Annotated in this window: 54 protein-coding genes, 1 tRNA gene and 2 other annotated features (1 of these 57 only partly in view); of the genes, 48 read left to right on the top strand and 7 right to left on the bottom strand. The window is 43.0% G+C overall.

What is annotated here, in order from left to right:
- The coding region (locus LPKJCM_RS08295) for an IS3 family transposase (protein ID WP_165758585.1) at nt 1-152 on the top strand (152 nt) is incomplete at its 5' end.
- A gap of 142 nt (nt 153-294) precedes the next feature.
- Here LPKJCM_RS08295 and LPKJCM_RS08290 read toward each other — a convergent pair.
- The 3 genes from LPKJCM_RS08290 to LPKJCM_RS08280 form a co-directional block, all read right to left on the bottom strand.
- Nucleotides 295-2,151, bottom strand: coding sequence for a cation:proton antiporter family protein (locus tag LPKJCM_RS08290; RefSeq protein ID WP_057963069.1), 1,857 nt, complete (start codon nt 2,149-2,151; stop codon nt 295-297).
- Between the two features lie 131 nt (nt 2,152-2,282).
- Nucleotides 2,283-3,314 (bottom strand): membrane protein insertase YidC, encoded by a 1,032-nt coding sequence (gene yidC / locus LPKJCM_RS08285; protein ID WP_057963070.1) that lies wholly within the window; start codon nt 3,312-3,314, stop codon nt 2,283-2,285.
- 68 nt (nt 3,315-3,382) lie between these two features.
- Entirely contained in the window at nt 3,383-3,667 is a 285-nt protein-coding gene (locus tag LPKJCM_RS08280) for an acylphosphatase (RefSeq protein ID WP_057963071.1), read from the bottom strand.
- A 42-nt stretch (nt 3,668-3,709) separates the two neighbouring features.
- Here LPKJCM_RS08280 and LPKJCM_RS08275 point away from each other — a divergent pair, with 42 nt between their 5' ends.
- The 9 genes from LPKJCM_RS08275 (at nt 3,710) to LPKJCM_RS08235 (ending at nt 12,129) form a co-directional block, all read left to right on the top strand.
- Entirely contained in the window at nt 3,710-4,480 is a 771-nt protein-coding gene (locus tag LPKJCM_RS08275) for a TrmH family RNA methyltransferase (protein WP_087069599.1), read from the top strand.
- A gap of 70 nt (nt 4,481-4,550) precedes the next feature.
- Entirely contained in the window at nt 4,551-5,057 is a 507-nt protein-coding gene (locus tag LPKJCM_RS08270; RefSeq protein WP_057963072.1) for an HD domain-containing protein, read from the top strand.
- A gap of 29 nt (nt 5,058-5,086) precedes the next feature.
- Nucleotides 5,087-5,437 carry a winged helix-turn-helix transcriptional regulator gene (locus LPKJCM_RS08265; RefSeq protein WP_057963073.1) on the top strand — a complete coding sequence of 117 codons (351 nt, stop codon included), beginning with the start codon at nt 5,087-5,089 and terminating at the stop codon, nt 5,435-5,437.
- A gap of 37 nt (nt 5,438-5,474) precedes the next feature.
- Nucleotides 5,475-5,691 (top strand) — a binding site (T-box leader).
- Between the two features lie 45 nt (nt 5,692-5,736).
- Nucleotides 5,737-6,786, top strand: coding sequence for a phenylalanine--tRNA ligase subunit alpha (gene pheS, locus LPKJCM_RS08260; RefSeq protein ID WP_057963074.1), 1,050 nt, complete (start codon nt 5,737-5,739; stop codon nt 6,784-6,786).
- Nucleotides 6,787-6,789: 3 nt separating this feature from the next.
- Nucleotides 6,790-9,201, top strand: a complete 2,412-nt coding sequence (gene pheT, locus LPKJCM_RS08255; RefSeq protein ID WP_057963075.1) for a phenylalanine--tRNA ligase subunit beta — start codon at nt 6,790-6,792, stop codon at nt 9,199-9,201.
- Between the two features lie 43 nt (nt 9,202-9,244).
- Entirely contained in the window at nt 9,245-10,366 is a 1,122-nt protein-coding gene (mltG, locus tag LPKJCM_RS08250; RefSeq protein ID WP_057963076.1) for an endolytic transglycosylase MltG, read from the top strand.
- Between the two features lie 20 nt (nt 10,367-10,386).
- Nucleotides 10,387-11,061: a uridine kinase gene (udk, locus tag LPKJCM_RS08245; protein WP_057963077.1), complete on the top strand. Its 675-nt coding sequence runs from the start codon at nt 10,387-10,389 to the stop codon at nt 11,059-11,061.
- A gap of 23 nt (nt 11,062-11,084) precedes the next feature.
- Nucleotides 11,085-11,558: a transcription elongation factor GreA gene (greA, locus tag LPKJCM_RS08240; protein ID WP_057963078.1), complete on the top strand. Its 474-nt coding sequence runs from the start codon at nt 11,085-11,087 to the stop codon at nt 11,556-11,558.
- Nucleotides 11,559-11,811: 253 nt separating this feature from the next.
- Nucleotides 11,812-12,129 (top strand): HesB/YadR/YfhF family protein, encoded by a 318-nt coding sequence (locus LPKJCM_RS08235; protein ID WP_057963079.1) that lies wholly within the window; start codon nt 11,812-11,814, stop codon nt 12,127-12,129.
- Between the two features lie 64 nt (nt 12,130-12,193).
- Here the strand turns inward: LPKJCM_RS08235 and LPKJCM_RS08230 are convergent, their stop codons facing one another.
- Nucleotides 12,194-14,872 carry a YfhO family protein gene (locus LPKJCM_RS08230; protein ID WP_057963080.1) on the bottom strand — a complete coding sequence of 893 codons (2,679 nt, stop codon included), beginning with the start codon at nt 14,870-14,872 and terminating at the stop codon, nt 12,194-12,196.
- Nucleotides 14,873-15,000: 128 nt separating this feature from the next.
- Between LPKJCM_RS08230 and LPKJCM_RS08225 the strand changes: the two genes are divergently transcribed.
- The 7 genes from LPKJCM_RS08225 to LPKJCM_RS08195 all read left to right on the top strand — a co-directional run bounded on the left by LPKJCM_RS08225 (nt 15,001) and on the right by LPKJCM_RS08195 (nt 20,324).
- On the top strand, nt 15,001-17,052 hold the full coding sequence (locus tag LPKJCM_RS08225; RefSeq protein ID WP_057963081.1) for a peptidoglycan D,D-transpeptidase FtsI family protein: 2,052 nt from the start codon (nt 15,001-15,003) through the stop codon (nt 17,050-17,052).
- Between the two features lie 115 nt (nt 17,053-17,167).
- Entirely contained in the window at nt 17,168-17,317 is a 150-nt protein-coding gene (rpmG, locus tag LPKJCM_RS08220) for a 50S ribosomal protein L33 (protein WP_013727979.1), read from the top strand.
- An 80-nt stretch (nt 17,318-17,397) separates the two neighbouring features.
- A complete protein-coding gene (locus LPKJCM_RS08215) occupies nt 17,398-17,952 on the top strand; it encodes a 5-formyltetrahydrofolate cyclo-ligase (protein ID WP_057963082.1) in 555 nt (184 codons plus the stop codon).
- 19 nt (nt 17,953-17,971) lie between these two features.
- Nucleotides 17,972-18,634, top strand: coding sequence for a rhomboid family intramembrane serine protease (locus LPKJCM_RS08210; RefSeq protein WP_057963083.1), 663 nt, complete (start codon nt 17,972-17,974; stop codon nt 18,632-18,634).
- A 42-nt stretch (nt 18,635-18,676) separates the two neighbouring features.
- A complete protein-coding gene (locus LPKJCM_RS08205) occupies nt 18,677-18,898 on the top strand; it encodes a YqgQ family protein (protein ID WP_057963084.1) in 222 nt (73 codons plus the stop codon).
- Nucleotides 18,891-19,877 (top strand): ROK family glucokinase, encoded by a 987-nt coding sequence (locus LPKJCM_RS08200; RefSeq protein ID WP_057963085.1) that lies wholly within the window; start codon nt 18,891-18,893, stop codon nt 19,875-19,877. The genes LPKJCM_RS08205 and LPKJCM_RS08200 overlap by 8 nt, the downstream gene beginning before the upstream one ends.
- A 24-nt stretch (nt 19,878-19,901) precedes the next feature.
- The gene (locus tag LPKJCM_RS08195; protein ID WP_057963086.1) at nt 19,902-20,324 is read left to right on the top strand and encodes a rhodanese-like domain-containing protein; all 423 of its coding nucleotides are present in this window, start codon (nt 19,902-19,904) and stop codon (nt 20,322-20,324) included.
- Between the two features lie 86 nt (nt 20,325-20,410).
- Here the strand turns inward: LPKJCM_RS08195 and LPKJCM_RS08190 are convergent, their stop codons facing one another.
- Nucleotides 20,411-20,587, bottom strand: coding sequence for a DUF3042 family protein (locus LPKJCM_RS08190; protein ID WP_013727973.1), 177 nt, complete (start codon nt 20,585-20,587; stop codon nt 20,411-20,413).
- A gap of 98 nt (nt 20,588-20,685) precedes the next feature.
- Between LPKJCM_RS08190 and LPKJCM_RS08185 the strand changes: the two genes are divergently transcribed.
- The 8 genes from LPKJCM_RS08185 (at nt 20,686) to LPKJCM_RS08150 (ending at nt 28,688) form a co-directional block, all read left to right on the top strand.
- Nucleotides 20,686-21,432: a glycerophosphodiester phosphodiesterase family protein gene (locus LPKJCM_RS08185; RefSeq protein ID WP_057963087.1), complete on the top strand. Its 747-nt coding sequence runs from the start codon at nt 20,686-20,688 to the stop codon at nt 21,430-21,432.
- A complete protein-coding gene (miaA, locus tag LPKJCM_RS08180) occupies nt 21,429-22,358 on the top strand; it encodes a tRNA (adenosine(37)-N6)-dimethylallyltransferase MiaA (protein WP_057963088.1) in 930 nt (309 codons plus the stop codon). The genes LPKJCM_RS08185 and miaA overlap by 4 nt, the downstream gene beginning before the upstream one ends.
- Before the next feature lie 85 nt (nt 22,359-22,443).
- On the top strand, nt 22,444-22,854 hold the full coding sequence (locus LPKJCM_RS08175) for a MerR family transcriptional regulator (RefSeq protein WP_057963089.1): 411 nt from the start codon (nt 22,444-22,446) through the stop codon (nt 22,852-22,854).
- 16 nt (nt 22,855-22,870) lie between these two features.
- Nucleotides 22,871-24,214, top strand: coding sequence for a type I glutamate--ammonia ligase (gene glnA / locus LPKJCM_RS08170; protein ID WP_057963090.1), 1,344 nt, complete (start codon nt 22,871-22,873; stop codon nt 24,212-24,214).
- 180 nt (nt 24,215-24,394) lie between these two features.
- The gene (locus LPKJCM_RS08165) at nt 24,395-26,035 is read left to right on the top strand and encodes a peptide ABC transporter substrate-binding protein (protein ID WP_057963091.1); all 1,641 of its coding nucleotides are present in this window, start codon (nt 24,395-24,397) and stop codon (nt 26,033-26,035) included.
- A 288-nt stretch (nt 26,036-26,323) separates the two neighbouring features.
- Nucleotides 26,324-27,205, top strand: coding sequence for a hypothetical protein (locus LPKJCM_RS08160; protein WP_057963092.1), 882 nt, complete (start codon nt 26,324-26,326; stop codon nt 27,203-27,205).
- Nucleotides 27,198-28,139: a hypothetical protein gene (locus tag LPKJCM_RS08155; protein WP_057963093.1), complete on the top strand. Its 942-nt coding sequence runs from the start codon at nt 27,198-27,200 to the stop codon at nt 28,137-28,139. The genes LPKJCM_RS08160 and LPKJCM_RS08155 overlap by 8 nt, the downstream gene beginning before the upstream one ends.
- 9 nt (nt 28,140-28,148) lie before the next feature.
- Entirely contained in the window at nt 28,149-28,688 is a 540-nt protein-coding gene (locus LPKJCM_RS08150; protein ID WP_057963094.1) for a dUTPase, read from the top strand.
- A gap of 368 nt (nt 28,689-29,056) precedes the next feature.
- On the opposite strand, the gene LPKJCM_RS08145 is transcribed toward LPKJCM_RS08150, so the two are convergent.
- Nucleotides 29,057-29,130, bottom strand: a tRNA-Arg gene (locus LPKJCM_RS08145).
- Nucleotides 29,131-29,590: 460 nt separating this feature from the next.
- Nucleotides 29,591-29,673 (top strand) — a sequence feature (ribosomal protein L21 leader region).
- 19 nt (nt 29,674-29,692) lie between these two features.
- On the opposite strand from LPKJCM_RS08145, the gene rplU reads away from it, so the two are divergent.
- The 13 genes from rplU to recN all read left to right on the top strand — a co-directional run bounded on the left by rplU (nt 29,693) and on the right by recN (nt 38,745).
- Entirely contained in the window at nt 29,693-30,001 is a 309-nt protein-coding gene (gene rplU / locus LPKJCM_RS08140) for a 50S ribosomal protein L21 (RefSeq protein WP_057963095.1), read from the top strand.
- A 20-nt stretch (nt 30,002-30,021) separates the two neighbouring features.
- On the top strand, nt 30,022-30,366 hold the full coding sequence (locus tag LPKJCM_RS08135; RefSeq protein WP_057963096.1) for a ribosomal-processing cysteine protease Prp: 345 nt from the start codon (nt 30,022-30,024) through the stop codon (nt 30,364-30,366).
- Nucleotides 30,367-30,383: 17 nt separating this feature from the next.
- Nucleotides 30,384-30,677 carry a 50S ribosomal protein L27 gene (rpmA, locus tag LPKJCM_RS08130; RefSeq protein ID WP_014940013.1) on the top strand — a complete coding sequence of 98 codons (294 nt, stop codon included), beginning with the start codon at nt 30,384-30,386 and terminating at the stop codon, nt 30,675-30,677.
- Nucleotides 30,678-30,831: 154 nt separating this feature from the next.
- Entirely contained in the window at nt 30,832-31,392 is a 561-nt protein-coding gene (gene efp, locus LPKJCM_RS08125; RefSeq protein WP_057963097.1) for an elongation factor P, read from the top strand.
- Nucleotides 31,393-31,423: 31 nt separating this feature from the next.
- Entirely contained in the window at nt 31,424-31,861 is a 438-nt protein-coding gene (locus tag LPKJCM_RS08120; RefSeq protein WP_057963098.1) for an Asp23/Gls24 family envelope stress response protein, read from the top strand.
- Nucleotides 31,861-32,274 carry a transcription antitermination factor NusB gene (nusB, locus tag LPKJCM_RS08115; protein ID WP_057963099.1) on the top strand — a complete coding sequence of 138 codons (414 nt, stop codon included), beginning with the start codon at nt 31,861-31,863 and terminating at the stop codon, nt 32,272-32,274. Before LPKJCM_RS08120 ends, nusB begins: the two co-directional genes overlap by 1 nt.
- A 75-nt stretch (nt 32,275-32,349) precedes the next feature.
- The gene (locus LPKJCM_RS08110) at nt 32,350-33,216 is read left to right on the top strand and encodes a bifunctional 5,10-methylenetetrahydrofolate dehydrogenase/5,10-methenyltetrahydrofolate cyclohydrolase (RefSeq protein ID WP_057963100.1); all 867 of its coding nucleotides are present in this window, start codon (nt 32,350-32,352) and stop codon (nt 33,214-33,216) included.
- Nucleotides 33,206-34,561, top strand: coding sequence for an exodeoxyribonuclease VII large subunit (gene xseA, locus LPKJCM_RS08105; RefSeq protein WP_057963101.1), 1,356 nt, complete (start codon nt 33,206-33,208; stop codon nt 34,559-34,561). The genes LPKJCM_RS08110 and xseA overlap by 11 nt, the downstream gene beginning before the upstream one ends.
- Nucleotide 34,562: 1 nt before the next feature.
- Nucleotides 34,563-34,829 carry an exodeoxyribonuclease VII small subunit gene (locus tag LPKJCM_RS08100; protein WP_057963102.1) on the top strand — a complete coding sequence of 89 codons (267 nt, stop codon included), beginning with the start codon at nt 34,563-34,565 and terminating at the stop codon, nt 34,827-34,829.
- Entirely contained in the window at nt 34,810-35,703 is an 894-nt protein-coding gene (locus LPKJCM_RS08095; protein ID WP_087069598.1) for a polyprenyl synthetase family protein, read from the top strand. The genes LPKJCM_RS08100 and LPKJCM_RS08095 overlap by 20 nt, the downstream gene beginning before the upstream one ends.
- A 1-nt stretch (nt 35,704) precedes the next feature.
- Nucleotides 35,705-36,520 carry a TlyA family RNA methyltransferase gene (locus tag LPKJCM_RS08090; protein ID WP_057963104.1) on the top strand — a complete coding sequence of 272 codons (816 nt, stop codon included), beginning with the start codon at nt 35,705-35,707 and terminating at the stop codon, nt 36,518-36,520.
- A gap of 40 nt (nt 36,521-36,560) precedes the next feature.
- Entirely contained in the window at nt 36,561-37,019 is a 459-nt protein-coding gene (locus tag LPKJCM_RS08085; protein ID WP_057963105.1) for an arginine repressor, read from the top strand.
- 22 nt (nt 37,020-37,041) lie between these two features.
- Nucleotides 37,042-38,745, top strand: a complete 1,704-nt coding sequence (recN, locus tag LPKJCM_RS08080; RefSeq protein WP_057963106.1) for a DNA repair protein RecN — start codon at nt 37,042-37,044, stop codon at nt 38,743-38,745.
- Between the two features lie 158 nt (nt 38,746-38,903).
- Here the strand turns inward: recN and LPKJCM_RS08075 are convergent, their stop codons facing one another.
- A complete protein-coding gene (locus LPKJCM_RS08075) occupies nt 38,904-39,209 on the bottom strand; it encodes a hypothetical protein (RefSeq protein WP_225364161.1) in 306 nt (101 codons plus the stop codon).
- Between the two features lie 162 nt (nt 39,210-39,371).
- Here LPKJCM_RS08075 and gmk point away from each other — a divergent pair, with 162 nt between their 5' ends.
- From gmk to rpe, 10 genes are all read left to right on the top strand, one after another.
- Entirely contained in the window at nt 39,372-39,986 is a 615-nt protein-coding gene (gmk, locus tag LPKJCM_RS08070; protein WP_057963108.1) for a guanylate kinase, read from the top strand.
- Between the two features lies 1 nt (nt 39,987).
- Nucleotides 39,988-40,200 (top strand): DNA-directed RNA polymerase subunit omega, encoded by a 213-nt coding sequence (rpoZ, locus tag LPKJCM_RS08065; protein WP_057963109.1) that lies wholly within the window; start codon nt 39,988-39,990, stop codon nt 40,198-40,200.
- A 252-nt stretch (nt 40,201-40,452) separates the two neighbouring features.
- Nucleotides 40,453-41,661 (top strand): bifunctional phosphopantothenoylcysteine decarboxylase/phosphopantothenate--cysteine ligase CoaBC, encoded by a 1,209-nt coding sequence (gene coaBC, locus LPKJCM_RS08060; protein WP_057963110.1) that lies wholly within the window; start codon nt 40,453-40,455, stop codon nt 41,659-41,661.
- Nucleotides 41,662-41,679: 18 nt separating this feature from the next.
- A complete protein-coding gene (gene priA, locus LPKJCM_RS08055) occupies nt 41,680-44,079 on the top strand; it encodes a primosomal protein N' (RefSeq protein ID WP_057963111.1) in 2,400 nt (799 codons plus the stop codon).
- Nucleotides 44,080-44,106: 27 nt separating this feature from the next.
- Entirely contained in the window at nt 44,107-45,051 is a 945-nt protein-coding gene (gene fmt, locus LPKJCM_RS08050; RefSeq protein WP_057963112.1) for a methionyl-tRNA formyltransferase, read from the top strand.
- A complete protein-coding gene (gene rsmB, locus LPKJCM_RS08045; RefSeq protein WP_057963113.1) occupies nt 45,052-46,383 on the top strand; it encodes a 16S rRNA (cytosine(967)-C(5))-methyltransferase RsmB in 1,332 nt (443 codons plus the stop codon).
- 14 nt (nt 46,384-46,397) lie between these two features.
- Nucleotides 46,398-47,147: a Stp1/IreP family PP2C-type Ser/Thr phosphatase gene (locus LPKJCM_RS08040; RefSeq protein ID WP_057963114.1), complete on the top strand. Its 750-nt coding sequence runs from the start codon at nt 46,398-46,400 to the stop codon at nt 47,145-47,147.
- A complete protein-coding gene (gene pknB / locus LPKJCM_RS08035) occupies nt 47,140-49,179 on the top strand; it encodes a Stk1 family PASTA domain-containing Ser/Thr kinase (RefSeq protein ID WP_057963115.1) in 2,040 nt (679 codons plus the stop codon). Before LPKJCM_RS08040 ends, pknB begins: the two co-directional genes overlap by 8 nt.
- Nucleotides 49,180-49,247: 68 nt before the next feature.
- The gene (gene rsgA / locus LPKJCM_RS08030; protein ID WP_057963116.1) at nt 49,248-50,138 is read left to right on the top strand and encodes a ribosome small subunit-dependent GTPase A; all 891 of its coding nucleotides are present in this window, start codon (nt 49,248-49,250) and stop codon (nt 50,136-50,138) included.
- 11 nt (nt 50,139-50,149) lie between these two features.
- Nucleotides 50,150-50,204: the 5' portion of a ribulose-phosphate 3-epimerase gene (gene rpe / locus LPKJCM_RS08025; protein ID WP_057963117.1), read on the top strand. 599 nt of this gene lie beyond the right edge of the window; the window shows 55 of its 654 coding nt (coding positions 1-55); its start codon is at nt 50,150-50,152; the stop codon falls past the right edge of the window.

Below are 50,204 nucleotides of genomic sequence, written 5' to 3'. Positions count from 1 at the left end.
TAAAAGTTGAGTTAGGCGACTTATCCAATTACAATTCCGCTGAGGAATTGATAACGGCTGTCAAAGAGTGGATAATCTACTACAATACTGAACGAATTCAAATGAAACTAGGCGGCACATCGCCGATAAAATATCGACTCCGGGCCGCCTAGGAAAGACAAGCAAATATTTACTTTAACTTTGGGGGTACACCTCAAAATGTCCGCTTTTTTATTCTAATGATAAATAAAAAAACTGTCATCAGTAATAGATAAAAATCTATTACCAACAACATATATTGTAGAACCTCTTTTATTAGTTAAGCTTACCAAGTTCTTTGCGAACTTCTGGTGCTTCAGCTTTGCTGCTGGTAAAAATAATGTGGTCATTTAATTTTAACGATGTCCCACCTGATGGCCGGATAAACCGTTTGTCACGGTATATCTGAGTGATGGTGACCTTGTCGATGAAGGGAATGTTTCGAACCTGAATATCAGCATAACGGCGGTTTCTCAGGGCAACTTCATAAACGCTGGAATCCATCGATGTCATGAGCCGCATTGTCGATGGCGCCTCAATTAACGCCCTCAGCATACTGATATTGACGTCTGGTGTGTTATAAAGTTCAACTCCTAAGCGGTTCAACTCGTCTCTGCGGTCGTCTAAAATATTGCGGTCTTCGAATCTGACGATCACGCGGTGAACCCCATATTTTTTAGCAATTTTAGCCAACTCGTAATTCTTTTCGGAATTAATTTGACCCAAAACAACGACGTCTGCATCAAACACCCCGTTATGAATCATGGCTTGTGGTGCTAAACTGTCCAGCAAATGGATCGTTGTTTCACTGTTGAAGGCCCGATAATTGTGTTGATTATTGGTGTACATGGTGACGTCATACCATCCCTTTGCCAATTGTTGGGCGACAGGAACGGTCGTCAGATTGGTACCAATAAAGTGAACAGTCGTTTTTTTGAGATCTTCTGCTTCAGCCGAATACAGCTTATTAAAAATCAACGGCCCCACGACACAGGTGATGACAGCTGCCAGCAAAAAGGCGCCTGACTGTTGAGAGGTGATCCTGTGTAAGTGACTGGCTACCTGCAGCACTGCCAGGACAACGGTGATGGTGGTTGCACTCATGGCAGTTCCCGCAATGGCGTTTAAACTTTTGAAGCGCAACTTCAAGGCACTGAACACCAACCCCTTTGCCAACACATAACCAACAAAGATCACTGGGATTAAGATCAGTGTTTGGGGATTAGTAATTAATTCCCTGAGATTTAAATTGACCCCGCTCATCATGAAGAAGATGGGGATGAAGAAGCCATAGCCAATTGAATCCAGGCGAACTTTAGTTTCTTCGTGGGGTTCAAGCAATTTGATGACAATACCAGCTAGAAAGGCCCCCAAGATTCCCTCGGCCCCAACTGATTCTGCCACGGTTACCAGCGCCACGATGATAAAAAACGAGAGCCGAATATCCAGCTGAGTGGTTGATTTGTTAATCCGATCAAAGAACCGGAAGAAGGCTTTAAACCGCCAGAATAATAAGGCAGCGGCGACTAAAATTAGTAAAATCAGCCACAATGATTTTGAATGGGGACTGTAGGCGGAAGCGTAAAACGTCAACCCAACCATTGGAACCACTTCGCCGAGGGCCGCGATTAAAAGGATTGCCTGACCAAATGGCTTGCTGAGCAGTTCCTTTTCCTTTAGCCCAGCAATGACAATGCCCAGTGAAATCGTCATAAACAGAATCGAAGCCAGCCAAATATCGGAGAACAAGCCGCTTAACTTAAGCAGATAAGCAACGATCAACGACATAACGAGTATTGATGCGTAGGCGATTGTGGCCACCTGCAATACAGAGTACTTTGGTTGATGATGTTTTCCTTTCTCCTCGAGCGGCGAAAGGTTAGTAGGCTTTCGTTTGAATAGACTGAAATCAATTTCCATGCCACTTAAAAACAGCAGGAAGATAACCCCAACATTTTGCAGAATCTCCAGGGTTTCTGAATTGGTGATCCAGTTGAACAACGACGGACCAAGTAAGACACCAACAATAATTTCAACAACCGCTGTTGGTAGAAAGGTGATTTTAAAACGGGCCATTGCCAATGGAATGACAAGGGCCGCCAGGAGAATGATCAATAGCGAAATTTGATTCATAAATGAAAACAACTCTTTTCCTGAAAAATATACATGAATATCCTACCATTCCTGCTCAAAGATGGGGTGTGATAAAACTCAAAATATTGAAGAAATAAAAAAATCACACCAAATGATGTGATTAATTGTCATTATTTATGATGTCTTTGCTGCTTACCAACATTTCGAGGACGCTTGGCTGCTGGCTTCTTAACTTGACTATCTTCAGGCTTTTTCGTCGGTTGCACAGTTGGTCGAGATTGAGGTTGACGAACGGCTTGCTGCTTGCCGGTGTTTCGCTGACGGTTTCGTTGATGAACGTCGGGACCAGCCTGGCTCGTGGCACTGGCAGTCGGGGTTGGATCAGGCATTAGATCTTCAACGGTAACAGCTTTTTTGCCTTCATTTTCCTTCGCAATCCGTTTGCGAATTCTTGGCCGATACATGTTGATGATCAATGTCTGCAAACATGCGAACAGGCCGCCAATGAAGAAGTAAATTCCCAAACCTGCAGGGGCCGTTAGGGTGAACACTAAGATCATGATGGGACTTAGCAACATCATCGCGCCCATTTGTTTCTTCTGAGCTGCTGGCGTTCCCAGCATGGCGATGTAGCCTTGTAATAAATAAGAAGCAAATGACAGGACTGCTAATACCCAACTTGATTGGCCTAGTCGAATACCCATGAACACGGTGTGAGACAATTCTGGTGAGTAGCGGATCGCTGCATATAATGCCGTAAAAATCGGCATCTGAATCAATAATGGTAGACAACCAATTCCGCCGGTCATTGAAATGCCGTTTTGCTTGTATAGGGCCATCATGGCTTGGCTGGCGGCCGTCTGTTCTTCAGGGGTGCCGGCAGCCTTTTGCCGTTTCTGTAATTCAGCCATCTGTGGTCTAATTAACTGCATTTTTTCCTGTTGAATCGTTGAGGCTTTCATCTGGCGAACCATGATTGGTAACAGGAACAATCTAACGACTACGGTCAACACGATGATGGCCCAGCCATAACTGCCGACAAATTGGGCGATCCATTCCATAATTGCTTGGGCAGGGCGTGCCAAATAATCATAGACTGCCCCGTAAGGCTTGCCGGACTTGGTTGTTCGGACACAGCCACTCAAAAGAATTGCCATGCTGGAAAGTAATCCCAGTGTGGTGAGATGTTTAATTTTTTTCATGAGTAAGACCTTTCTTAATTAAGTACGTAAACAAAACAATCTTACTAGATTATTGACCGCTTTTCAATTTAATATTTGACATTAAAGCCTTTATTTACCCTTTTCGCGATATAATTGATTTGGAGACTTTTGACTTTAGCAAATGGTGTTGGTGAATTTCTGATCTTTTGAATAAATTGCGTCAAGTTTTCACTTTCGCCACTTGCAAGAATTGAAACGCTGCCGTCTGCTTCGTTTTTGACCCAGCCGGAAATATTGAGGCTTTGGGCCAGCTGGATAGTTGACCAGCGAAAGCCAACCCCTTGAACCCGTCCGGAAGCGTTCATTTCGACTGTTCGAATTTGGTTGTTCAAGTGATCACCACCTATTTATTAATTATGAAAGAGAGATATTGTATGAATATTGAAAGAATTACATCAAATCAAAATAACCGAGTAAAAGAATGGACCAAGATGCAGTCTAAAAAGGGCCGTGTTAAATCAGGCCAATATGTGATTGAAGGCTGGCATATTGTTGATGAAGCGATTCGCCATCGTCAAGCCATCAAACAACTCATGGTCGAAGACGAGAGTTATCTGGGCGATTTGCCAGTGGACGATGCTACCGAGGTCTTTTTAATCACCCCAGAAATTGCCAAACATATTTCATCAACCGAAACTCCCCAGGGCGTGTTTGCTGTCCTCAATACGGCAGATTATCATGAGCAGATTCCAAACGACTTAAGGGGTGCCTGGCTCTTATTGGATAATATTCAAGATCCCGGCAATATTGGCACGATGGTTCGAACGGCGGACGCGGCCGGGCTCAACGGCATTGTCTTTGGCAAGGGGTCGGCAGATCTTTATAACCCAAAAGTTGTCCGATCGATGCAGGGCAGTCAATTTCATATGCAACTCTTTACCGGAGATATTTTGGAATGGATGGCAGCCTTCAAAGCAGCTGGTGTTAAAACTTATGGCACTGAATTAAACGATCAAGCCATTTCTTACTATGATATAACACCTACAAAGCAATTTGCACTGATTATGGGAAATGAGGGTAATGGGGTCGATCCGAGAATTTTGGAAAAAACCGACCAAAACCTCTATATTCCAATGAACGGTGAAGCAGAATCCTTGAATGTCGCCGTAGCAACCGGAGTATTACTTTTCAAGTTTGTTAAATAACAGTCATTTTCGTTGATATTTAGGGAGATACCATGTATCATGTTTGTAAATACAGACAAAGGGGTATTACATGCAAAAGGATGAATGGAAAAATGATTCCGAGTATCGTGAAATAGTTTCTGACCTGATGGCGACCGACATGGTTAAGAAATTGGCGAACTATACTCAGCACCATCACTCAACTCGACTTGAACATTCAATTGCTGTTTCTTTTGACAGTTACAAGATTGCCAAAAGAAGGGGCTTAGATTATCGTGCCGTTGCGCGTGCTGGATTGTTACATGATCTGTTTTTCTATGACTGGAGAACCACCAAGTTTGATTTGGGTTCCCATGCATTTATTCACCCACGAGTTGCCTTGCGGAATGCTGAGCGGATTACGCAATTATCACCCATGGAAAAAGACATTATTTTGAAGCACATGTGGGGATTAACCCTTGCACGGCCCAAGTATGAGGAAAGTGTCATCGTCTCATTGGTTGACGACTATGAAGCTGTTCACGAATTTGTGAGTCCACTTAAATCAAAATTTGAAGCATTAAAGAAACAGGTTAAGCGAACAACTGCTGTTAAATAGGCGTTGTCCGATGAGAGGGGGGAATTTATATGCGACAAGCAGTTGGTTTGCAAGATGCCATTAATTATTATTTGTGTCCAAAGTTCGAGAAGACATTTTCATTCCTTGGTAAAAAATGGAATGGCTTAATCATTGACGTCCTCCTTCAGGAAGGTGTTCTGAGATTTAGAGAGATTGCCAGACAAATTCCAAAGTGCAGCGATCGGGTCTTAGTAGAACGTTTGCGAGAGCTGGAAGAAGATGGCGTGGTTATCCGCACCGAACATGATGATTCATCTTTAATTGAGTATTCATTGACCAAACAGGGCAAGGAATTAGCACCAATTATGCATGAAATTCATACATGGTCAGAAAAATGGTATCCAAGCGTCGAAAAGTAGCTTGACCATTTTTTTGTTTTAGCTTATTATTCACTAATGTAAAGCGTTTGAGAAAAAAGTAGTAGGTTGCTGTCCTATAGAAGAGACTTCGTGGTTGGTGAGAACGAAGCAGGATAGCTTCACGAATTCATTTTTCGAGCTGAAATTGGGCGTTATCTAACAAAAAATTTCCGGTTAATCACCGTTAGCGATGTCTTAAGTGTGTTGTCTTGTGACAGCAAATTAGGGTGGTACCGCGTTGCTTCGTCCCTTATCGGGCGGAGTTTTTTTGTGTTTAAAATTTGAACTGGAGGGATACTATGTCACTGCGAGATCAATTAACAGAGATCAAAGAAAAGGGGCTTGCTGATATTCAGCAGACCAGCGACTTAAAGGCATTAAATGAAATTCGATTCCATTTGCTCGGGAAAAAAGGACCAATTACCGCTGCCTTGCGGGGAATCAAGGAATTAAACCCAGAAGAACGACCAGAAGTCGGCAGCTATGCCAATAAGATTCGAGATGCGATTAGCGAAGCCGTTTCGAATCATCGAGAAACGTTGGAAAATGCTGCACTCAATGCGCAGCTTTCGGCCGAAAAGATTGATGTTACGATGCCCGGAAAGCCGGTTGTCCAGGGTCAACCCCACGTGATTCAACAGATTATCGACCAAATTGTCGATCTGTTTTTGGGGATGGGTTATGAAGTTCTTTCCGGCCCAGAAGTTGAGGAAGATAAGTATAATTTTGAGATGATGAACTTGCCCAAGAATCATCCAGCAAGGGATATGCAGGATACATTTTACATAAGTAAGGAAATCCTGATGAGAACCCAAACTTCACCAATGCAGGCACGGGCGCTGGAGAAACATGATTTTTCAAAGGGTCCGCTGAAGATGATTTCACCCGGAATCGTTTACCGTCGGGATACTGACGATCCCACTCATTCTCATCAATTCCATCAAGTTGAAGGACTGTTCATTGATGAACACGTGACAATGGCTGATCTGAAGGGCACCTTGATCACCATGGCTCAAAATATTTTTGGTGACAAATTTGATATTCGACTTCGTCCAAGTTATTTCCCATTTACGGAACCGTCTGTTGAAGTTGACGTTACTTGCTTTAACTGTATGGGTAAGGGATGTGATGTCTGCAAGCACACCGGTTGGATCGAGGTTCTGGGTGCTGGCATGGTGCATCCAAACGTTTTGGAAATGGCCGGTGTTGACGCCAATAAATACGGTGGCTTTGCCTTTGGAGTTGGCCCCGATCGTTTTGCGATGCTTAAGTATGGTGTCGACGATATCCGCGATTTCTATTTGGATGACGTTCGCTTCTTAAATCAATTCAGTAAGAGGGGTAATTAGATAATGAAAGTTTCATATAAATGGCTCAAACAATACTTAGATCTGAATATGCCCGCAAAAGACTTGGCTGAAAAGATCGAACGGACAGCGGTTGAAGTGGATTCAGTCGCCGTTGCCCAAGACGGATTAAAGAAGCTGGTTGTCGGCCACATCTTGTCAATGACTAAGCATCCAGAATCAGATCATCTGCACGTCTGTCAGGTGGATGTCGGCGAAGATGAACCCTTACAAATCGTTTGTGGGGCGCCCAACGTTGATGTGGACCAGAAAGTCATTGTTGCCCTCCCTAATTCACGAATCGGTGGCAACGTCAAAATTAAGCGGTCAAAGATGCGCGGAATCGAATCGTCGGGGATGATTTGTGCCCTTGATGAGATTGGCTTCAGCAAGGACGTTATCCCAAAGGAATGGGCTGATGGCATTTATGTCTTTGATGACGACGTGCCGGTTGGTGAGCCAATTTACAAATACCTGGGAATGGATGATCCGATTATTGATCTGGATGTCACGCCCAACCGTGGTGATATGCTCAGTATTTTGGGAACTGTCCATGACTTGGCTGCAATTTACGACCAACAACCAGAAATTAAAAAACCGGTGGTTGATGAAGACAGTTCATTAAACATTGACCAGGAAATCCAAGCAACGGCAGACGATCAGCTTGCCAAGACTTACAAACTGCGGGTGGTTGAAGGTGTCAAAATTTCCCCTAGTCCGGCCTGGCTGCAAATTGTTCTCTGGAATGCCGGCATTCGTCCCATTAATAACGTTGTCGATGTTACCAACTATATTTTATTGAAGTATGGTCAGCCCCTGCATTCATTTGACAAGGATAAAATTAACGGCACCGTTCACGTTCGACTCGCACAAAAAGGTGAGCAATTAACCACACTTGATGAAGATGAACACGCACTTTCTGCCGATGATATTGTCATTGCCGATGACGACAAACCAATTGCGCTTGCTGGTGTGATGGGTGGCTTCAATACCCAAATTGATGACAATACCGAAAACGTTGTGATTGAATCTGCTATTTTTGATTGCTTCAAGATCAGAAAGACCGCTCAGCGGCATAACTTGCACTCTGAGGCCTCACAACGCTTTGAACGGGGGATTAATCCAGATGGGGTTCAGGACGCCGTTGACGAAGCAGTCAGCATGATTAAGCAACTGGCTGGCGGCAAGATCGCTCGTGGTACTGTTAACGCCAGTGAGTACCACCCACAGCTGCCAACAATCTACATTACTGCCGAACGAACCAACCACGTACTTGGAACAGCTTTAACAACCGCAGACATTAAAAGTATTTTCGATCGGCTTGGCTTTTCAAGTGAAACTCATCAAGACGGTTTAAATGTCACCATTCCTGCTCGACGTTGGGATATTTTTCGGGACGCCGACCTTTATGAAGAAGTCGCCAGAATTTACGGATATGATAATCTGCCGGCAACCTTGCCAACTGGTCGTCAAAGTGTTGGAATCTTGACCCCAACCCAGAAATTACAGCGCGCATCCCGCACTGCTCTGGAAGGGTTGGGATTCACTCAAGCAATTTCTTACTCACTGACAACGACAGCCAAGGCTAAGATGTTTTTGATGCGTCAGAGTGAAGAGACCAAATTACTTTGGCCAATGACCCAGGATCACGCAGTATTAAGAATGAACATGCTATCCGGACTGCTCGATGATGTTGCCTATAACCATGCTCATAAGGTTGATGACGTTGCACTCTACGAAGCCGGTCGGGTCTTTTACAAAGATACTGCCGACCAAATACGCCCCGAAGAAGTTGAACATATTGCCGGCGTCGTGACCGGTAACTTGACGAACCCGCTCTGGAATAATCACGTTTCGCCCGTTGATTTCTTCCAGTTGAAAGGAATGGTTAATCAATTTTTGGTTAACCTGGGTGTTAAAGGTGACATTGAGTATACAGCGACTGATCAGTACCCCGAAATGCATCCTGGAAGAACGGCTAACATCTCGATTCACGGCCACTACGTTGGCTTTTTGGGCCAAATTCATCCTCGAATTGCCAAGCAGTTCAAGATCAAGGAAACTTACGGATTTGAACTCAATATGCAGGAATTAATCGATTTGCCAAAGGATGACAATCAGTATCAAACGATTTCCAAGTATCCTTCAATCAAACGGGACATTTCGCTTGTGGTTGATGATGACGTGACGAACAGTCAGATCCTGGCAGTCATGAATAAACGTGGTGGGGCGTACTTGAGCGATGTCCGCTTGTTCGATGTTTATGAAGGTGATAACGTTCCTGATGGTAAGAAATCAATGGCTTATTCATTAACTTATGTAGATCCACGTGAAACTTTGAAGGATGATGTGGTCAACACAGCCTTTGAAAAGATTAAAAAACGATTAACAGCTGATTTAAATGCAGAAATTAGATAATTCGGAAACTATAATTAAATTGAATAGATAGGAGGAGCTTCTCATGAGCGATGACTCAAGGCGACAAAACCCCAAACTTAACAAAAGCCTCGGGCGAAAAATTATTATTTCTGTCATTACCTTACTGATTATTTTAGCTGCAACGATTGGTTTCATGGGCTATCGATATTTTCAAGATGCCTTAAAACCAATGAACCCACAAAATTCCAACGTGACTCAGGTCCACATTCCACTTGGCGCCTCAAATAAACAAATTGGTTCGATTCTTCAAAACAAAAAGATTGTTAAGAGCGGCATGGTCTTTGATTACTATGTCAAATCAAATAATATGGCTAACTTTAGAGCTGGTTATTATCAATTAAAGCCTTCAATGAGTCTCAAAACAATTGCCAACCGACTCCAACGCGGCGGAAGTGACCAACCAATTCAAAGTACCAAGGGCAAGGTATTAATTCGAGAAGGAGCCAACGTTGATCAAATTGCCACCCAGATTTCACTGACAACTGACTTCTCCCGCGGCGACTTCTTGAAGTTAATGAAGAACCAAACGTACCTTGAACGATTGGCAGGTCGTTACCCGAAGCTACTTAACCAAGCGATGAAAGCTAAAAACGTTCGTTACCGTCTCGAAGGTTATTTGTATCCGGCAACATATGAAGTGGAGAAGAATACATCGTTAAAATCTCTGGTTACCCAGATGGTTACCAAGACCAATCAGATGGTTTCACCACACTTTGCGGCCATTAAAAAGTCGGGGATGAACATGCAGCAGTTCATGACTCTTTCGTCATTAATTGAACGTGAAGGTGTTAACCAAACTGACCGGAGGAAGATGGCGGGCGTGCTGTTAAATCGAATTGACATTAATATGCCACTACAATCAGACGTGGCTGTTTTGTATGCCATTCATCGAAATAACAAAGCACTGACCAACAAAGACCTGCAGAGTGATTCACCGTACAATCTGTACAAGTACACCGGCTTTGGCCCGGGACCATTTGACAGTCCAAGCATTAGTTCGATGAGTGCCGTTTTGCACCCACTAGATCGTTCAAAGAACTACCTGTACTTTGTTGCGAACACAAAGACGAAAAAAGTTTATTACTCAAAGACGTACGCTGAACATCAGCAGCAAATTGCTCAGCATACTGCCGACAACAACTAATCGAGAGGGCTCCTGTTCACATGGTAAATCACAAAACACGGCCAGTCGTCATTGGCATTACCGGAGGCTCAGGTAGTGGCAAGACCACCGTTGCTCGAAAGATCTTTGATCAGTTATCCAACTATTCGATCACAATTATTCAACAAGATTCATATTATAACGACCAAGCTGAAATGAAGATGGCAGATCGGAAAAAGGTTAATTACGATCACCCAATGGCGTTTGATTTTGATCTGTTGATCGAACAGCTCAAGCAACTGCTGAAATATGAACCAATTGAAAAACCAGTCTATGACTACGGTCAATTTACACGAAGTCAACAGACAATTCGACAAGAACCGCGTGAGGTGATCATTCTGGAAGGCATTTTAATCCTTGACGATCAGCGATTACGTGATTTAATGGATATTAAAGTATTTGTTGACACCGATGATGATATTCGTTTAATTCGACGAATCGAGCGGGACACAAAAGAACGTGGCCGTTCATTGGATAACATTATTCACCAGTATTTGATGACCGTTAAACCAATGTATCATCAGTTTGTCGAGCCAACCAAGCGTTATGCTGATCTGATTGTTCCTGAAGGTGGGGAAAATCAAGTTGCTATCGATTTACTGACCACTAAGATGCGTTCCATCTTGATGCATCGTGGCAACAAAGAAATTAAGAATAATCTTGATTCAACAATTTAAAAATAAAAAGGGGAAATTACCAAATGGCTGAAGACACATATCCAATGACTGCCGATGGTCGCGATAAATTACAGGCAGAATTAGAAGACCTTAAAGTAAACCAACGACCAAAAGTGGTGGAACGAATTAAAATTGCAAGAAGTTATGGGGACTTATCTGAGAACTCTGAGTATGAGTCTGCTAAAGACGAGCAAAGTATGCTTGAAAGTCGCATCACAACGATTGAGCACATGCTGCAGTATGCTCAAATTATCGATTCAAATGATAGCGATAAGGATGAGGTGACTGTTGGCAAGAAAGTGACCTTCCAAGAATTACCTGATGAAGATCCCGAAACGTATCAAATTGTTGGGGCTGCTGAAGCCGATCCAATGTCAGGGAAGATTTCGAATGATTCACCAATTGCCAAGGGACTCATTGGTCACCGGTTAAATGAAGAGGTCAATATTCCAATTCCAGCCGGAACTATGAAAGTCAAAATTACTAAAGTTGAATAGCTTCCATTGTATCGTCAAATAATTTCAATGTGAAAAGAGCTAACCGTGGGCATGCTTTGCCTAACGATTAGCTCTTTTTTGATCGCTTGAGTTTATTAGTTACTGACAGTCCCAACTTAACTGTTCAAGCGGAATTTCCATAGATGCTGCGAGTGTGTCCTGTGGGCCGACATATCGTTTGTGAAATACCTTAATGATGTTATAATTGATTGTAAGCGAATACAAACACAGATTTTAGGAGTGTGGCATAATAATGAAAATTGATGTAACTGATTCCGCAAGCAAATGGTTCCAATCTGAAATGGGTTTAAGTCAAGGTAACGGTGTGCGCTTCTATGGCAAGGTTTATGGGAAGACGCCGGTTCACGAAGGCTTCTCATTAGCCTTGACCCGTGACGATCAGCCGGGTGAGACTTATACCAAAACCGAAAAGGATGGGATTACCTACTTTGTCGACGAAGATGATCGCTGGTTCTTTGTCGGTTTTGATTTGAAAGTCGATTTCAATCCAGAAAAAGATCCTGAAAACGTTGTGTATACGTACACACCTAATGGTGATCTTGATAAGTAAATGTGACAATCTAAAAAGGGATGGAAGCCAAAAAAAATGGTTTTCATCCCTTTAATCATGCCATTTACTTGGTGTTCGTCGGACCTTCAGGGTTCTCATTCTTTTGCTTTTTGCGGCGTTTCAAGATTGCTTCGGTACCAATAAATGCTAAACCAAAAGCAGTAATCAGCAAGCCGACTTTAAGACCCTCAGGCCAATAGGTAAAGACAACCTTGTGGTGACCTTTGTTGATTGGAATATATAGGAACATCTTTGCCCAGCGTTCTGGCTGAACCGATTTGCCATCAACCTTGGCTGTCCAGCCATTTTCAAATGGGATGGTGGTCGTCAATGCTTGATTGTTAGATGTTGCATCGACTGTCCCGGTTAATTGGTGATGGTTCCACTTTGTAACCTTGTAGGGTTTTGAATTCAAGTCTTTAGAGAATTTGGCAATCTTTGAATTATGAACTTTATACAATTTCACATCCTGTAAGAGGGCGTTATTCTTGTTAACAAAGATCTGAACATTAGCCGTGGTATTAATGCTGGTACCAGTTGCAATATTAGCAATGATGGTCTTTTCAGACGGCGTAAATTGAGTCTGTGCTTGGCCATCGACGGAAATTGAAATGTTGCCCTTATTGATTTCGGTGCCCAATGTCATGTAGTAAGACGTATTCTTCTCAATCGGTACTGAGAAAATAATGTAGGACATTTCCAAGAGGTTCTTTTTCTTCAGGACAGCATTGTTTAATTTAGAAATTGGCTGAATGTTGTTACACCGCATGTCAGTATAAGCAGCCGGTTCAAACAAATTCTTGATATTTGGATCGAGTCGGTGTGCAATTTGGTTTTGATAAGTGATTGGACTCTTGGCAATGGAATTGTGTTCCATTCCTGATTTGGGAGCCAGAAAACCAATCGGAACCGCATACGGATTACGGTAGGTACCAATCAGTGCATCCTGTGACAGTAAATTATAGTTGTTGTAATCAGGCTTTCTCGTCAAAGTAGTCAATAACTGCTTCTTTGGTTTTTTATTCGGATTGGCTTCAGTAATCTGGTGACTCATGTAATACTTCATGTTCAGCAATGAGTCAGTAAACATGGTTCCGTTAGAGTAAAGAACAAACGAATCTCCGTTTGGCTGGCCGATATTTTTGAAGAATTGAGACGTATCGGATTCAAGGGTCGATGAGAAGATTGAGCCACCGTTGTAATTGCCAGTGAAGGCATCGTTTTTGGTTCGCGAGAAGGTTGTTCCTAAACGGTAGAATCCTTTATCTTTTTGTTTAATCTCGTTGACGTGTTTTCTCATGATCCGTTCAAACGCTGTGTAGTTGTTGGCTTTCAAATAATCCAGGTGATTCAGCGAAGTGACCATGTTCAGCGCCATTTCACCACTCATCAGAACAGCCAGTGTCATTGCCAAGACGATGTTTTTACGATAGATTCCTAGGAAAACAACGATTCCAAGAGAAACGACTAAATACACACAGCCCCAGAGAAAATCAAAGTGACGCATATATTCGAGATGCTTCCAGCGGAGTTCAACGTAGAGCACCCCTAACGCCATGATGCCGGCGGTGACCAGATAGCCTTTCCAGTTAATGCCTTCGTCCAAGATGTGCAGAAACGCTTGAAAGGCGGTTAGAATCATCCAAAATGAGAAGAGATAGGAGAATCGGAAGGTGTACCAAACCGGCAGCTGCATTCCGTGCCAGAATAGATCCAACGGCTGAAAACACATTGACAGAATCATAAAGGCCGTTAATGAAAGATTGGCGATTTTGACGTTTCGCTTGATGGTTGGAATAAAGAAGTAATAAACAAATAAAATCAGGACGACACTAGCCACGAACACGTTAGCTGTCCCAGCTGGCAGTTCGTTAAAGTTAACCGAGCCGTTAAAGAACTTGCCCAACATATCCAGTGGGTTATATTCGAACTTGATTTTGTACTGACCCTTTGAATACTGGGTTTTGCTTCCCAGCAGCGAGAAAAATGTCGGCAGCAGCAGCCAAGCGGCCAGGATCCCACTTAGAATGGATGCTTTCAGCCATTTGAAAACAGCTTTGGCAGATGTTTGATTCTCGACTGGGAGCGCTTTGGCGGCCCAGTAAATAAACATAAAGAGGGTCAAGAAGATGGCGATCATGTAGCTCATGTAGTAATTCATGATTAACATCGCCGTTAAGCTGATGATGTAAATGGCACTCGACTGATTCTTCAAGATCTTAAAGAGTCCGTAAAAAATCATCGGCAGTACAAACAAGACATCAGTCCAAAGCATATTGAACTGATTGGCGACCATCCAGCCCATCATGGCGTAAGAAACGGAAAAGCCAATGATTGACCAGCCAACGTGTTTCGTGACCTTCATTAGAAAGTAGCCAAAACTTAAGCCGGCCAAACCGTACTTGATGATCGTAATAACACCCAAGACACTGGGGAGTTTAGAAAGCGGGAACAGTAACATGATTAAGTTCAATGGACTCATTAGGTAGTAAGCCCAGGTGCCCATCATGTCGCCGCCAAGCGCTTTGGAAAATGAAAAGAAAAAGCCGCTTGGACTATGTAATAGGGTATCATGGAAATTGGTGTAAAAATCGATGTACTGTTGACCCAAGTCAACGGTCATCACTGACGAACCGCCAAACGGTGCAAAGTGGCGAAAAATGAAGTAACTGGTAGAGATAAGTACCGGTACCAAAAAGCACAGGACTAATATGGAAATTTTCGTTGTTTTCTTTGAATTCATAATCTACATCCTTTTTAAAAGTGATTAACAACATATAGAATATCATAATAAGTTAAAGATTGACTACCGGTTGTAGTTTTTAGTTGGAAAATTTGATAAAATAAGTTTCATGGCAAGGAGTTAATATTGTGAAAATTTTTAAAAGACGCACCAAGAAAACGAACAAAGCAAAAGGTGTTTCACTGCCTTTTCGAATCAATATTATTTTTATTATCGTCGGAATCTTATTTGTTGCGCTACTTACCCAGTTGGCATACCTGCAGGTGATGTACGGTTCTAAATTTAAAGCCGAAGTTAACCGATCAGACACCTCAGTTGTCAACGGGAATGTTCAGCGGGGAATGATTTTTGATTCCACCGGGCACGTTTTAGTTGGGAATTCTGCTCACCAGGCAATTATTTATACAAAAGGCGTTAACGTGTTATCTGCCGATATGTATAAGACAGCTAACCGACTAGCACAGTATGTCACCGTTTCAACGGGGAGTTTGACGCAACGTCAACTGGCTGATTATTATTTGTCAAATACCAACAATTTGGCCAAAGTTGAAAAATCAATCCCAGGGATTTCCGGTTATTCTGTCGACGCGAAGTATAATAAAGCGGTTGCCAAAGTGGAAAGTTATCCAAAGTCGACTTTCTCTTCTGCGACCAAAAACGCGGCCACCATCTTTGCTAAGATGAGTGGGGCCTACCAACTATCAACCGTCAACATTAAGGATGCCAAAGTCTCAACCAGAGAAGTTGCGATGGTCGGGGAACACTTGGCGGATATGCCGGGAGTCAACGTTGGAACCAGCTGGAGCCGTAATTATCCGAATGGCCGTTCCATCCAAGGGATTACGGGAACGGTTTCTAATGAAAAGACGGGCCTGCCGAGTGATCGAGTCAATGAGCTGTTGGCACAGGGATACTCGCGAAATGACAGTGTTGGTCAAAGTTATTTGGAGCGCCAATACGAACCAGTGCTTCGAGGGACCAAGTCTCAAACTCAGATCATTTTGAATAGTGATAATCAGATCAAAAAAGAAATTAAAAAATATGGCGGTCAAAAAGGTGACAATCTTCAATTGACGATCAACGCCAGGTTCCAAAAGCAGCTGCAATCCTTAGTTCACTCTGCTGAATCCGGTGCTGGCGGGAATTCGACCGGGACCTATGCTGTGGTCATGAACCCTAACAATGGGGCAATCATTGGGATGGCCGGGGTTGATCGCAATCCAAAGACGTCAAAGATCACTGATAATATATTAGGAACCATTAACAGTTCAATCGTTATGGGCTCTGTTGTTAAGGGTGCCATGGTCTCAGGCGCGTTGATGGATCATGTGATCACACCAACTAACAGTACTTTGACGGACCAGCCGATTACAACCGGTGGGGTCAAAAAGTCTTCTTGGTTCAACCACAACGGTCGGGCTAACATCTCAGTTGATGCCAGTGATGCGCTTCAAGTATCCTCCAACTCATACATGATGCAGTTGGCGATGAAAGAAGGTCACTTCAATTATGTTGAAGGTGGCGCGTTAACCATGAGTCCCAACGTTTTCAATACGATGCGTGGCTACTTTAACCAATTTGGATTGGGCGTCAAGACCGGGGTTGACATTCCTGGTGAATCCACCGGATTACAAGGTGCCAGTGGTTACAAGCACATCGGAAGTGCATTGGATCTTTCCTTTGGTAACTACGATGCCTACACGACGATGCAGGTCGCTCAGTACATGTCAACAATCGCTAATGGCGGCAATCGGATTGAACCACACGTTGTTCAAGCGATTCGTGGAACCAGTCAAGATGGTAAACTAGGGACGGTAAAGGCCACTGTGATGCCGAAGGTCCTGAATCATATTGACATGACTCAAGCACAGCGAAACGTTGTCACAACTGGTTTATATCGAGTGGTTCATGGAAGTAACACCTACAAGACTGGTGGGATGCTGGATTCTATCAAACCGGAAATCTCTGCCAAGACTGGAACGGCTCAAACATTTTATAATGGAAATGAAACCGTCACCCTGAGTTTGGCTTCCTACGCACCATCGACCCATCCGCAGGTCGTCGTTGCTTTGGCAATGCCTAACCTGGGCGTTAACGCCGAAAGTAATAACATGGCGTTGGCTAAGCAAATATACTCTGCTTACTGGAAGACTGTCCAATCAACTTCAACTGTTAAGTAAAAACACTTAACATTTATCTATTTTGTCCTAGTAATTTGTTGGGATTGATGATAAAATATTTTAAGTTGAGGCTATTAGAATAGCTACTCTATCAAAAGTTTGGAGGTCGTATTCCATGCGAGTACACATTACAATGGAATGTACTGAATGCCACGAACGTACTTACTTATCCAGCAAGAACCGTCGAAACAATCCCGACCGTTTGGAGCTTAAAAAGTATTGCCCACGCGAGCGTAAAGTTACATTACATCGAGAAACCAAATAAGGCTTGGGTAAATACCCAAACCTTTTTTATATACAGAAGAGTCCGTCCATCAAATTTGACTGAATAATCAGGTGAGATAAATGAGCAAAAACAACCAATTAAAATCAGTCCTTCGTGACCAACAAATTGCTCGACTGAATAAGTTTCTGCAGGATCCCCAACAAAAGCCGCAAATTCACCGTTTGTATCAGCAATTGTTTGCCGATCGGCATTTTGCAAATAGTAACACATTGGGAATCACCCTCAGTATGGACGATGAACTTGATACCCAGCCCATTATTCAATGGGCATTAGCCCATGATAAGCAAGTCGCCGTTCCCCGGACACTTCCGCACCGGCAGATGGCCTTTGTTTTGCTGGAGCCTGACACCATACTCAGTCAGACTAAATTCGGGACAATTGAACCGGTTGGCGGCCAAGTGCTGGCAAAAAATCAACTCGACGTTTTATTGGTCCCGGGCTTGGCGTTTTCCAAAAATCATTTTCGAGTCGGATTTGGCGGTGGATTTTACGATCGCTTCTTGAAGGGCCTTACCGGAACGAGCATCGCATTAGTGACGCCGGTTCAATTGTTTGACGAGCCTGTCTGGGACGTAGAAGACTTTGACGTTAAAGTCGACAAACTCATTTACTAATCGGATAACAGGAGGGGTCATGAGCAATATACGCAACAAACCTTATATCACGTATGGACTGTTAATAATCATGGTGGTTGTTTTTGCCGTCATGTCGTTAATGGGGGGAACCGAAAATCCTGTCACCTTGGTCGAATTTGGTGCGAAATACAACCCATTGATTCGTGCAGGCCAGTACTGGCGATTGGTAACCCCGATGTTCATTCATATTGGCTTCACCCACATCTTGATGAACGGGATCACTTTATATTTCATTGGACAGTATGTCGAGCAATTGTTTGGTCACTGGCGGTTTGTGGTTATTTTCTTTGTTTCCGGCATCTTGGGGAACCTTGGTAGTTTCGCGTTTACAGATAGTTTATCGGCCGGTGCCAGTACCGCGATTTTTGGCCTTTTTGGTGCTTTTATGATGTTGGGAGAAAGTTTTTCCAAAAATCCGGCAATCGTTTCAATGGCTAAAACATTCCTATTGTTTATTGTCTTAAATATCGGAACCGATATTTTTGTCTCCGGAATTGATATTGCCGGCCATCTGGGGGGACTCGTTGGTGGATTCCTTGTGGCATATGTGACCGGGGTCGGCTTTTCCAAGACCAGTCAGGTCAAAAGAATTATTTCAGTCGTTATGCTGGTTGTAATCGCTTTCGTTTTGTTTACAATAGGTATGCGGGCAAAATTTTAAAATTCTAGAAAATGAAAGAAATTTACATGAGGATGTGAGATAATGAAAACGCTGTATGATGTTCAGCAGTTGCTGAAGAAATTCAATATTTATGTCTATGTCGGCAAACGCCTTTGGGACATTGAGGTCATGGCGTTGGAGTTGGACCATCTCCATGATGCCAAGCTGATCAGTCATGATGAGTTTATTCACGCGAAGCTGATTTTGACGCGAGAACATCGTGTTGAAGAAAAACAAGAAAGTAGGGGAAAAGACATTGGCTAAAAAGTTAATTGGAATTGATTTAGGTGGAACGACAATCAAATTTGCATTCATTGATACAAAGGGAAACGTCCTTACTAAATGGCGCATTCCGACAAATATCAGCGAACATGGTAGTCATATTGTGCCTGATATGATCAAGTCAATTAGTGACCAAATGAGAAAAGATGACTACAATGCCAGCGATTTTTACGGTATTGGCATGGGGACACCAGGAGCTGTTAACCGTGAAAAAGGCACCGTTGTGGGGGCATATAACCTGAACTGGGACATCGTGCAACCGGTTGGAGCAACGATTTCTGCTAACCTCAATTTACCCATTCTGATTGATAACGATGCTAATAGTGCCGCCCTTGGTGAATATTGGAAAGGTGCTGGAGACAAGGCAAAGGATGTTGTCTTCATCACACTTGGAACCGGTGTTGGTGGTGGTGTGATTGCCAATGGTAAGTTGGTTCACGGGATTAACGGGGGGGCCGGAGAAGTTGGCCACATCACCGTTGTTCCTAATGGTTATCAATGTACTTGTGGCAAGCGCGGCTGTTTGGAACAATACGCCTCAGCAACCGGCGTCGTCCACATTGCCAAAGATATGGCTAAAGCCTTTACGGGTCATTCACGGATTAAAGAATTGATTGACGGTGACGAAGATTTATCCTCGAAGATGGTCTTCTTCTTAGCCGACAATGGGGATATTCTGGCTAACCAAATTGTTGATCGGGTCTGCTCATACTTAGGATTAGCACTTTCACACATTGGTAACACGCTGAATCCGGAAAACATCATCATCGGTGGTGGTGTTTCCAACGCCGGTAACACTTTGCTTCAACCAACTACCCGTTATTTCCAAGAGAATGCCTTTCCTTCTGTCCGTGACTCAACCAGATTGAAGTTGGCTCAACTAGGTAATGATGCCGGCATTATTGGTGCGGCATCATTAGCGTTACAGTTTAGAAACAATCAACCATTTGGAACAAAATAATCATATTATTTGAGAGAAAGAGAGATGTTTTTATTGATAATCGGTGCAATCAGCGCCAATCTGGTGACAACCATCATTTTGATCATCATCTTACTTGCGTGGGGCGGCTACACGATTTTTCAGAATATGCGTGTCAAACAAGCGGCAACATATTTGAAAAACGACGAGTTCCAGAAGGGTATGAGAAAAGCACAAGTCATTGACCTGCGCGAACAAAAAAGTTTTAAGGATGGCCACGTATTGGGCGCTCGCAACATGCCCTATTCAACCATCAAAAACTTTTATACCCAGCTTCGCCCAGACTTGCCCGTGTACATGTACGATCAGGGCAAAACGATCAGCAAACGAGCTGCTCTTTTCTTAAGTAAAAAGGGATATAAAGATCTCTATATCTTAAAAAGTGGTTATCAAGGCTGGAATGGTAAGGAAAAAAAGAGCAATTATTGATAAAATAGGACTATGAACAAAACCACTGTTTTGTTCATAGTCCTATTTTTAGATTCGTTATTAGTTTAAATGGATCGGATCACGTTCTATCCGTGGTGGGCAGCTCGGCTCTTACGCATTGCCTTTTTCCGGTTATCCTCGAACTTTTGCTCTTCGTCTTCAATTGGGTCAACAACTGATTTTTTAAATGTCAATAAGGCACCAACCCCGGCTGCAACGGTTCCGAGAACACCAACAATGAGCCCATTAGTAAACTGTTTCATATCTAAACCCTCCAATATTCGTTGATACTTTTATTATGCTTTATTTTTTCTGAGATATCTAGTTAATTGATTAATTAATCGCTCAAAAGGAGTTTATTTTGAAAATCAATACCAAAATTATTGCCCATCGCGGTAGTAAGGGGACCCGACCGGAAAATACACTGATTTCCTTTCAAACCGCCATTGATGATGGGGCGGACGGCATTGAAACCGACGTTCATTTTTCTAAAGATCATCAATTAATCATTATGCACGATGAAACCGTTGATCGAACTACCAATGGGTCAGGACGGATTGTTGACAAAAACTTGGCTGAAATCAAGCATTTAGATGCGGGCATTCGTTTCAGCACCGAATTTAAAGGAATTACGGTGCCAACGCTCCAAGAGGTCGTTGAACTGTTGATTAAAGATAATTTCACCGGTATTTTTAATCTGGAGTTGGAGACCAACAAGATTCAATACCCCGGCATCGAAGCAGCTGTTTTTGATTACTTTGTGTCCATTCAGTATCCATTTCAACTGATTTACTCAAGTTTTAACGCTGAGTCGCTTGAAATCCTCAACCACCTGGATCCCAAATTATCGGGCGCTAAATTATTCAAAACAGCGGCTAAACAAGCTAAAACACTGAAAAAGGACCATTTGATTGCCGACTTTCATCCAGATATTCGCTGGCTGAAACGACATCCCTTTTTTGCGCCTGCTCAAAATCTGCGGCCTTGGACGGTGAATTCAACAGAAGATATGCAATATTGTTTTGAACGCAACATGGCAGCGATTATCACTGATTATCCTGCTCGGGCCGTTCAAATCAGGTCAGAGATGCGGGAGGGACTGGAATGACTAAAGTTTTAGCAATCGTCGGGCCGACAGCCGTCGGTAAAACTGATTTATCCATTAAACTTGCGCACCGCTTTAACGCGGAGATCATCTCAGGAGACTCGATGCAGGTTTATCGACACCTGGATATCGGGACGGCCAAAGTCACGCCGACTGAAATGGCCGGTATCAAGCATCATTTGATTGATATCAGGAATATTGACGAACGCTTTTCGGTCGCTGATTTTGTCCACGATGCATCGGAGCTAATCCAGTCCATTCATAAAGCGGGTAAACTGCCAATCATTGTGGGTGGCACCGGGTTTTACCTCCAAGCACTGCTTTCAGGGATGGAACTGGGCGGTGACCAATATCAAAATGATGACTTGAGAAGGCAATTACTGGCCGAGGCACAAACCAATGGTGATCTGGCGCTTCATCAACGATTAGCCAACATCGATCCACTCGCAGCAAAAGCGATTCCGGTTCATAACGTGCGACGCATCATTCGGGCGCTGGAAGTCTACATAAACACGGGCCATCGATTCTCTGATCAGCATAATGCCGGCTCAAAGTATGACGTCTCCGTCATTGGATTAAATACCGAACGGGCTTTACTATACCAGCGAATTAATCAGCGAGTCGATCAAATGATGACGGCTGGTCTGCTGAATGAAGCGCGCTGGTTATTCGACCACGGTGGTCAACAATTTCAAGCTGGTAAAGGCATTGGTTATCGGGAATTGTTCCCGTATTTTCAAGGGCAAACAGCTTTGGAAGAAGCGGTTGATTTGATCAAAAAGGATTCACGCCATTATGCCAAACGTCAATTGACTTGGTTCAGAAATAAAACTGAGCCAAGACCGAATTGGTATAACCTCGTTCAGCAGCCAAATCGGTTGTGGGAGATTGAAAGTAGCGTTGCAAAATGGCTGGCTGACAACAATTAGTGAATTCATGTTATAAAATGTGACATTTGGCCTTGACTTTGATTATGGGAATGGTATTATAAGGACAAGATTTAGGAGGTGAACAATGCGAGAGAAGGAATTACGGCGTTCAATGTCAGTTCTGCCGATTGGAACTGTGATGAAGCTAACTGACTTGACAGCACGACAAATCAGATATTATGAACAGCAGGAGTTGATTAAGCCGCTTCGTAATGAAGGTAATCGACGGATGTATTCGTTGAATGATGTCGATCGGCTTTTGGAAATCAAAGATTATCTTGATGACGGTCTGAATATCTCTGGTATCAAAGAGGTGTACAAGAAGCAGAATCAATTGGAAGATGAACGGAAGCGTAATCTTGAGAAGGGTTTGACCGACAGCGATGTTAGAAAAATTCTTCAAGATGAGTTTTTAAACATTGGTGGATTGAAGCCGCCTTCTTCGTCATTTGATGATCCGACTAATTTGAACAATTTAAATAAACTAAATCATTGATGGGAGCGATGGATAGATGGCTACAAGGCATGATTATTCAAAAGATGATATTCGCAAGATGGTAAAGGACGAGGATGTCAAATTCTTACGTCTGATGTTCACAGACTTATTTGGGACAATTAAGAACGTTGAAGTCCCAATCACTCAGTTGGATAAACTGCTGGATAACAAATTAATGTTTGACGGTTCTTCAATCGAAGGTTTCGTTCGAATTGAAGAAAGTGACATGTATTTGTACCCTGATTTATCAACTTGGATGATTTTCCCATGGAGTACTGATCGTGGCAAAATTGCCCGAGTTATTTGCCAGGTCTACCGTCCAAACGGCGAGCCATACGCAGCCGATCCTCGCAACAACTTGATCCGTGTTCTCGGTGATATGAAGAAGGCCGGCTTTACTTCATTTAACATTGGGCCTGAACCAGAGTTCTTCTTGTTCAAAATGAATGAAAACGGTGAGCCGACACTTCATCTGAACGATAAGGGAAGCTACTTCGACATGGCCCCAATGGACTTGGGTGAAAATTGCCGTCGTGAAATTGTCTTGACGCTTGAAGAAATGGGCTTTGATGTTGAAGCCGCTCACCATGAAGTTGCGCCTGGTCAACATGAAATTGACTTTAAATATGCCGATGCTTTAGCCGCTGCTGATAATATTCAGACGTTCAAATTGGTTGTTAAGACGGTTGCCCGTAAATATGGCTTGTACGCTACGTTCATGCCAAAACCTTTGAGTGGTATTAACGGTTCAGGGATGCATTTAAATATGTCGTTATTTAACGATAAGGGCAACACCTTCTACGACAAAGACGGCGAATTAGAAATTTCTCAAGAAGCTTATTACTTCTTGGGTGGTTTATTGAAGCATGCTCGTTCATTTACCGCTGTATGTAACCCAATTGTTAATTCTTACAAACGTTTGGTTCCAGGTTACGAAGCACCTGTTTATGTTGCTTGGTCCGGTTCCAACCGTTCGCCACTGATTCGAATTCCAAGTGCTCGTGGTAATTCCACTCGTTTGGAACTTCGATCCGTTGACCCAACCGCTAACCCATACTTAGCCATTGCATGTGTCTTGGAAGCTGGCTTGGATGGCTTACGTAACAAGATTGAACCTGAACACAGTATCGACCGTAACATCTATCGAATGGATGCTGAAGAACGTCAGAAGAGTCACATCACCAACTTACCGGACACCTTGCATAATGCCTTGAAGGATCTTTCAGCTGACGAAACAATGAAGAAGGCACTTGGTGAACATCTCTACAACAGCTTTATTGAAGCTAAGAACCTTGAATACGATTCATACCGCACGCAAGTTTCCGGTTGGGAACGTGAACAGTATCTTGAGAAGTATTAGTTTTAGAATTACTTTACCGCACTTGATAAGAACGTGATCGATTGTTCAAAGAGCTCACGGTGGTGCACCAGGGTGTATCGCTGTGAGCTCTTTTTATACCGATCAGCTCTCATCAAAATCTAACACGATTATAATTGAATGTCTTTGAATCTCATATGGCTTTTAAAGGGGTGTCTCGTTATGTCAAATATTTCATTTGGTTTAAAAATGGGGTTAGTTGTCTCCACAGCTTTGATTTTGAGTGGCTGTTCATCGCAAAAGAGTGGTTCAGGGAAACTAGCTGCCAAACAGGAATTTACCACTGCAGTTGATTCAGAATTGTCGACGGTTGATCTTTCAAGAACGACGTCAGTTCAAACATTTGAAGTTTTAAACAACATTGATGAGGGCCTTTATCGTCTGGGCAAGAATAGCAAAGTTGAGAATGCACTGGCCACTAAAACTCAAATTTCAAATGATGGGTTAAAATACACCTTCAATCTGCGGAAGGGAACCAAATGGAGTAATGGTGATCCCGTTACTGCCAAAGATTTCGTCTATTCATGGCGAAGAACGGTTAATCCAAAAACGGCATCCCAGTACGAATATCTTTTCTCAGGAATTCAAAATGCCGATGCGATTCAAGCCAACAAAAAATCACCTAATTCACTGGGGATTAAAGCTGATGGCAAGTATAAACTAGTGGTAACCCTGGAAAAGAAAATTCCGTATTTCAAGCTGCTGATGGGCTTTCCGCTTTTCTTCCCGCAAAATCAAAAAGTTGTCGAAAAGTATGGCGATGATTACGGCACAAAGAGTGCTGATATAGTCTACAACGGACCGTTCAAGCTGACCGACTGGAATGGGACTGGGATGACTTGGACGCTTGCCAAGAATCAAAATTATTGGGATAAGAAAGCCGTTAAATTAGCCAAACTCCACTATCAAGTGACCAAGGATCCTTCCACTGGTTATAACCAATTCAAGACTGATAAGCTGCAATATGTTGGTTTATCAGGTGTCTTGGCCAAAAATCTGAAGAACAACCACAATTTGGTGACCCGAGAAACTTCGAGCTGTTACTACTTGGCATTCAATCAAAAGAAGAAACTGTTCAAAAACTTAAAGATTAGAGAAGCGATTTCGATGGCTATCGATCGCAGTCAATTACCCAAGAAAATTTTGGGGGATGGGTCGTTTAACTCCCAAAGCTTTGTTTCTAAAGGACTGTCAATTAATCCTAAGACTGGTAAAGATTTCACAGCAACAACTGCCAAACCGGATTCTTTAAAATATAACCCAACGAAGGCAAAGGCGCTTTTTAAAGCCGGCCTCAAAGAACTTGGGATTACCAAAATGAGTTTTACGCTGCTCAGTTCAGACGAATTTGCCCAAAAACAAGTCAGTGAATATCTGCAGTCACAGTTAGAAAAGAACCTTCCTGGACTGAAAGTGAGCTTAAGAAATATCCCGTTCCAAACTTTACTATCACGACAGAAATCACATAATTACCAAGTCACAATGGGCGATTGGTACGCCGATTTTGCGGATCCAATTACGTTTTTAAATATTTTAACGTCAGGAAATCCCAGCAACGTTCCGCAGTGGTCTAACAAGCAGTACGACAAATTGATCAAAGCATCTTCAATCACTGATGCAGGCAATCCTGACAAACGATTTGAGGACATGACCAAGGCCCAAAATATCTTATTGGCGAACCAAGGCATTACCCCCCTGTATCAATCAGCAAGCAAAAACTTGTTGAGTAGTAAAGTGAAAGGGATTATTTACAATACGGCCGGTGCTACGTACAATTATAAAAATGTTTACATTGTTAAATAGGTCATCAGAGAACGAAATTGTTTGACACCAGTAATATCCTAATCGACAAGAGTGAGTTTTTCACCTACCAATCATTTTGAAACAAGCAAAATATAGAAGCGGCCAGGTCATCATTAACTCGTCATGATGAGTCGGCCGCTTCTGATATTTCTGAGCAATTTTCAAAACAATGGCTGATATTCTCATCATTTTGACAAATCTTTCATAAATAATTCGATTAGCCCTTTATTTATATACGTTTTTCAGATAACATTAAATGTATAAATAAGGGGAATACGAGGCAATATTATGGATAACAAAATTGAAAACGATCCATTCAGCCAAACCGACTCGATTTTAGCTTCTGCATTAAGTGAAAAGGTAAAATATCTGTCGAATTTGAATGACTCGATCAAAAATGGCAATGATTTAAAAGTATATGAACTAATGGATCCCAACCGCTTTGCAACAGAAGTCAAGGGTGAACAAGCTGATCAGCCACAGACGAATTTCTTTAGCCTGGCAGCTGATTTGAAAGCTCAGTTAAGTCATCATCTCAGTGACAAGCTCATTGATTATTTAGGCACGACCTATCCATTCTTTTATTACCACGAATACGATTTGGGGAAATTCAACATCTACTTTGGTAACTGGTGGGACCACCGGATGTTTGGGGAGTTGGATGCAATTAACGTTCGATTCAATTTTGCTAAAGACGAATACAACACGCTGGCTAAATCGTTCGAACTTGAAGCCCAAAACAAGCGGGTGAATGACGATCAAATGCGCGAACTGGGTCAAAAGAACGAAAAGTTGACCCAACTGATCGAAGATCAAGCCAAGCGTGATCAGCGTAAGGAAGAAATTCGTAAACAAATTAAAGAAAATGAAGAGAAGTCACCGATGCCTTGGGAAGCAGGAAAGGTTAAGGAAGAACATCAACAACTTCAAAATGCGCTGTTGGACTTAACCAATGTTGATGAGCAGGCTTCCGGTGCCCGGGCAGAGATCAAAAAGAATGAAAATGAAATTCTGGCATTATCCAAGGAAGAAACGATTTACAATTTGGAAAAACAAAATATTCGGGCTTCGTTTGGCAGTTTTGAAGCATTTATTGAAAACAATAACAACTTATACGCCAAATACTTGCAAAGCTTGAGCAAAGAATCGCAGGTGACTGACGGTGAGTAACGAAAATACGGAAACAGAAAAAAACGTTTTGACGACGACCCAACTTTTAAATCATTATGCGCAATCCATTCAGACCGGGTTAGACAATGGTTCTAAGTATGTCAACGCCTTTACCAGCTTAAACACAACCCAGGACCTAAATGAGTTGTTAACAGCAGCCGTTTCATTAACTAATTATCAACTGAATTCCGACTTCGTAGAATTTCCACACCAATTTTCTGATGAAGATGTTCAGTTGATATTCTTTGCACGTTTATTGAAGCTGTCCGACAACGTCGATGGGCTTTCGATTAGTAATTCTGAACATGTCCAGAAATTGCTGGCAAAATTTTCCTCACTTGGTGACAATACCTTTACATTCACCAAGTCGACGAAGAATGCAGCTGGGTTCTTCTTCGGGCCAACTGCTCATAACCGACCCCTATTTTATTTAAATTTGAAGAGTAAGGAAATGATGTTTCATAGTTCGGCGTTAATTGATTACTTTGTGGTTGATATGGAAGGCCTCGAAGTTTCTGCCCTTAAGCAGGCAATAAACGTTATTATGCGGGCTGCCGAAGTTCTTAAAGAAAGTTTCGGCTTCAAGATTGACTTTAATGTCCTTGATGGGGTTAATGGCGAGTTCTACGAATTTGCGGCAGGTGCAATTCCTGAACCAATTTTGGACGAGCTGTTTGTTAAATCTGCTGATAACCAATACATTTTGATGTCCGGCGAAAATGGCGGTGCCTCACTAACACTTGATAACGATACCCAGCTTAACGTTTATAACGCCGGTGATGAAGACCGGCCAAAATGGGGGGCAACCATTCACGACCAGGATCAAAAGGAGAGCTGGCTGAACCTATTATTAGATTATCCGTTTATCAAAGATTGGTACCTGGATAATAAAAAACAGCTTGAGATCCTGTCAAATAAGTTTATTTTCGGATAGGAGTTTGAAATGGATTTACAATCATTGATCGCTTCATCGGTTTATTTGAACCGCCAAATCGAATCAAAGAAACAACTTCACTGGTCAAATGACGGTAGAGTGAAAAATGCCTTTGTTGCCCTAGATGTGGAGTTAGCTGAGATGGCCAACACTTCTGAGTGGTTCAAGGTCTGGAAAACGCATCGGGGTAAACATGATGCAGACAAGACACCGAGAGAAACCTTGCTTTATGAATACGTGGATGCGATGGATTTCTATCTTCTGATTTCCAACCTCAAGAATTGGAACCATGTGATCTTAAATTCCCAAGCAGATTTGGCTAAAATCAAGCAGTTCAAAAAAGAGGAGAATCTTGATAAACAGTATCTAGCCTTGAAACGGATGCTGTTTGACGCTTATTTTAATCACAGTGGTGATAGCTTTAATCATTCTTGGCGGTTGTTTCTCAAGTTTGGCCTGGTTGATTTTGGCTATACTGAACAGGAGATTGAACAGGCCTTCAATGATAAAAATCAAATTAATGAAGACCGCCAGGATCAAGATTATTAATTCAGAGTGGGAAATAAAGCGGTTAGTTTCCAGAATATAAGCAGGCAATCCGAATATCCAGGGCTTGGATATTCGGATTGCCTGCTTATATGGCCGGAAACTGCTTTATTTCCCACGTTTCTGCAAGGTAATATTCGAAATTATAAAGTATGAGTAAGACGATAAATGCTTTTAGTATTCCCAGATGTAAAATGATTAATGACTTGAAATCTCGTTGACCATTTTGTGGATCTATTTCTGAAAACCAGTGAATTAATATAAAATAGTCACAACTTTTAGGCCAAATAAAAATGCCTTAAATCCATCTTGGTAACGGATTTAAGGCATTCTATCAATGTTGATGTAGATCTGTTAAAAACAGTGTATGATGTCGCAAGAGAGATTCGAACTCTCGACCTACGGTTTAGAAGACCGTTGCTCTATCCAGCTGAGCTATTGCGACAAATCAACAATAACAATTATATGAAATATTAACAGGGTAGTCAATGTTTAATCAGTTTTTTAGGGGAAAGCTATCAGAATGATTATGAATTTATTAAGAAAGTTGCATTTTTATTAAAATTTAAGTTGATTCATTTCAAAAAATTGAACGTTACCTCCGAAAACAGGATAATCAAGATGTGCAGCGGAATACTGTCACAATTAGGAGGTGGACGTTGTGGGATTTGTAATCTTCATTGTCTTTATTTTTATCGTTAGTGGCATTATTCAGTATTTTACTAATTTTTCAACCACCACGCGAACCATGCTTTAAGTCCCACGTTTCCGCAAGAAAATATCTGAAACGACGAAGGAATGGGTGAAACGCTAAATGGTTTGTCGCATCCTCTTTACGGACAAACAGATTTCTATTGACGAACACCTGTCAATTATGTATACTAGTAACGTTGTAATTGTGGCTTCCACAGCTACAACCGCTCGATTCAAGCTGATAAGTCTTCGACAGTGGTCGAAGCGCTTGTTCTCGGCGAGTCTAAGCAAACTTATAAGGAGGTGCACAAGATATGTACGCAGTTATTACTACAGGCGGTAAGCAATATAAAGTTTCCGAAGGAGACGCAATCTACGTTGAGAAGTTAGACGCAGAAGAAGGCGCAAAGGTGACTTTTGATCAAGTTGTTATGGTTGGTGGCAATTCAGTTAAGGTTGGTACACCATTAGTTGATGGCGCATCAGTAACTGGAACTGTTGAAAAGCAGGGTCGTCAAAAGAAGATTATTATCTTCCGTTACAAGCCAAAGAAGGGCTCACGTTCAAAGAAGGGCCATCGTCAACCATATACCAAGGTTGTTATTGATTCAATCAAGGCATAATTAACTCTGAGGTGACTGATATGATTAAAGCAACCATCAAACGTTACCGTGGTCACGTAAGTGGATTCACCATCACCGGTCATGCCGATGCAGGTGAGTATGGACAAGACATTGTCTGCTCCGCGGTTTCAGTGTTAAGCATCACAACGGTTAACGGCCTCCAAGAGGTGGTCGGATTGAATGTGGATGTCGACAGTGACGATGATAATGGTGGCTATTTGTCAGTCAATATACCAGTTGTCAATGATTCCAAGAAAAGTATTCAAGCTGATGCAGTTTTGAATACTTTTGCGAACGGAATGGCTGATATAGCCGATAGTTATAGTAAGTATATTAAGTTAAACACAGCAAAATCAATTAATTAATCTGGAGGTGTAAACCTATGTTAGCAATGAATTTACAATTCTTCTCTCACCATAAAGGTGGTGGGTCAACTGCCAACGGTCGTAACTCAGCTGGTCGTCGTTTAGGTACGAAGGCTGCTGACGGCTCATCAGTTCACAGCGGATCAATCATCTATCGTCAACGTGGAACTCATATTTACCCAGGAAACAATGTTAAGCGTGGTAATGATGATACATTGTTTGCGGTCGTTGATGGCGTTGTTCGTTTCGAAAGAAAAGGACGCGACAAGCGTCAGGTTTCAGTTTATCCAGTTGCTGAAGCTGCAAAGTAAGCACAATAGTTTAATTAAAGAGGCTGGGACAAAACATGTGTTTTGCATCCCAGCTTTTTAATTGCCTAGGATCAAGATACCATTTTCATTGGCTATTTTGACCGAAAGTATTATATAATCTATTTATGTTACATTACATTTAGGAGGAACAACAATGGCAATTTCAACTGCTGATTTTAAAAATGGTTTAACCATCGTGGTCGATAACGCAATTTGGCGGATTTTGAGTTTCCAACACGTTAAGCCTGGTAAGGGAGGGGCATTCGTCCGTTCAAAGCTGAAGAACTTACGGACTGGTGCCGTTCAAGAAAAGACTTTCCGTTCAGGCGCTAAGATGGAACAGGCACAAATTGATACCCGCAAGATGCAATATTTGTATGCCGACGGTGATCAACATGTCTTCATGGATATGGATACTTATGATCAAATTTCAATTCCTGCCGAACAAATTAAAAGTGAATTGAACTATTTACAAGAAAACATGGAAGTTCAAGTCATTCAATACGGCAATGAAACTTTGGGGATTGAATTACCAAATACCGTCGTCCTCGAAGTCGCTGCCACTGAACCGGGTATCAAAGGCGATACCGCTTCAGGTGGTTCCAAACCCGCAACGATGACCACTGGACTAACCTTACAAGTGCCATTCTTTGTTAACCAAGGTGACAAGCTAACGATCAACACCACCGACGGGACTTATATTTCACGGGCATAGTATCCGATTGATCTGAAACGGAGGCTTTATAATGGCTGAAGACACGAATATCATTCTTCATTCAAATGATCCCGAACTTGGCAAAATTGAGATCGCACCTAACGTACTTGAAATTATTGCTGGGGTGGCGACATCACAAATTGACGGCGTTAACCGGATGCGTGGCTCGTTTTCAACAAGTGTGAATGAACTTCTTGGAAGAAGAAAGGAACACGGCAAAGGCGTTAATTTAACCTACACCGACGAAGAATTAACCATCGACGTTTATGTATACTTAAATTATGGCGTTTCTGTTCCTAAAGTTGCACTGGAAATTCAAAGCCAGGTTGAGCAACAGATGTTGTTTATGACCGGTTTGAAGGTAACCGAAGTCAATGTACACGTTCAAGGAGTGATTCCGGAAAAATCCACCAGTACGGTTGATCCGAATAACCCCTTTGCTGGCGAAGAAGAAAATGGTGAGGAATAGTGGAACTAACACGACACCAAATCAGAGAAATTGCGTTCCAAACGTTATTCGCCTTAAATACTAACGATCAAACTGATTGGAAAGATTTTTTCCAGGTTTTGACAAGCGGTAAATACGGCGACGACTACCCTGAATATTTGCATCAATTGATCTCTGGGGTTTTGGAACACAAGGCCGAAATTGATCACACAATTGAAAAATATTTAGCTGCCAGCTGGTCACTTGGGCGCATTGCCCGAACCGATTTAATCATCTTGGAGATTGCGATCTATGAGATGGTTTACGTCGATGACATGCCTGCCAAGGTATCAATCAACGAAGCAATTGAACTTGCAAAGAAGTTTAGTGACGACCGTTCACGAAAATTTGTTAACGGGATTTTGTCACATGCTTTAGAAGAACTGGTAAAATAGATTTACACATGTGTAAATCTATTTTTTTGTACATATGATTTCCTAACAACAAAAATATGAAGGAGCGATTTCTAAATGGCAACGATTATTGATGGTAAGGCATTGGCAAAGAAGTTAAACTCACAAACGAGTGACCGGGTAAAACAACTTCAGGATCAACACGGAATCACACCAGGGTTAGTTGTAATCATCGTTGGAACGGATCCGGCCAGTCAGCGCTATGTTAGAAATAAACACCGGACAGCCGAACGATTAGGGATCTATTCAATCGTCAGAGAATTGCCTGATACGATCACACAGCAAGAACTGCTAAACGTTGTCCAGGCCTACAACCAAAGTCCTAAGATTACGGGGATTCTGGTGCAGGACCCACTACCAAAACAAATTAATGAAAAGCAGATTACACGTTCCATTTTGCCTGAAAAAGATGTCGACGGCTTTCATCCAATCAACGTTGGCAAGTTATACTTAAATGACTCAACCAAGTACCCAGTGGCATGCACGCCCAAGGGTGTGATGACAATGTTCAAAGAATATAACATTGATTTGAAAGGGAAGAACACGGTGATGATCGGTCGCAGTGCCATTGTTGGCAAACCGATGGCTGCATTGATGTTAAATGCCGGCGCTTCGGTCTCGATTCTCCACCTATTAACAAAAGATATTACTGAGTATACGAAGAATGCCGATGTGATTGTTTCAGCAACTGGTAGCCTCCACACCGTGACAAAAGACGATGTCAAACCGGGAGCCGTGATTATTGATGTTGGTCAAAACATTAACGAAGAAGGTCATCTAGTAGGGGATACCGATTATGATGACTTGTTTGATAAAGTTTCTTACATCACACCGGTTCCAGGAGGTGTTGGCCCAATGACAATTGCGACCTTGATGCAGCAAACCGTTGATTTAGCAGAATGGAGCCTTGAACGTGGCGAATGATTATTTAACCGTTAGCGCCTTAACAAAATATATTAAAAGAAAATTCGATGTTGATCCGTATTTAACTAAGGTATACCTCACTGGGGAAATCTCCAATTTTCGACTACGACCGAATGCCCACCAGTATTTTAGCTTAAAAGATGATCACGCTAAAATTAGTGCAATCATGTTTAAATCGGCTTTCAACCGGCTAAAGTTCACTCCCGAAGAAGGAATGAAAGTTCTAGTTGTGGGACATATTTCAGTCTATGAGCCGAGCGGAAGTTATCAGATCTACGTCGAACAGATGGAACCTGACGGCGTCGGTCAACTATATCAAGCTTATGAGCAACTCAAACAAAAGCTGTCTGCTGAAGGATTGTTTAATTTGCCCAAGCAGCCACTGACCCAATTTCCTAAAAGGATTGCGGTTGTCACTTCGCCCAGTGGTGCGGTGATTCGTGATATTATTACCACCGTTCGGCGTCGCTATCCGATTGCTCAGATTGTCCTGTTTCCGGCACTGGTTCAAGGAGCCGAGGCGAGTGAAGACATCGTCCGACAGATTGAGCGGGTCAATCAACTAGGGAGTTTTGATACCCTAATTGTCGGCCGTGGTGGTGGCTCGATTGAGGACTTATGGCCCTTTAATGAGGAAAATGTTGCCAGAGCGATTGTTGCAAGTAAAATTCCAGTGATTTCCTCGGTTGGCCACGAAACTGACACGACCATTGCTGATTTAGTTGCGGATGTTCGTGCAGCGACGCCAACTGCGGCTGCTGAACTGGCCGTTCCACGTCTTGACCAGGTGTTAGTCGACTTGAGAACGACTCAAAATCGGATTATCAATGCGACTTACCAAGTGGTTCAAGCGAATAAGTTGCGTTTGAAGCGACTCCAGCAGTCAACGGTTTTTACGTCCCCGCAGCGGATTTATGAAACTTTCTCTCAACGATTGGATTTATTGAATCAACGACTCTACAATCAATCTGACAAAATTACGGGTAAGCAAAAGGAACGCTTTAACGACCTCAAGTTACGCCTGAGACTCGTGGCGCCAACCTATACCATCAAAGAACAACAGCAAAAATTGGGAACCCTTAAAGACCGCCTCAATCGGGCAACGACTCAGAATCTGAAAAATGTTTCCCAACATTACCAGATGTTGGTTGGATCACTCGACCATTTGAGCCCGCTGAAGATCCTCAGTCGAGGTTATACGTATACAACTGACGAACAGGGGCAATTGATCAAACGGGTCGCTGATTTGCACAGTCAAACAATTGATGTCCATTTCAGTGATGGTACCGTCAACGCTTCTGTCAACGCTTCTGTCAACAAGATTAATGCAAAGAAGGAGAAATAATATGTCTGACAAACAAGCTAATCAAACCTTTGAGGAAAAAATGACCGAACTGGAGACAATTGTTAACCAATTAGAGCAGGGAAACGTCTCCTTGGAAGAGTCGATGGCCAAATTTAAAACCGGAATTCAATTGAGTGAACAGCTTCAAGACACTTTAACCAAGGCAGAACACACAATGGCCAAAATGATGGACAAAGATGGCAACGAGGTGGCTTTTGAAGCGCCTAAAGATGAGAAGGATGGTAGCGATGGCAACCAAACTAACTGACCTTGAACAGTTGTGGATTCCAAAAATTAATGATGTATTGGAAAACGAGATTGAAAAAGATGCTGATCAAAAGACCTTAACAGCAGCTATGAGCTATTCAGTGAATGCTGGTGGAAAACGCTTGCGCCCACTTCTGACACTGGCCGTCTTGACCAGCTTGGGCGATCCAATTGACCACTCCGCGTTAAAGGCCAGCTGTGCCTTGGAATTAATGCATTCCTATTCATTGATTCATGATGATTTGCCGGCCATGGATAATGACGATCTTAGACGGGGAAAGCCAACCAATCATATTAAATTTGGTGCTGGGATGGCGACCCTTGCTGGTGACGGTCTTCAACCACTGGCATTTCAATGGTTGGTGGATAATGATTTCGATAGTCAAACCCAGGCGGAGCTTACTTTGGCGCTTGCCAAAGCTGCCGGTCCCCACGGAATGGTTTCAGGGCAAGCAGACGACATCGAATATGAGGGCACTCGGTTATCGTTGACGGGCCTTCAAAAACTGGACCGTCATAAAACCGGTGCTTTGATTCGTTATGCTGTCGAGGCGGGGCTAATTATGGGACGGGTCATTTCCGAAAAGCGTGAAGCAATGTTAACTTTTGCCGAAAAATTTGGGGAAGCTTACCAAATTTATGATGACATTTTGGACGTGGTCGGAACCGAAGCTGAAATTGGCAAACCGGTTCACCAAGATGCAAACAAGAATACGTATCCCAACCTGGTTGGCTTAACTAAGTCGTATGAAATGCTCCACCAGACTGTGGCTGCTGCTCAACAAGCACTCACAACTGCCGGCGACGATTTATCGATTGATAACAGCTTGTTAAACGATTTTACAAGTTATTTTAAAAATAAGGACGAAAAGTAATATGGAAAAGCAACGAGTCGATGTATTATTGGTCACTCAAGGGTTATTTGACACCCGGGAGAAGGCTAAACGAGCAGTAATGGCGGGGGAGATTCTCGGTGATAACGAAGAACGTTTGGATAAGCCGGGAACTAAAATTCCAGTTGATACTGATCTGCATCTCAAAGGCAAACAAATGCCTTACGTCAGTCGTGGTGGATTAAAACTTGAGAAGGCCCTCAAAGTATTTCATCTGGATGTCAAGGGACTAACCGTATTAGACATCGGTTCATCAACCGGTGGGTTTACGGACGTTATGCTGCAAAGTGGTGCTAAATTGAGCTATGCTCTGGATGTTGGCAGTAACCAGTTAGTTTGGAAACTGCGGGAGGATCCGCGGGTGGTCGTCATGGAGCATACGAATTTTAGATACAGCAAACTGGCTGACTTTACGCAAGGGCAGCCACAGTTTGCTTCAATTGACGTGTCATTTATTTCCTTAGAATTGATCTTACCACCCTTAAAAGAGATCCTTACTAAAAATGGGCACGTTGTTGCGTTAATTAAGCCCCAGTTTGAGGCTGGCAAAGCGAATGTTGGTAAACATGGGATCGTTAAAGATCCTGCCGTTCATAAAATGGTTTTGGAAAAGATTCTGAACTTTGCCGTTGCCAACGGGTACTCAGTTCAAAACCTTGATTTCTCGCCGATCAAAGGGGGCGCTGGGAATATTGAATTCCTAGTTGAATTAGAATCTGATGATCAACCGGTCATGTCACCAAATGTTTCGATTGAAAAAGTCATCGAGAACGCTTATTCTGAATTAAAGGGTTCTTAAACCTGTATTTTTATTCAATTTTATTGTTGGGGGTGTAATGATGCGTAAGAAAGAACGCCAAAGGCTAATCAAACAATTACTGGCAAGTAATAATATTCAACGGCAGGAAGATTTTGTCTCACTACTGGATAAGCAAGGGATCAAAGTGACTCAAGCGACTGTTTCGCGAGACATTAAGGATATGCAATTGGTTAAGGTTCCTTCCGTTACTGGTGGGTATCGGTACAGTTTGCCGACTCAAAAAAATATCGACACCGAAAAAAAACTGGTGCAATCCATCCGGGACTCCTTTGTGTCAGTTGATTCACAAGACAAGTTGGTCTTTATGAAGGTCTTACCTGGTAGTGGGCCAGTCATTTCTAGTTTGATGTACCAGATGAACTATAGCGGGATTTTCGGCACCCTCGGCGATGACAACACGGTCTTGATTATTGGCAAAACTGAAGCCGATGCGATTAATATGCGCAATCAGATCAATAGTATGTTAGGAACTGATTAAGGATTATTGAGAGGTTGAAGACATGTTACTCGAATTATCAATTACCGATTTTGCAATCATTGAACATTTAGATATTGATTTTCAATCAGGGATGACAGTGTTGACAGGTGAAACCGGTGCTGGAAAGTCGATTATTATTGATGCTGTCGGCCTCTTGGTTGGCGGAAGGGGATCCCCTGACCTGATTCGGACTGGTGCTTCTAAGGCCGTCATTCAAGGTAATTTCATCCTTCATGATGATAACCCAACATATAATGTCTTAGATGACCTTGGTATTGATCATAGTGACGGAAATGTGATCATCGAACGGGTTATCTTTGCCAATGGCCGAAATAGCTGTCGCGTAAATGGCATTATGGTTAATATTGCCACTCTCAAACGAATCGGTGAGACGATTGTCGATATTCAAGGTCAAAACGATCATCAGGAGTTGATGCGGCCGGAACGTCACATTCAATTGTTGGATGACTATGCAGAAGATGAATTAACTGACATTTTGCAATCTTATCAAGCTCAATATGACACATTCATCAAGTTGCGGGACTTAAACCAAAAAAAGCATCAAAACGAGAAGCAGTGGGCTCAGCGAGTCGATATGCTAAAATTTCAAATTAAAGAAATTCAAACTGCCGATCTTCACGAAAATGAAGATACCGATTTAGTTGCCGAACGAGACCGGCTAAACAATTTTCAAAAGATTCACGACGCCCTTTTGGCAAGTTATGAAGGAATTAACGGCGATGAGGATGCCAGTGGATCAATTGATTCTATTGGCTCGGCAATGAGTTCTATGCAGGATATCGAAGAGCTGGATCCGGAATACAAACAAATTTCGGATAATTTATCCGGCGCCTTTTTTGCGCTTCAAGACGTCGCCAGCCAGATTTCTGATCAGCTGAGCAATTTAGAATTCGACCAGGACCGACTAGATCAAGTTGAACAGCGACTCAACAGCATCTACCAATTGAAGCACAAGTATGGCGACTCCGTTAGTCAAATTTTGGAATACCTTGCCAAAATCAAGCAAGAACTGGCACAAATGTCTGGAGATGCCGAAGCTAGTGACGATTTGGATAATCAACTAGCGGCTCTCAAATCAGATTTAATTAAACGGGCAACTAAAATTTCAGATGTCCGTCATCGGTGGGCGAAGAAACTGGAAAAGGCCGTTCACCAGCAGTTATCTGACCTTTATATGGATAAAGCGGTCTTTGAGGTCAATATTCAGCAAAATCGTGCCCTAAATCGGCTGGGGGCTGATCGAGTAGAATTTTATATTCAGACCAATCCGGGTGAGAAAATGCTGCCTCTCGTCAAGTCTGCTTCCGGTGGGGAACTATCCCGAATTATGTTGGCTTTAAAGACAATGTTTGCCAAAGCAGCTGGTGTCACATCGATTATCTTTGATGAAGTTGATACCGGCGTTTCTGGGCGGGTTGCTCAAGCCATTGGAAATAAAATTTATACCATTTCGCAAAAATCGCAAGTCTTATGTATTACCCATTTACCGCAAGTTGCTGCGATGAGTGATCATCATGACTTTATTGAAAAAAAGATTGCTAACGATCGGACGACCACGACGATTACGGAACTGACAACTGCGCAAAGCGTTGCTGAAATTTCCAGGATGCTTTCCGGGACAGCCATCACCAAGTTAACCAAAGAGCATGCCAGCGAGTTATTGAAATTGGCCGATGAAGAAAAGCAAAAGATCAAAGATTCCTAAAACAGCGTTGAGGAAATCAGTGCTCAGCTTCAACGGGTCCGGCCAGGAGCTGTTTATCAACCAGCCGGTTAGCTAAATAAGCATCAGAATGGAAAAGGGCTTGGCGCAAAACTAATTGTTTTGCGCCAAGCCCTAAAAGCTAATCTGATATAATAATCTTAGTATTTACGGATTGCTTTAATTTCTGATAGCTTAACAATTCTACTGAAGTGATTATCATCTGAAGTAAGCAGGTAACGATCAGCGGAAATTTTGCTCAAGTAGCCGGACTGTTCGTTATTCTGATCGTTAAATTCAATCGTGATTGGGAAATGGTTTTCTAGTGTTTTCTGAATGAAGTAGTTCAGCTGGAAAGTTGGCATCTGTTTGATTTGGTGAGTGTTTCGGACAATTTCGAAGAAACGATCATAGTTGGTTTTGAACGTTTTGGTAATTTCTGAAAGATACGATTGTTTGTTTTGCATTTTGTTCACCCCGAACATTTGTTTGTAGCTTCATTATACGAACGTTCGTTCTAAAACGCAACCCCAAAATGTAAATTTCTTAATCAGCCTGCTGGTACTTGTCAAATGGTGCAAAAAGGGCGATAATAGCTAGTATTACAAATAATTGAAGGGATTTTTTCGATGGCTAAAAGAGGAATGTTGATTGTTTTATCAGGACCGTCTGGAGTTGGCAAGGGAACGGTGCGCAAAGCGTTGTTCGAGGAGCCGGATGTTGATTTTGAATATTCAACTTCAATGACAACCAGAAAACCGCGCCCTGGTGAGAAGAACGGTGTCGATTATTATTTTGTTTCTAAGGAGCAATTCGAAGAGAACATTCAGAATGGTGAAATGCTCGAATACGCCAAGTATGTTGACAACTACTATGGTACGCCATTAAAATATGTCAATGAGACTTTGGAATCTGGCAAAGATGTTTTCTTGGAAATTGAAGTCAACGGTGCCATGCAGGTTCGTGCCAACGTTCCAGATGCGGTTTTTGTCTTTTTGACGCCGCCAGACTTGATGGAATTAAAACATCGCTTGGTGGGTCGCGGAACTGACAAGATGGATATCATTAACAAGCGCATCAAAAAGGCGGTTGGCGAAATCAGTATGATGCGGAATTATGATTATGCTGTCTTAAACGACCAGGTTCCTCTGGCTGTCGACCGAATCAAGTCAATTATTAGAAGTGAACGATTAAAAGTCGCTCGGGTTATGCCCGATTATGAATCAATGTTAGGAGATAAATAATATGTTACTTTACCCATCTGTTGATAAATTGTTAGATAAAATTGATTCCCGTTATTCATTGATTGCCTTGTCCAGCAAACGGGCGCATGAATTGGATGCCGGTGCAAAACCGTTACTAGACCATTACAAATCACAAAAGTCTGTTGGCAAAGCTTTGGAAGAAGTTGCTGCCGGTGTGTTAAAGATTGACCCTAAAGCAAAAGATTTTGAATAAGATTGATCATTAAGGGACTGTGGCAAAACGACCGTTTTGCTGGCAGTCCCTTTGCATTTACTGTCGAATAGGAGTTTGTGTCCACTTAGTCTGACTTAGCCGAATGACTAAACTTGTCAAGCGGCGTTGTCGTAATTTCCTGATTAGCAAAAGCTTTCCCACCAGATTGCGGTCGATTTTCAAAGCACCGACTGTTTTTATCCGCCTTAGATTTGGTACAATAAAGAATGAAATCTGAAATGGGGTGGAAAGATGTTTCAAAACAAAAATGTTGCCGTATTCGTCACTGGTAGCATTGCCATCTATAAATCTTTATCACTGGTTCGTCTCTTAGTGAAAAATCACAATGATGTTCACGTGGTGATGAGTGAAGCGGCACAGAAATTTGTCACGCCGCTGACGTTTCAAACTGTCAGCAAGAATACCGTCTTAATTGACGATTTTGTCAGCGAAGATCCGACAATCATTCCTCACGTTAAGACCGCTGACGCTGCCGATTTGGCCATTGTCGCCCCAGCCTCCGCTAATACAATTGCAAAAATGGCAAACGGAATTGCCGACAATGTGGTCACTTCAACTTTATTGACCATGACCAAACCGATATTTGTTGTGCCGGCCATGAATACTCATATGTTCACTAATTTTGCCACCCAGGAAAATATCACCAATTTGAAAGGCGTCGGAGTTCAAATCATGGAACCGGCGGAAGGCTTTCTTGCCGAGGGATATTCCGGTAAGGGGCGGATGCCGGAACCAACTGAAATCTTGGCGTGGGTTGATGAAAAATTGCTGCCTCAAAAGGGACGATTAGCCGGCAAAACTGTCGTCGTTACCGCCGGAGGCACCCGAGAGCCACTGGATCCCGTTCGCTATCTAACCAACCATTCATCCGGGAAGATGGGGTTTGCAATTGCCAATGCTTTCAAGCAGGCCGGTGCCAACGTCACTTTAATTGCCGTTAATCCGTTGATTACGCCATCGGTCGGCATCAAGCTGATTCAGGTTGAAACGGCCCTCGAATTGCTTGATGCAGTTCAACAACAGTTTATTCACGCGGATATCTTGGTAATGGCCGCAGCCGTTGCCGACTATCGACCTGCTAAGGTGGCAGATAAAAAAATTAAAAAGACGGCTGATAATCAAACCATGGCGTTAGAACTCGTTAGAAATCCGGATATCTTACAGAAAATTGCGACGATCAAAAAACCGGGCCAACTTGTTATCGGCTTCGCTGCAGAAACTAACGATTTAATCAGCAACGCTACCAAAAAGATTCAAGCCAAAAACTTGGACATGATCGTCGCCAACGATGTTTCTCAAACTGGGATCGGGTTTAACGCCGATAACAATCAAGTGACATTTTTATTTGCTGACGGTAAACAAATCAAAACCGCCGTTGAAAGTAAGCCCAGGATTGCTGATCAGTTAATTGAGATTATTTCAAAACAAATGCAAAAATAAGCGAAAGGAGAATCTGCCTTGCAGGTTGCTCAAGTTATTGTTGACGTTCCAACGCGCCAAACCAACAGTCCGTTCAGCTATTCGATTCCAGACCATTTAGCCAATCAAGTTCAACCGGGCATGCGGGTGCAGGTTCCTTTTGGCAACCGGAAAATTACCGGGTTTGTGGTTGGCGTTTCTAACAGTTCCAGCTTCAATGGAAAATTGAAACCAATTTCTGACCTGATCGATTTATATCCCGTGGTTGATTCTGAACTGCTGAATCTGGCGGAATGGCTGGCCGACCAAACATATTCATTTAAAATCAGCTGTCTGCAAACGATGCTGCCCGGTGGGATGCGGACCAAAAATCAGAAGAAACTGATTGCCAAAAATCAACAGGTTTGTAACCAGTATCCAGAAATTTTTCAAGGCCAACCAGAAGTTGAATATGACCGCCAAAAATTTAATAATCAAGTTTTGGCGGAGATTTTAAAGCTGCAGAAAAGTGGCGATATAAAAGTCGAGTACGACTTGACTCATCATGCTCGGCCAATTATGCGAAAGGCCTATCAGGGCCAATTAAACCAACCTCAGATTAACGACGCCCTCAAGTCGGTTCGTAAAAACGCAGTCGGTCAAATTCAACTCTTACACATGTTAAGAAAGTATCAAAATGACATCCTGCTTGTTTCAAAATGGGCGTCGTTAGGCATCACCAGTGCGACTCTGAAAACTGCCGAAAAGAAGGGCTGGGTGGCTTCGACTCTGAAACGCCACGTCCGCAATCCATTTATGAGAGATGTCGCGCCCAGCCACCCGTTTAAATTACAGCCGGATCAGCAAACTGCCGTTGATTCGATTGAGCAGGCAATCACCCACCAAAAGGATCAGGTCTTTTTACTGGAGGGCGTCACCGGTTCTGGGAAAACCGAGGTTTACCTGCAATCAATTGCCCATGCTCTTGAGTTAGGGCGAACGGCACTAATGCTGGTGCCTGAAATCACTTTAACGCCCCAGATTGTCGGTCGAATTCGCAGCCGGTTTGGAGATCAAGTTGCCATGCTTCATAGCGCCATGTCTGCTGGCGAGCGCTACGACGAGTGGCAGCGGATTAATCAGGGCAAAGCCAAGGTGGTTGTCGGTGTGCGTTCAGCGGTTTTTGCACCGCTTAAAAACGTTGGCTTAATTATTATGGACGAGGAACACGACAGCAGCTACAAACAAGCTGACAACCCCCGTTACCAAACCCGGGATGTGGCAAAATGGCGGGCTGCCTACAACAATTGCCCGGTGGTACTGGGAAGTGCCACACCATCACTTGAATCCCGTGCGCGGGCAATGAAGGGTGTCTACACGCTGTTACGGCTGCCCCATCGGATCAATCAACACGCTTTACCACACGTATCGATTATTGATATGAAGACTGAACTGGCCAAACACCATAGCGCCTTATCAACAAAATTGGCTGATGCCATTCAGGTTCGCTTAGACAAACATGAGCAGGTAATTTTATTACTGAATCGCCGCGGTTATTCTGCGTTCTTGATGTGTCGCGACTGTGGGTATGTGCCTCGATGTCCCAACTGCGATATTTCACTGACGATGCACAAAGATACACACACCCTTAACTGTCACTATTGCGGCCACAAGGAACCGGTGCCAACCGTCTGCCCACAATGCCACAGTAAGCGGATTCGCTTTTATGGGATGGGCAGTGAGCAGCTTGAAGAACAGGTCAAAGATATGTTTCCATTCGCCAGAGTTCTGCGAATGGATGTTGACACCACCCGTAAAAAGGGGTCTCATGAAGCAATTATTGATCAATTTGGCGCTCACAAAGCGGATATCTTACTGGGAACCCAAATGATTGCCAAAGGATTAGACTTTCCCGAAGTCACCTTAGTGGGCGTCTTGAATGCCGATTCCGCACTGCAATTTCCAGACTTTCGGTCAAGTGAACGGACCTTTGAACTGCTCACGCAAGTTTCAGGCCGTTCAGGACGCGCCGACAAGACTGGTGAGGTCATCATCCAAACTTTTAATCCTGATCACTACGCAATTCAATTGGCAAAGACCCAGGATTACGAGAAGTTTTATGCAACCGAAATGCGTGTTCGCCACGATGGCAAATACCCGCCATACTACTATACCGTTAAGCTAACCGGCAATTCTCCCAGTGAGAATCAGACGGCTTCTGAGATGTTTGGCATTATGAACTTTTTGAAAAAGCATTTATCAAAAAAGGCGATTATCTTAGGCCCAACGCCAAAGACAATTACCCGGATCAACAACCATTACTATTACCAAATTATTATTAAGTATCGAAAGGAACCTCAGCTAAAAGCCACTTTAGATAACATTTTAGTCCAGTCACAAAAAAAGCAGCGTCAAGGTCTTCAAATCGCTATCGATAACGAGCCTCTGGACTTTATGTAATTTGAATCACGAAAGGAAACGATCAATTTGACGACAGTTGTCTTCATGGGAACACCGCAGTTTGCGGTGCCGATTTTACAAGGATTACTTGATCAAAAATACGATATTTTATGTGTTGTCACCCAGCCGGATCGACCAGTCGGACGCAAGCACCAGATTTCTCAAAGTCCGGTGAAACAAGCGGCCACTGCCAATCATCTACCGGTCTTTCAGCCTGAAAAACTTAGTGGGAGTCCAGAAATGCAACGGGTGATTGACCTTCATCCAGACTTAATTGTCACGGCTGCCTATGGTCAGTTTTTGCCGACGAAGATGTTAAACGCCGTCAAAATTGCGTCCGTCAATGTTCATGGCTCGCTGCTACCGAAATATCGCGGTGGCGCTCCGGTTCAGTATGCAATTATGAACGGTGATCAACAAACCGGTATCAGCCTCATTTATATGGTTAAAAAAATGGATGCCGGCGATATTTTGGCACAACGAGCGATTCCAATTCATTCAGATGACGATACCGAGACAATGTTTGACAAGCTCAGTATTGTGGGCCGTGACTTGCTGTTGTCGACTTTGCCGAAAGTGATCTCTGGTGATGTTTCACCAGTTCCTCAAGATGAAGACAAAGTCGTCTTTTCACCCAACATTAAACCTGAGGAGGAACAATTGGACTTCGATCAAACTGCATTTATGGTCAACGCTAAAGTTCGTGCGCTTCGCCCGGATCCGGTCGCTTACACGATGATCAACGGTAAGCGAACCAAGATTTGGCGAGCTGCCGTCATTGATCAAACAACCGATTTGACGCCCGGTTCCGTGGTTGAAAAGACCAAGCACCAACTACTATTGTCCGCTGGAGAAGGAACCGTTCTTTCAATTCAGGAACTTCAGCCGGCCGGCAAGCCAAAACAACAAATAACAGATTACTTAAATGGGATTGGTCAGTCACTTAAAGTTGGCCAACAGGTGATTAAATAAATGAAATATACAACAAACAATCCACGTCAACTTGCAGTGATGACGCTAGTTCGCACCAGCAATGGTTCATATTCAAATCTGCAGATTAACGCAGTCATTCAGTCAACTTCGATGGGTCCTGCTGATAAGGGTCTCTTTACCAACATTGTGTATGGGGTGATTCAGCACCGCTTGACACTGGAATATCAGCTCCGACCATTTCTTCGTGAACCAGAAAAAACTGAGACATGGGTCAAAGAGTTACTTTATACTGCCATGTACCAGTTAGAATATTTGGATCGGGTTCCCAAACGGGCGATTTTTGATGAAACTATTAAAATTGCCAAACAAATGGGTCATGACGGAACCCGTCGATTTGTGACCGGCATTTTGCATCAGATGGATCGCCAGGGGATGCCTAACTTAGACGACATTCAGGATGAAAAGACTCGTTTATCGATTGAATATAGCGTGCCAACCTGGTTGGTTGAGATGCTTGAAGTCCAACTCGGCAAACCCAAAACGGCTTCAATCTTGGCATCCCTCAATAAAGCACCCAAGCAGTCGGTTCGCGCTAATTTGAGCAAAATCTCTCAAAGGGATTTATTGGCTGATTTGGCTAAGGCCGGCTTCGACGCCGAACCCAGTCAAGTTGCCAGTGAAGGCATTATCATTAATGATGGTCAAATCATTCACAGTGACTTTTTCACTGATGGTCTCTTGACCATTCAAGATGAAAGTGCCATGCTGCCAGTTGAATCGATGTCAATCGCTCCGGACAATAACGTTTTGGATGCCTGCAGTGCCCCAGGCGGCAAGACGACCCAAATTGCCAGCCGTTTAAAGACTGGTAAAGTCTTTGCGTTGGATATTCATAAAAATAAACTGAAGACCGTTCAGCGAAATGCCACTCGTCTTGGGGTCTACAAGCAGGTTGAAACCTTTGAACTAGATGCCCGCAAGGTTGATACCAAATTTGAGGATCGCTTATTTGATGCTATTTTAGTTGACGCGCCATGCTCCGGACTGGGGCTTCTCAGACGAAAACCAGAAATTCGTTACGACAAAACAGTTGCCGATATCAATCGACTCAGTGAGATCCAGTTGCAGATTTTAAACGCGGTTTCCGCCAAAGTTAAAACTGGTGGTACTATTACATATAGTACCTGCACAATTGTTAAGCAGGAAAATCAAGACGTTATCGCCAAGTTTATTAACGAGAACCCTAATTTTGAAGTTGCTAAGACAAAGACTGCCAAAAATTTGAATTCAGATAGTGAGATGGTTCAAATCTATCCTGATGATTATGATTCAGACGGCTTCTTTGTTTGCTCCCTCATTCGGAAATCATAACGGAGTTGATCAATTTGCAAATTGCCTATCAATCCTCAACTGGAAAAGTTCGTGACAAAAATGAAGATGCCGTCGGTGCGTTTAAAAATCAAACCGGCCTGATTTTGGCCTTAATTACTGATGGAATCGGTGGTAATAATGCCGGTGAAGTTGCCTCTCAAATGGTGGTTACGCACATGGAAGAAGCTTTTGAAGCAACGACAATTTCCAGTCTGGATAAAATTGAAACCTGGTTTAAAACTCAGTTGGCCAAAGAAAACACAGCGATTATCGATGAATCCAACACTGATACTCGACTCCACGGTATGGGAACAACCATCGTAGCAACACTGATTGATGGCAAGCAGAGTCTGATCGCAAATATCGGTGATAGTCGGGGGTATGTTTATTCCAGAGGTGAATTCACTCAGATCACTGAAGATCATTCTTATGTGAACGAATTAGTCAAACACGGCGATATTACCCCAGACCAAGCCAAAACCAATCCATACAAAAATATTATTACCAAGAGTCTGGGCATTAACAGTGACTCGGTGGCTGACTTTAAGCCTTACACTGCACAACCAGGCGATCAAATTCTGCTCTGTACCGATGGATTAACCAACATGGTCGATGATGCGGATATCGAAAAGATTTTGTCTTTAGATGAAGAATTACAGACAAAATGCGACATGCTAATTTCATCAGCAAATCAAAATGGTGGATTGGATAACATCACTGTTTTGATCGCCCAGTACGATTCGGAGGTGACCGCCGATGAATAAGGGTTACGTATTAAACGGGCGCTATGAAATTATCGGTCGCTTGGGCGAAGGCGGCATGGCTGACGTTTACCTGGCCGAAGATCTAATTTTGAAGCGAAAGGTTGCCGTCAAGCTGCTGCGTTTGGACTTTCGTGATAACCCCAAAGCCAAGAAACGCTTTCAGCATGAAGCAATGGCGGCTACTCAGCTAGACAATCCCCATATTGTTGGCATTTATGATGTTGACGAAGTTGAAGGGATGCAGTATCTGGTCATGGAGTTTGTTGACGGTGAAGATTTAAAGAAGTACATCAAAGATAATTTCCCAATTCCCTACGCTGAAGTCGTCAACATTATGGAGCAGATTTGCTCAGCTGTCAGTGAAGCCCACCGCCACAATATTATTCACCGTGATTTAAAACCACAGAACATTCTAGTCGATAAAAACGGCTATATTAAGATTACTGATTTTGGAATTTCACGGGCCGGTACAGAAGATACCATGACGCAGACCCGCTCGATTATTGGCTCAATTCACTATCTGTCTCCTGAGCAAATTAAGGGGCAGATGGCAACCACGCGGTCGGATATCTATTCATTAGGGATTATTCTCTACGAAATTTTAACCGGTAAAGTACCCTTTAATGGTGATACAGCCGTTTCAATTGCGATTAAGCACTCGCAGACACCAATGCCTTCGGTTAGGGACTTTGATCCCCGCATCCCACAGGCAATGGAAAATGTTGTGCTGAAAGCCACTGCCAAGGATCCGGATGATCGCTATCAGACCGTCAATGAGATGGCAGCGGACTTGAACACTTCTTTGGACAAGTCGCGGGCCAACGAACCGAAATTTACGGTTCAGCCGCCTCAAAATTCGGTTGACGAAGCAACTCGGGTTATGCCGTTTTCGCCATTAGCTGATACGACCGCCTCAGCAGCTGCCAATCCGGCTAAGCGTGAGGAAAAGGCAACTCAGCCGACAAATAACAAGCAGCCAGCGAAGAAAAAGCGTCGACGTCGATGGTGGCTTATCGGGGGGATTGTTGGTGTTCTGCTAATAATCATGGCATTGAACATGATTGTTTCCGCTAACGGTAAAACGACGGTTCCAATTGTCTCTGGGACACTGGAAACTGAAGCCGAAGCCAAGATTAAGGATGCCGACCTCGTTGTCGGTGATATCAAATACCAGAGTAGTGACAAAATCGATCGCCACCGAGTGATCAGCTCCAGTCCAAAAGAATCTTCCAAGGTTAAAAAGGGGACTAAGGTCAGCTTGGTGGTGAGTTCCGGGCCTCGTCTGGTTCGGGTCGGCAACTATGTCGGTCAGGAATATGACGTTGTCAAACAGAAGCTGGAAGACGAAGGCTTTACCGTTCATAAACGCAACGCACCTTCAAGTTCATTTGGCTCTGGCAGGATCCTGCAGCAGGATTTTGAATCTGGTAAACGTTTCAATCCGGCAACGAAGACACTGACTTTTGTTGTATCGACCGGGGTCAAACGAATTACCCTCAAAGATTTAACCGGAATGACCAAGGCCCAGGTTGTCTCATATTCAAATAAGGTAGAAATTAATCCTACTTTTGATTACGTTTATTCAGACGACCAACCAAAGGGGCGGGTGGTTCGCCAATCACCGAATGCGAATGAATCGATCCAACAGGGTGGCAATGTTGCCGTTTGGATTTCCCGTGGTCCTAAGAAGGACAGTTCGGATGAGCTGAAGAGCTTTAACGTTAAAATTACCATTCCGTATCTGGACAACAATTCTGCAGCGTCATCTGACTCGACGTTGAATGAAAGTGGGATCTCCAGTGATGATGCATCGACTGAGAGTACCTCTGGCTCAAATGAAAACGTGGTGTTGATTTATTTGAAGGATCATGATCACAGCTTGTCGACAGTTTACAAACAAATGGTGATTACCAAAGACACGCAAGTGACCTTGCCATTTAAACTGTCAGGCAGTGAAGTTGGCCAATACAAAGTGGTCCGTGATGGCCGAACGATCATGCGTGATAATAATGTCACCTATAATTCACATTAATAATTACTGCAAAACAAAGTCACTTCTCTTATAATATAAGGGAAGTGACTTTTTATCGAGGTGATCAATTGAAACAGGGAAAGATTTTTCAGTCTTTGAGTGGCTTTTATGATGTCCACTCAGAAGGCAAAGTTTATCGAACACGTGCCAGGGGGAATTTTCGAAAACGTCAAATTACACCGTTGGTGGGTGATGACGTTGAGTTCCAAGTGGAAGATGGCGACAAGGGATACATATTAAAGATGCTACCACGAAAGAATTCATTGGTGCGGCCGCCGATTGCCAATATTGACCAGGCAATTGTGGCAACGGCAACGACTCAGCCCGCCTTTTCCAGCAATTTACTGGACCGCCAGTTGATTGCACTGGAAATTGCCAACATTAAGCCGATTATTTATTTCACTAAAACGGATTTATTGTCTGAAGAACAGCGTCACTATTTTAAAGATTTGGCTGCTGCATACACCAAGATTCCTTACGACGTCATTCTGCCGGACGCCGCCTTTGATCAAAATTCATTGAACCATTTACGGCAATTGTTTTCAGGAAAAGAAAATGTGATAATGGGACAGACGGGTGCCGGTAAATCGACACTTCTCAATCACTTGGCACCGGATCTACAGCTCGCAACCGGTGAGATTTCGGCCGCATTGAATCGTGGTAAACATACCACCCGCAAAGTGGCTTTACTGCGGGTAAACGACGGTTATATTGCGGATACGCCAGGATTTTCGTCCTACGATACCCTAGAGATTGATTACCGGCAATTGGCCAATTACTTCCCTGAATTCAAACGGGCATCTGTTAAGTGCCGTTTTCGGGGCTGTGTTCACGTCAATGAACCGGACTGCGAAGTGAAAAAAGAAGTGGCGAGTGGTGAAATCATGCAGAGCAGGTATGAAAATTACCTGCAACTGTACACCGACATCAAAAACCGGAAACCAAATTATAAAAAGTGAGGAAGTTCGTTATGATTAAAGTTGCACCTTCAATTTTGAGCGCAGATTATGTTAATTTACAAAAAG

The sequence above is a fragment of the Lentilactobacillus parakefiri genome, from assembly GCF_002157585.1.
Lineage (GTDB): Bacteria > Bacillota > Bacilli > Lactobacillales > Lactobacillaceae > Lentilactobacillus > Lentilactobacillus parakefiri.
This window is presented reverse-complemented; position numbering and strand designations above follow the sequence as displayed.

What these genes read in the sequence shown, in the direction of transcription:
- LPKJCM_RS08190 (WP_013727973.1), bottom strand. Translation starts at nt 20,587, where the DNA reads ATGAAACAGTTTACTAATGGGCTCATTGTTGGTGTTCTCGGAACCGTT.
- LPKJCM_RS08290 (WP_057963069.1), bottom strand. Translation starts at nt 2,151, where the DNA reads ATGAATCAAATTTCGCTATTGATCATTCTCCTGGCGGCCCTTGTCATT.
- greA (WP_057963078.1), top strand. Translation starts at nt 11,085, where the DNA reads ATGGCTGAAGACACATATCCAATGACTGCCGATGGTCGCGATAAATTA.
- LPKJCM_RS08235 (WP_057963079.1), top strand. Translation starts at nt 11,812, where the DNA reads ATGAAAATTGATGTAACTGATTCCGCAAGCAAATGGTTCCAATCTGAA.
- miaA (WP_057963088.1), top strand. Translation starts at nt 21,429, where the DNA reads ATGACTAAAGTTTTAGCAATCGTCGGGCCGACAGCCGTCGGTAAAACT.
- LPKJCM_RS08230 (WP_057963080.1), bottom strand. Translation starts at nt 14,872, where the DNA reads ATGAATTCAAAGAAAACAACGAAAATTTCCATATTAGTCCTGTGCTTT.
- efp (WP_057963097.1), top strand. Translation starts at nt 30,832, where the DNA reads ATGGCAATTTCAACTGCTGATTTTAAAAATGGTTTAACCATCGTGGTC.
- rpoZ (WP_057963109.1), top strand. Translation starts at nt 39,988, where the DNA reads ATGTTACTTTACCCATCTGTTGATAAATTGTTAGATAAAATTGATTCC.
- LPKJCM_RS08165 (WP_057963091.1), top strand. Translation starts at nt 24,395, where the DNA reads ATGTCAAATATTTCATTTGGTTTAAAAATGGGGTTAGTTGTCTCCACA.
- LPKJCM_RS08175 (WP_057963089.1), top strand. Translation starts at nt 22,444, where the DNA reads ATGCGAGAGAAGGAATTACGGCGTTCAATGTCAGTTCTGCCGATTGGA.
- LPKJCM_RS08265 (WP_057963073.1), top strand. Translation starts at nt 5,087, where the DNA reads ATGCGACAAGCAGTTGGTTTGCAAGATGCCATTAATTATTATTTGTGT.
- gmk (WP_057963108.1), top strand. Translation starts at nt 39,372, where the DNA reads ATGGCTAAAAGAGGAATGTTGATTGTTTTATCAGGACCGTCTGGAGTT.
- rpmG (WP_013727979.1), top strand. Translation starts at nt 17,168, where the DNA reads ATGCGAGTACACATTACAATGGAATGTACTGAATGCCACGAACGTACT.
- mltG (WP_057963076.1), top strand. Translation starts at nt 9,245, where the DNA reads ATGAGCGATGACTCAAGGCGACAAAACCCCAAACTTAACAAAAGCCTC.
- glnA (WP_057963090.1), top strand. Translation starts at nt 22,871, where the DNA reads ATGGCTACAAGGCATGATTATTCAAAAGATGATATTCGCAAGATGGTA.
- recN (WP_057963106.1), top strand. Translation starts at nt 37,042, where the DNA reads ATGTTACTCGAATTATCAATTACCGATTTTGCAATCATTGAACATTTA.
- LPKJCM_RS08215 (WP_057963082.1), top strand. Translation starts at nt 17,398, where the DNA reads ATGAGCAAAAACAACCAATTAAAATCAGTCCTTCGTGACCAACAAATT.
- udk (WP_057963077.1), top strand. Translation starts at nt 10,387, where the DNA reads ATGGTAAATCACAAAACACGGCCAGTCGTCATTGGCATTACCGGAGGC.
- LPKJCM_RS08275 (WP_087069599.1), top strand. Translation starts at nt 3,710, where the DNA reads ATGAATATTGAAAGAATTACATCAAATCAAAATAACCGAGTAAAAGAA.
- yidC (WP_057963070.1), bottom strand. Translation starts at nt 3,314, where the DNA reads ATGAAAAAAATTAAACATCTCACCACACTGGGATTACTTTCCAGCATG.
- pheT (WP_057963075.1), top strand. Translation starts at nt 6,790, where the DNA reads ATGAAAGTTTCATATAAATGGCTCAAACAATACTTAGATCTGAATATG.
- rsmB (WP_057963113.1), top strand. Translation starts at nt 45,052, where the DNA reads ATGAAATATACAACAAACAATCCACGTCAACTTGCAGTGATGACGCTA.
- LPKJCM_RS08095 (WP_087069598.1), top strand. Translation starts at nt 34,810, where the DNA reads ATGGCAACCAAACTAACTGACCTTGAACAGTTGTGGATTCCAAAAATT.
- LPKJCM_RS08090 (WP_057963104.1), top strand. Translation starts at nt 35,705, where the DNA reads ATGGAAAAGCAACGAGTCGATGTATTATTGGTCACTCAAGGGTTATTT.
- LPKJCM_RS08075 (WP_225364161.1), bottom strand. Translation starts at nt 39,209, where the DNA reads ATGCAAAACAAACAATCGTATCTTTCAGAAATTACCAAAACGTTCAAA.
- LPKJCM_RS08085 (WP_057963105.1), top strand. Translation starts at nt 36,561, where the DNA reads ATGCGTAAGAAAGAACGCCAAAGGCTAATCAAACAATTACTGGCAAGT.
- pheS (WP_057963074.1), top strand. Translation starts at nt 5,737, where the DNA reads ATGTCACTGCGAGATCAATTAACAGAGATCAAAGAAAAGGGGCTTGCT.
- pknB (WP_057963115.1), top strand. Translation starts at nt 47,140, where the DNA reads ATGAATAAGGGTTACGTATTAAACGGGCGCTATGAAATTATCGGTCGC.
- LPKJCM_RS08160 (WP_057963092.1), top strand. Translation starts at nt 26,324, where the DNA reads ATGGATAACAAAATTGAAAACGATCCATTCAGCCAAACCGACTCGATT.
- LPKJCM_RS08205 (WP_057963084.1), top strand. Translation starts at nt 18,677, where the DNA reads ATGAAAACGCTGTATGATGTTCAGCAGTTGCTGAAGAAATTCAATATT.
- rpmA (WP_014940013.1), top strand. Translation starts at nt 30,384, where the DNA reads ATGTTAGCAATGAATTTACAATTCTTCTCTCACCATAAAGGTGGTGGG.
- LPKJCM_RS08120 (WP_057963098.1), top strand. Translation starts at nt 31,424, where the DNA reads ATGGCTGAAGACACGAATATCATTCTTCATTCAAATGATCCCGAACTT.
- coaBC (WP_057963110.1), top strand. Translation starts at nt 40,453, where the DNA reads ATGTTTCAAAACAAAAATGTTGCCGTATTCGTCACTGGTAGCATTGCC.
- LPKJCM_RS08210 (WP_057963083.1), top strand. Translation starts at nt 17,972, where the DNA reads ATGAGCAATATACGCAACAAACCTTATATCACGTATGGACTGTTAATA.
- LPKJCM_RS08150 (WP_057963094.1), top strand. Translation starts at nt 28,149, where the DNA reads ATGGATTTACAATCATTGATCGCTTCATCGGTTTATTTGAACCGCCAA.
- LPKJCM_RS08270 (WP_057963072.1), top strand. Translation starts at nt 4,551, where the DNA reads ATGCAAAAGGATGAATGGAAAAATGATTCCGAGTATCGTGAAATAGTT.
- LPKJCM_RS08100 (WP_057963102.1), top strand. Translation starts at nt 34,563, where the DNA reads ATGTCTGACAAACAAGCTAATCAAACCTTTGAGGAAAAAATGACCGAA.
- LPKJCM_RS08135 (WP_057963096.1), top strand. Translation starts at nt 30,022, where the DNA reads ATGATTAAAGCAACCATCAAACGTTACCGTGGTCACGTAAGTGGATTC.
- rplU (WP_057963095.1), top strand. Translation starts at nt 29,693, where the DNA reads ATGTACGCAGTTATTACTACAGGCGGTAAGCAATATAAAGTTTCCGAA.
- LPKJCM_RS08195 (WP_057963086.1), top strand. Translation starts at nt 19,902, where the DNA reads ATGTTTTTATTGATAATCGGTGCAATCAGCGCCAATCTGGTGACAACC.
- LPKJCM_RS08110 (WP_057963100.1), top strand. Translation starts at nt 32,350, where the DNA reads ATGGCAACGATTATTGATGGTAAGGCATTGGCAAAGAAGTTAAACTCA.